The organism is Vibrio penaeicida (genome assembly GCF_030689305.1).
Classification (GTDB): domain Bacteria; phylum Pseudomonadota; class Gammaproteobacteria; order Enterobacterales; family Vibrionaceae; genus Vibrio; species Vibrio penaeicida_B.
Map to the genome: position 1 here is coordinate 115,343 of NZ_JAUYVM010000003.1, position 57,671 is coordinate 173,013.

Annotated in this window: 52 protein-coding genes and 1 pseudogene (2 of these 53 running past the window's edge); 29 read left to right on the forward strand and 24 right to left on the reverse strand. The window is 42.6% G+C overall.

Annotation, left to right across the window (positions count from 1 at the left end):
• Both Q8W40_RS06500 and modA read left to right on the forward strand, forming a co-directional pair.
• Positions 1–49, forward strand: the final stretch of a protein-coding gene (locus Q8W40_RS06500) for a M23 family metallopeptidase (RefSeq protein ID WP_305396404.1). Its footprint begins 1,175 nt before the window's first position; the window shows 49 of its 1,224 coding nt (coding positions 1,176–1,224); its start codon lies beyond the left edge, outside the window; the stop codon is at positions 47–49.
• Between the two features lie 258 nt (positions 50–307).
• Positions 308–1,141, forward strand: a complete 834-nt coding sequence (modA, locus tag Q8W40_RS06505) for a molybdate ABC transporter substrate-binding protein (protein ID WP_305396405.1) — start codon at positions 308–310, stop codon at positions 1,139–1,141.
• Positions 1,142–1,218: 77 nt separating this feature from the next.
• Here the strand turns inward: modA and Q8W40_RS06510 are convergent, their stop codons facing one another.
• The 6 genes from Q8W40_RS06510 to Q8W40_RS06535 all read right to left on the reverse strand — a co-directional run bounded on the left by Q8W40_RS06510 (position 1,219) and on the right by Q8W40_RS06535 (position 7,156).
• Positions 1,219–2,016 (reverse strand): phosphodiesterase, encoded by a 798-nt coding sequence (locus Q8W40_RS06510; RefSeq protein ID WP_305396406.1) that lies wholly within the window; start codon positions 2,014–2,016, stop codon positions 1,219–1,221.
• A gap of 13 nt (positions 2,017–2,029) precedes the next feature.
• A complete protein-coding gene (locus Q8W40_RS06515; protein ID WP_237322298.1) occupies positions 2,030–2,881 on the reverse strand; it encodes a carbohydrate ABC transporter permease in 852 nt (283 codons plus the stop codon).
• Positions 2,878–3,792: a carbohydrate ABC transporter permease gene (locus tag Q8W40_RS06520; protein ID WP_237322296.1), complete on the reverse strand. Its 915-nt coding sequence runs from the start codon at positions 3,790–3,792 to the stop codon at positions 2,878–2,880. Before Q8W40_RS06520 ends, Q8W40_RS06515 begins: the two co-directional genes overlap by 4 nt.
• A gap of 176 nt (positions 3,793–3,968) precedes the next feature.
• Positions 3,969–5,234, reverse strand: coding sequence for an ABC transporter substrate-binding protein (locus Q8W40_RS06525; RefSeq protein WP_305396407.1), 1,266 nt, complete (start codon positions 5,232–5,234; stop codon positions 3,969–3,971).
• Positions 5,235–5,309: 75 nt separating this feature from the next.
• Positions 5,310–6,365 (reverse strand): ABC transporter ATP-binding protein, encoded by a 1,056-nt coding sequence (locus Q8W40_RS06530; protein WP_305396408.1) that lies wholly within the window; start codon positions 6,363–6,365, stop codon positions 5,310–5,312.
• Positions 6,362–7,156 (reverse strand): DeoR/GlpR family DNA-binding transcription regulator, encoded by a 795-nt coding sequence (locus Q8W40_RS06535; protein ID WP_126608644.1) that lies wholly within the window; start codon positions 7,154–7,156, stop codon positions 6,362–6,364. The genes Q8W40_RS06530 and Q8W40_RS06535 overlap by 4 nt, the downstream gene beginning before the upstream one ends.
• 298 nt (positions 7,157–7,454) lie before the next feature.
• Here Q8W40_RS06535 and Q8W40_RS06540 point away from each other — a divergent pair, with 298 nt between their 5' ends.
• Positions 7,455–8,048: a histidine phosphatase family protein gene (locus Q8W40_RS06540; protein WP_305396409.1), complete on the forward strand. Its 594-nt coding sequence runs from the start codon at positions 7,455–7,457 to the stop codon at positions 8,046–8,048.
• An 84-nt stretch (positions 8,049–8,132) separates the two neighbouring features.
• Here the strand turns inward: Q8W40_RS06540 and Q8W40_RS06545 are convergent, their stop codons facing one another.
• Positions 8,133–8,759, reverse strand: a complete 627-nt coding sequence (locus Q8W40_RS06545; protein ID WP_305396410.1) for an isochorismatase family protein — start codon at positions 8,757–8,759, stop codon at positions 8,133–8,135.
• Positions 8,759–9,205 carry a MarR family winged helix-turn-helix transcriptional regulator gene (locus Q8W40_RS06550; protein ID WP_305396411.1) on the reverse strand — a complete coding sequence of 149 codons (447 nt, stop codon included), beginning with the start codon at positions 9,203–9,205 and terminating at the stop codon, positions 8,759–8,761. Before Q8W40_RS06550 ends, Q8W40_RS06545 begins: the two co-directional genes overlap by 1 nt.
• A gap of 234 nt (positions 9,206–9,439) precedes the next feature.
• Between Q8W40_RS06550 and Q8W40_RS06555 the strand changes: the two genes are divergently transcribed.
• The 7 genes from Q8W40_RS06555 to Q8W40_RS06585 all read left to right on the forward strand — a co-directional run bounded on the left by Q8W40_RS06555 (position 9,440) and on the right by Q8W40_RS06585 (position 17,465).
• Positions 9,440–9,877: a hypothetical protein gene (locus tag Q8W40_RS06555; protein WP_305396412.1), complete on the forward strand. Its 438-nt coding sequence runs from the start codon at positions 9,440–9,442 to the stop codon at positions 9,875–9,877.
• A gap of 147 nt (positions 9,878–10,024) precedes the next feature.
• On the forward strand, positions 10,025–10,213 hold the full coding sequence (locus tag Q8W40_RS06560; RefSeq protein ID WP_305396677.1) for a DUF1289 domain-containing protein: 189 nt from the start codon (positions 10,025–10,027) through the stop codon (positions 10,211–10,213).
• 164 nt (positions 10,214–10,377) lie between these two features.
• Positions 10,378–13,203 (forward strand): M16 family metallopeptidase, encoded by a 2,826-nt coding sequence (locus Q8W40_RS06565; protein ID WP_305396413.1) that lies wholly within the window; start codon positions 10,378–10,380, stop codon positions 13,201–13,203.
• 234 nt (positions 13,204–13,437) lie between these two features.
• Positions 13,438–14,898 (forward strand): FAD/NAD(P)-binding protein, encoded by a 1,461-nt coding sequence (locus tag Q8W40_RS06570; RefSeq protein ID WP_305396414.1) that lies wholly within the window; start codon positions 13,438–13,440, stop codon positions 14,896–14,898.
• Positions 14,895–15,758, forward strand: coding sequence for a permease (locus Q8W40_RS06575; RefSeq protein ID WP_305396415.1), 864 nt, complete (start codon positions 14,895–14,897; stop codon positions 15,756–15,758). The genes Q8W40_RS06570 and Q8W40_RS06575 overlap by 4 nt, the downstream gene beginning before the upstream one ends.
• Positions 15,759–16,071: 313 nt before the next feature.
• Positions 16,072–16,395 (forward strand): Fis family transcriptional regulator, encoded by a 324-nt coding sequence (locus Q8W40_RS06580; protein WP_104401193.1) that lies wholly within the window; start codon positions 16,072–16,074, stop codon positions 16,393–16,395.
• Positions 16,396–16,562: 167 nt separating this feature from the next.
• On the forward strand, positions 16,563–17,465 hold the full coding sequence (locus Q8W40_RS06585) for a LysR family transcriptional regulator (protein ID WP_305396416.1): 903 nt from the start codon (positions 16,563–16,565) through the stop codon (positions 17,463–17,465).
• Positions 17,466–17,587: 122 nt separating this feature from the next.
• Here the strand turns inward: Q8W40_RS06585 and Q8W40_RS06590 are convergent, their stop codons facing one another.
• On the reverse strand, positions 17,588–18,079 hold the full coding sequence (locus tag Q8W40_RS06590) for a VOC family protein (protein ID WP_305396417.1): 492 nt from the start codon (positions 18,077–18,079) through the stop codon (positions 17,588–17,590).
• Between the two features lie 640 nt (positions 18,080–18,719).
• On the opposite strand from Q8W40_RS06590, the gene Q8W40_RS06595 reads away from it, so the two are divergent.
• Together Q8W40_RS06595 and Q8W40_RS06600 are read left to right on the forward strand one after the other, a co-directional pair.
• Positions 18,720–19,898, forward strand: a complete 1,179-nt coding sequence (locus Q8W40_RS06595; protein ID WP_305396418.1) for an MBL fold metallo-hydrolase — start codon at positions 18,720–18,722, stop codon at positions 19,896–19,898.
• On the forward strand, positions 19,888–24,240 hold the full coding sequence (locus Q8W40_RS06600) for a trypsin-like peptidase domain-containing protein (RefSeq protein ID WP_305396419.1): 4,353 nt from the start codon (positions 19,888–19,890) through the stop codon (positions 24,238–24,240). Before Q8W40_RS06595 ends, Q8W40_RS06600 begins: the two co-directional genes overlap by 11 nt.
• Positions 24,241–24,577: 337 nt before the next feature.
• Here Q8W40_RS06600 and Q8W40_RS06605 read toward each other — a convergent pair whose 3' ends face one another.
• Positions 24,578–25,768, reverse strand: coding sequence for a benzoate/H(+) symporter BenE family transporter (locus tag Q8W40_RS06605; RefSeq protein ID WP_305396420.1), 1,191 nt, complete (start codon positions 25,766–25,768; stop codon positions 24,578–24,580).
• Positions 25,769–25,856: 88 nt separating this feature from the next.
• Here Q8W40_RS06605 and Q8W40_RS06610 point away from each other — a divergent pair, with 88 nt between their 5' ends.
• Positions 25,857–26,423: a helix-turn-helix domain-containing protein gene (locus Q8W40_RS06610; RefSeq protein WP_305396421.1), complete on the forward strand. Its 567-nt coding sequence runs from the start codon at positions 25,857–25,859 to the stop codon at positions 26,421–26,423.
• 135 nt (positions 26,424–26,558) lie between these two features.
• Positions 26,559–26,933: an AAA family ATPase gene (locus Q8W40_RS06615; RefSeq protein ID WP_370693367.1), complete on the forward strand. Its 375-nt coding sequence runs from the start codon at positions 26,559–26,561 to the stop codon at positions 26,931–26,933.
• 60 nt (positions 26,934–26,993) lie between these two features.
• Here Q8W40_RS06615 and Q8W40_RS06620 read toward each other — a convergent pair whose 3' ends face one another.
• Complete coding sequence (locus tag Q8W40_RS06620; RefSeq protein WP_305396422.1) at positions 26,994–27,341, reverse strand: hypothetical protein; 348 nt, start codon at positions 27,339–27,341, stop codon at positions 26,994–26,996.
• 417 nt (positions 27,342–27,758) lie between these two features.
• Here Q8W40_RS06620 and Q8W40_RS06625 point away from each other — a divergent pair, with 417 nt between their 5' ends.
• Positions 27,759–28,358 carry a hypothetical protein gene (locus Q8W40_RS06625; RefSeq protein ID WP_305396423.1) on the forward strand — a complete coding sequence of 200 codons (600 nt, stop codon included), beginning with the start codon at positions 27,759–27,761 and terminating at the stop codon, positions 28,356–28,358.
• 233 nt (positions 28,359–28,591) lie between these two features.
• Here the strand turns inward: Q8W40_RS06625 and Q8W40_RS06630 are convergent, their stop codons facing one another.
• The 3 genes from Q8W40_RS06630 to Q8W40_RS06640 all read right to left on the reverse strand — a co-directional run bounded on the left by Q8W40_RS06630 (position 28,592) and on the right by Q8W40_RS06640 (position 32,333).
• Entirely contained in the window at positions 28,592–29,353 is a 762-nt protein-coding gene (locus tag Q8W40_RS06630) for a hypothetical protein (RefSeq protein ID WP_305396424.1), read from the reverse strand.
• A gap of 455 nt (positions 29,354–29,808) precedes the next feature.
• Positions 29,809–31,509, reverse strand: coding sequence for a S8 family peptidase (locus Q8W40_RS06635; protein WP_305396425.1), 1,701 nt, complete (start codon positions 31,507–31,509; stop codon positions 29,809–29,811).
• 326 nt (positions 31,510–31,835) lie between these two features.
• Positions 31,836–32,333: a GlcG/HbpS family heme-binding protein gene (locus tag Q8W40_RS06640; protein ID WP_101110243.1), complete on the reverse strand. Its 498-nt coding sequence runs from the start codon at positions 32,331–32,333 to the stop codon at positions 31,836–31,838.
• 441 nt (positions 32,334–32,774) lie between these two features.
• Between Q8W40_RS06640 and Q8W40_RS06645 the strand changes: the two genes are divergently transcribed.
• Together Q8W40_RS06645 and Q8W40_RS06650 are read left to right on the forward strand one after the other, a co-directional pair.
• Positions 32,775–33,455 carry a response regulator gene (locus Q8W40_RS06645; RefSeq protein WP_305396678.1) on the forward strand — a complete coding sequence of 227 codons (681 nt, stop codon included), beginning with the start codon at positions 32,775–32,777 and terminating at the stop codon, positions 33,453–33,455.
• Positions 33,433–34,857, forward strand: coding sequence for a sensor histidine kinase (locus Q8W40_RS06650; RefSeq protein ID WP_305396426.1), 1,425 nt, complete (start codon positions 33,433–33,435; stop codon positions 34,855–34,857). The genes Q8W40_RS06645 and Q8W40_RS06650 overlap by 23 nt, the downstream gene beginning before the upstream one ends.
• Before the next feature lie 66 nt (positions 34,858–34,923).
• On the opposite strand, the gene Q8W40_RS06655 is transcribed toward Q8W40_RS06650, so the two are convergent.
• Complete coding sequence (locus Q8W40_RS06655) at positions 34,924–35,874, reverse strand: bile acid:sodium symporter family protein (RefSeq protein ID WP_305396427.1); 951 nt, start codon at positions 35,872–35,874, stop codon at positions 34,924–34,926.
• Positions 35,875–36,269: 395 nt separating this feature from the next.
• On the opposite strand from Q8W40_RS06655, the gene Q8W40_RS06660 reads away from it, so the two are divergent.
• Complete coding sequence (locus Q8W40_RS06660; protein ID WP_305396428.1) at positions 36,270–37,847, forward strand: S8 family peptidase; 1,578 nt, start codon at positions 36,270–36,272, stop codon at positions 37,845–37,847.
• Between the two features lie 82 nt (positions 37,848–37,929).
• Here Q8W40_RS06660 and Q8W40_RS06665 read toward each other — a convergent pair whose 3' ends face one another.
• Entirely contained in the window at positions 37,930–38,838 is a 909-nt protein-coding gene (locus Q8W40_RS06665; protein ID WP_305396429.1) for a LysR substrate-binding domain-containing protein, read from the reverse strand.
• 106 nt (positions 38,839–38,944) lie between these two features.
• Here Q8W40_RS06665 and Q8W40_RS06670 point away from each other — a divergent pair, with 106 nt between their 5' ends.
• A complete protein-coding gene (locus Q8W40_RS06670; protein ID WP_305396430.1) occupies positions 38,945–39,382 on the forward strand; it encodes a VOC family protein in 438 nt (145 codons plus the stop codon).
• 16 nt (positions 39,383–39,398) lie between these two features.
• Here Q8W40_RS06670 and Q8W40_RS06675 read toward each other — a convergent pair whose 3' ends face one another.
• Entirely contained in the window at positions 39,399–39,974 is a 576-nt protein-coding gene (locus tag Q8W40_RS06675) for a TetR/AcrR family transcriptional regulator (RefSeq protein WP_305396431.1), read from the reverse strand.
• Positions 39,975–40,056: 82 nt separating this feature from the next.
• On the opposite strand from Q8W40_RS06675, the gene Q8W40_RS06680 reads away from it, so the two are divergent.
• Positions 40,057–40,491 (forward strand): GFA family protein, encoded by a 435-nt coding sequence (locus Q8W40_RS06680; protein WP_305396432.1) that lies wholly within the window; start codon positions 40,057–40,059, stop codon positions 40,489–40,491.
• 10 nt (positions 40,492–40,501) lie between these two features.
• Positions 40,502–41,059, forward strand: coding sequence for a histidine phosphatase family protein (locus Q8W40_RS06685; protein WP_305396433.1), 558 nt, complete (start codon positions 40,502–40,504; stop codon positions 41,057–41,059).
• Positions 41,060–41,074: 15 nt separating this feature from the next.
• Here Q8W40_RS06685 and Q8W40_RS28100 read toward each other — a convergent pair.
• Positions 41,075–41,179, reverse strand: a pseudogene (locus Q8W40_RS28100) (DUF2000 family protein); the annotation flags it as partial.
• Between the two features lie 111 nt (positions 41,180–41,290).
• Here Q8W40_RS28100 and Q8W40_RS06690 point away from each other — a divergent pair.
• From Q8W40_RS06690 to Q8W40_RS06700, 3 genes are all read left to right on the forward strand, one after another.
• The gene (locus tag Q8W40_RS06690) at positions 41,291–41,419 is read left to right on the forward strand and encodes an Lrp/AsnC ligand binding domain-containing protein (RefSeq protein WP_305396434.1); all 129 of its coding nucleotides are present in this window, start codon (positions 41,291–41,293) and stop codon (positions 41,417–41,419) included.
• A gap of 421 nt (positions 41,420–41,840) precedes the next feature.
• Positions 41,841–42,251 (forward strand): hypothetical protein, encoded by a 411-nt coding sequence (locus Q8W40_RS06695; RefSeq protein ID WP_305396435.1) that lies wholly within the window; start codon positions 41,841–41,843, stop codon positions 42,249–42,251.
• A gap of 172 nt (positions 42,252–42,423) precedes the next feature.
• On the forward strand, positions 42,424–42,978 hold the full coding sequence (locus Q8W40_RS06700; protein WP_305396436.1) for a nucleotidyltransferase family protein: 555 nt from the start codon (positions 42,424–42,426) through the stop codon (positions 42,976–42,978).
• 6 nt (positions 42,979–42,984) lie between these two features.
• Here Q8W40_RS06700 and Q8W40_RS06705 read toward each other — a convergent pair whose 3' ends face one another.
• On the reverse strand, positions 42,985–44,010 hold the full coding sequence (locus tag Q8W40_RS06705; RefSeq protein WP_305396679.1) for an AraC family transcriptional regulator: 1,026 nt from the start codon (positions 44,008–44,010) through the stop codon (positions 42,985–42,987).
• A gap of 125 nt (positions 44,011–44,135) precedes the next feature.
• Here Q8W40_RS06705 and Q8W40_RS06710 point away from each other — a divergent pair, with 125 nt between their 5' ends.
• On the forward strand, positions 44,136–44,855 hold the full coding sequence (locus Q8W40_RS06710; protein WP_305396437.1) for an AraC family transcriptional regulator: 720 nt from the start codon (positions 44,136–44,138) through the stop codon (positions 44,853–44,855).
• A gap of 12 nt (positions 44,856–44,867) precedes the next feature.
• Here Q8W40_RS06710 and Q8W40_RS06715 read toward each other — a convergent pair whose 3' ends face one another.
• Positions 44,868–45,770, reverse strand: coding sequence for a DMT family transporter (locus Q8W40_RS06715; RefSeq protein WP_305396438.1), 903 nt, complete (start codon positions 45,768–45,770; stop codon positions 44,868–44,870).
• A gap of 244 nt (positions 45,771–46,014) precedes the next feature.
• Between Q8W40_RS06715 and Q8W40_RS06720 the strand changes: the two genes are divergently transcribed.
• Together Q8W40_RS06720 and Q8W40_RS06725 are read left to right on the forward strand one after the other, a co-directional pair.
• A complete protein-coding gene (locus tag Q8W40_RS06720) occupies positions 46,015–47,043 on the forward strand; it encodes a DUF2804 domain-containing protein (RefSeq protein WP_305396439.1) in 1,029 nt (342 codons plus the stop codon).
• Between the two features lie 22 nt (positions 47,044–47,065).
• Positions 47,066–47,953 carry a sterol desaturase family protein gene (locus Q8W40_RS06725; RefSeq protein ID WP_305396440.1) on the forward strand — a complete coding sequence of 296 codons (888 nt, stop codon included), beginning with the start codon at positions 47,066–47,068 and terminating at the stop codon, positions 47,951–47,953.
• A 60-nt stretch (positions 47,954–48,013) separates the two neighbouring features.
• Here Q8W40_RS06725 and cysS read toward each other — a convergent pair whose 3' ends face one another.
• Positions 48,014–49,393, reverse strand: a complete 1,380-nt coding sequence (gene cysS, locus Q8W40_RS06730; RefSeq protein ID WP_305396441.1) for a cysteine--tRNA ligase — start codon at positions 49,391–49,393, stop codon at positions 48,014–48,016.
• Between the two features lie 388 nt (positions 49,394–49,781).
• Between cysS and Q8W40_RS06735 the strand changes: the two genes are divergently transcribed.
• Entirely contained in the window at positions 49,782–50,597 is an 816-nt protein-coding gene (locus Q8W40_RS06735; RefSeq protein WP_305396442.1) for an arylamine N-acetyltransferase family protein, read from the forward strand.
• A gap of 96 nt (positions 50,598–50,693) precedes the next feature.
• Here the strand turns inward: Q8W40_RS06735 and Q8W40_RS06740 are convergent, their stop codons facing one another.
• The 3 genes from Q8W40_RS06740 to yegD all read right to left on the reverse strand — a co-directional run bounded on the left by Q8W40_RS06740 (position 50,694) and on the right by yegD (position 56,643).
• On the reverse strand, positions 50,694–52,373 hold the full coding sequence (locus tag Q8W40_RS06740; protein ID WP_305396443.1) for a PKD domain-containing protein: 1,680 nt from the start codon (positions 52,371–52,373) through the stop codon (positions 50,694–50,696).
• Positions 52,374–52,738: 365 nt separating this feature from the next.
• Entirely contained in the window at positions 52,739–54,547 is a 1,809-nt protein-coding gene (locus tag Q8W40_RS06745) for a S8 family peptidase (RefSeq protein ID WP_305396444.1), read from the reverse strand.
• 725 nt (positions 54,548–55,272) lie between these two features.
• A complete protein-coding gene (yegD, locus tag Q8W40_RS06750; protein ID WP_305396445.1) occupies positions 55,273–56,643 on the reverse strand; it encodes a molecular chaperone in 1,371 nt (456 codons plus the stop codon).
• Between the two features lie 541 nt (positions 56,644–57,184).
• On the opposite strand from yegD, the gene Q8W40_RS06755 reads away from it, so the two are divergent.
• A protein-coding gene (locus Q8W40_RS06755) for a hypothetical protein (protein WP_305396446.1) crosses the window boundary here: on the forward strand, positions 57,185–57,671 show its beginning. The gene runs 833 nt beyond the window's last position; 487 of the gene's 1,320 nt are visible here — the first part of the coding sequence; the start codon lies at positions 57,185–57,187; its stop codon lies off the right edge, out of view.

Here is a 57,671-nt window from a genome sequence, read left to right on the forward strand (position 1 = left end):
CGAGAAAAATGGATACAGAACATGCGCATGGCGTAACCTGTATCACTGATCAATTCTGAATTGAGAATAAGATGTGCCTATACTGTCGGCTTCGGTATAGGCATTTTTTCGAAACAAGAAGACCATTTAAGCGAATAGTTCTTAGCTAATTGAAGTGCACAGCATCAGAAGCGTGGGGCAATACTTACAAGTCCTTACTCCCAGTACGTGAATGGTCTGTTAGTATCTCGTTTCGAAAAGTGTTATTCGACGTGTGTGGATTCATAGAGCCGGGTTACGTGGATATAAAATTAAGTAGGGATAAGAAGTGAAAAAGCGAGTTTTTAAGTTGCAAGCTTTTGAGTCGAGTGTTTTTGGACGGATAGCAACATTAGCGTTCAGCAGTGCTTTAGTGATAAGTAATGCTGTAGTGTTAAGTAGCGCTCTAGCGTTCAGCAGTGCTCACGCGCAAGAAAACATTCGGATCTATGCCGCTTCTTCCATGACCAATGCCGTCGAAGAAATCGTAGAGAAATTTGAGAAAAGCCATAATTACAATGTCATCCCTGTTTTCGGCAGTTCTTCTTCTTTAGCCAGACAGATCCATAGTGGCGCACCCGCTGACGTTTATATTTCGGCCAACAGTAAGTGGGCGGACTACCTAGAATCACAAGGTAACATCAAGAAAGAAAACATCGCCAATCTCGCCAGCAACACCCTCGTTTTAATCTCTTCTCCCGACAAAAATATTCAATTTGATGTCACAAAAGCTAACGAGTGGGCTCGTTTATTAAAAAATGAAAGAATGGCCATTGCGCAGCCCGATGCTGTCCCAGCTGGTATTTATGCGAAAGAAGCCCTCACCAGCCTTGGCGTATGGGACAGCGTAAAGAAAAGAACGGCCCATATGAAAAATGTGAGAGCGACGTTAGCGTTTGTGGATGTGGGTGAGTCGCCTTTAGGGATTGTGTATAAAACGGATGCGATTGCGTCTGGAAAAGTGAACATCTCCCATGAATTTGACGCAGCTTTACATTCAAACATCACTTACCCATTAGTGAATGTGAGCGAAACCGATTCTGCCGCCGTGCTTACGGAGTACTTAAAAAGTGAGACCGCTCAAGGGATATTAAAGAAGCATGGTTTCAAAGTAATAAAGTAATAAAGTAATAAAGTAATAAAGTAAAAGAAATCACGATATTTAAAGGCTCCACGTGTATGGTACGACGGAGCCATCCATTAAAACGGATGCACTTCATTCTCTAGGTCGAGTGATATGAATGAGCTGCGAAACCCATTATCCCAATCATGCACCATGTATCCCCCCGTGGATTTGACGAACCCCACCTGCGCATTTTCTCTATAGTCGGTTAAAAACGTGCTTGCGATTGCGGGGCTGGAGATAACCGTCGACCCTCCGATATCACAGACAATACTGTTGTGTAGATGACCACAGATAATACGAACATCCTGACTTGCTTGCTCAATTACTCGTGCAAAGCTTTCTGAGTTGTTAAGCCGAATATTGTCCATGAATGGAATACCAGACATAAAGGGCGGGTGGTGCAAGGCGACCAGAGCGGGTTTGTCTGGCTGACTATTCAGTGCATCACTCAAAAACGAGAGCGTATCTTGCGTTAATTCGCCTTCGCCCTTATTGGGGATCGTACTGTCTAGCCCTATTATCATGAAGTCGTCCAACGGCTGAACCCAGTTGATTTCACCCGATTGAGACATGTACTGATGTTGGTGAAAACACTGCCTTAAGGGTTCGCGCTTATCGTGATTGCCCGGAATCAAAAAGTAGGGAAGCTGCAACTGGTCAATGATGGATTTGAATACTTCATAGCTGCTGAGATCGCCTTTGTCGGAGATGTCTCCTGTTACGATCACGGCGTCTATTTCGCCCAACATAGGCAAGTCGCTCTGAATCTTTTTTACGGCGTTCTCAAATATCTGATGGGTATTCAGCACATCGGACACTGTACTCGGTCGAGCGGCAAGGTGTACATCCGTGATTTGGAGGATTCGTGACATAGGAGTGATTCCTTTATTTAATCCCAGCACGCAGGAATGCTTGAACAAACTGGCGTTGGAAGATCAAGAATGCGACAAGTAACGGCGCAATAGACATCATGGTCGCCGCTGAGATAACCGAAATATCCACCCCATTTTCAGGCGCACCGAATATCGATAACCCAACGGTTAGAGGTCGAGTATCATCGGAATTGGTGACGATAAGTGGCCACAAGAAATTGTTCCAATGCGTCGAAACCGATACGAGTGCGTATGCCAAGTAAGTGGGTTTGGCTAAAGGCACGTAAACCTTCATCAGAATGCCAAAAGTAGAGCACCCCTCGACGCTTGCAGCTTCATGCAATTCTACTGGTACAGACTTGAACGACTGGCGCATCAAAAATATACCGAATGCACTGGCCATATAAGGCATACCGACACCCAAGATCGTATCAAACAACCCGAGTTTCGATGTAATGGCGTAGTTTTCGACAATCAAGACTTCAGGAAGAATAAACAACTGAAGCAAGACCAAAATAAAAACAAAATCTTTGCCCGGAAAAGAGATCTGCGCAAATGCAAACCCCGCCAAGGTGGTAATGATAAATTGCCCAATCAATACGATGGTCACCAGACAAAAGGTATTGATGAAGTACTGTATCCAAGGTGCGCCTTCCCAAGCGAACCGGAAATTTTCCAGTGTCCAACTTGAAAACAGGTTGAAATTTACGGCATCGGACGTGGTATGAAATGCCGCAAAAAAAGCGAACAACAAAGGCGATATCCATACAATGGCCAGAAGAATCGCACCAAACGAGTCGAGAAAATCCGCCATTTTGTCTGTAAAAAGGCGTTTAGGGACGAATGCTGGAGAATGCGTGCTCATTGATAGTGTGTCCTTCTATCGAGATACAGAAATTGCACCGCAGCCGCGATACCCAAAACAATCAACACCATAACGGTCAGTGCCGCCGCGTGAGGTGCATCGAAGAAGGCAAACGCCATTTCCCAGATGTAGTAAAGAATCAGCTTGGAGGCGTCAGACGGCCCCCCTTTGGTGAGAATAAACAGATGATCAATGAGCTTGACGGAGTTGATCATGGCATTCACCACAATGAACAGCGTCGTTGGCATGAGAAGAGGTAACACAATACGCCTGGTGTATGTCCAGCGGCTGGTGCCCTCTATGTCGGCAGCTTCTTTATAATCCGTCGGAATGGTTTGAAGCGCTGCTAGATAGAAAATCATGAAAAATCCGGCTTCTTTCCAGATAGTCACAATAACGACCGCCCAAAGTGCGGTGTCTGGCCGACCTAACCAGTTTACTGAATCAAAACCAAACCACGCTCCAATTTGGTCCAAAATCCCCAAGTGTGGTGTGTAAAAGAATAGCCATAAGTTCGCTGCAGCAATCATTGGCAAAACGGTTGGCGTGAAATAAGCCGTCCGAATAAAGCCCGTTGCTGACATTTTTGAATTTGCCCATAGCGCCATTATTAAAGCGATAATGATGGACGCAGGAATGGTTACACCTGCGTAAAAGAGGTTGTTCTTAACCACAATCCAAAACGTTGGGTCGTTAAACAGATCGACATAGTTTTCTAAGCCAGAAAACTCAGACGGCTTTCGACGGGTTCCTTTGGAAAACAAGCTGGACCAAAATGTCGCTATAGAAGGATAAAAAGCAAACAGCGATAGCAAAATGGCGGCAGGCGTCAGCAAAAACCACCCATAAAGGTGCTGCCTACGTTTTTCCATTGCGGCGTATTGATTCATAGAGTGATCTGCATAGTTCATTACGAATGCGCTCGTTTAGGTCGTACTTCTTGTATGCCTGGCGGAGCGACACTCAGTTATAGTGATGCGGAGTAAGCACCAGCCAACACATTGCTGGTGCTTATACCCAAACTCGTATCTTGAGGTTGTTTGAGTATTCAACCATTTACGAGAGTTTCTGTTAGCTATCGCGATTACTAGCGATATTGTTTCAGGAGTCTGTTGGCAGATTTTTGTGCCTGCTCCAATGCCGCTTCTGGTGTTTTGGTTCCCGTAAGCGCAGATTGAATCGCATTGTTTAACCCTTCACGAACACGAGCCGTTTCATACGTCGAAAACTCGGCAACCGCATGTTCTAATTGATTACGTGCAACCAAAGCTGGTGGGAAAGAAACCGCGTACTTTTTCAATGATTCCGTTTCATACGCACTTTTTGATACGCCCATATAGCCTGTCGAGATAGACCAATGCGCCGCTTGTTCTGGGGCTGTCATGAATTTGATCAGTTTTAGAGAAGCCGCTTTTTCTTCATCCGTTGTGTCTTTAAAGATGTAGAAATTCCCGCCCCCAGTAGGAGAACCTAAACGTTCATTCCCCGGCAGCATGGCCACGCCAAAATCAAAGGATGCTGATTTCTTCACCGCAGACAAGTTGCCCGTCGAGTGCCACATCATGGCTGTTTTTCCTTCAAGGAATGCCTGACGTAACGTGCCCCATTCCACTGTGCCCTCAGGCATGATTTTGTGTTCTTCAGACAGCGATTTCCAAAACTTGAGCGTTTCTACAACAGATGGATCATCGAAGTAGGTTTCTAACCCGTCGTCCGACATTAACTTTTTACCGTTCTGAATCGCGAGGGCTTGGAACATCCAGTATGGATAACCCGTTGATGGAATCATCAACCCAAAGGTGTCATCGTTGGTGAGAGCCTTCCCCATTTTGACCAGCTCTTCCCATGATGTTGGTGGCTTTTCAGGATCCAACCCAGCTTTGCGGAACATGTCTTTGTTGTAGTACGCCACAATGGTGGAACGCTGAAATGGGATGCCCCATGTTTGTCCTTCAGCTTGGCCGTTTTCCATCAGCGCTGGATAAAAGTCGTTTAACCATGCTTGATCTTCTTTGTCGTTCATAATGTCGTCAAAAGGCGTGATCAAGTCTTGATCAAGTAAGTCATACACATCGATTGAAAACATCACAGCTAATTGAGCCGGTTCACCCGAGTTTAAGGCAGAAAGTGCTCGCACTCGCGTGTCATCGTAGTTACCGGAGTAGATCGCATTCACTTTGATATCCGGATTTTCAGCTTCGAAATCCGTTACCATCTTATCCACTACTTTGGTTAACGGCCCCCCGACCGCTATCGGGTAGTACATGTTTAACTCAGTTTCGGCTAGGACTGACTGACTCGTACCAGCGACCATGCCAGTTAAAACCCATCCCAGGACTGTAGAGAACTTCATAGTTTCACCATTGGTTTATTAGCTGCTTACAGCAAGCGTTAACACAGCTTCAGCATACTTAGCTGAGGCCGATATTTACTGAGCCGATGCCTTGTCGGACATTCGGTCCCCATTACTATCAAATAGGTGGAGCGCACTATCTTCGAATGAGATATTCACGGTGCTTCCTTCTTTTAGCGAGGTATGCCCGTCCAACTTAACCACCAACCCTTTGGCTTCTGGGTGGTTTAAACTAATGTGGGTTTCAACGCCAAGATATTCGCATTCCGAGACAGAACAAGTTAGGTGGTTATGGTTACTGCTCACAGAATCTTGTTCTATGTCAGAAATGCGTATGTTTTCTGTCCGTATCCCCACTGTGTGGGCATGTTCAAAGCCCTTTAATGCGGATGCAGAAATCAATGCCATTGGCGGAGCGCCGACAAACTCTGCTGCAAACGTATTCTGGGGTTCGTTATACAATTCTTGAGGGGTACCCGATTGCATGATTCGCCCGTCTTTCATCAGTATGATGATGTCGGCCATGCTCATGGCTTCGGTTTGGTCGTGAGTAACGTAAACCACGGTCATTCCCAGCTTTCGTTGCAGCTTTTTAATGTCTCTACGAACCGAGTTTCTAAGCTTTGCATCCAAATTAGACAGCGGCTCGTCCATTAAACAGAGTGGCTGACCTGCCACAATCGCTCTGGCTAGTGCGACTCGCTGGCGTTGTCCGCCAGACAATTCCCCTGGTTTTCTTTGCTCGTAGCCAATCAGCCCCGTGATGTCTAACGCGTTATTCAGCTTTTCTTCGCGCTCCTGCTTGGGCACTTTGCGCACTTTCATCCCAAACATGACGTTTTCTGCCACAGAAAGATGAGGAAAGAGGGCATAAGATTGGAAAACCATCGACAAATTTCGAGAAGCAGGGGCGAGTTCTGTCACGTCCCGTGAATCGATAACGATGTGACCGATATCGGGTGTTTCTAACCCCGCAAGCAAACGCAATGTGGTGGACTTACCACAGCCCGATGGGCCAAGAAGGGCGACAAAAGATCCTTCCGGAATTTTGAACGAGATACCTTCAACGCCAAGTTGACCGTTCCATCGCTTGCCAATGTTGTCGAATTCAACAAAAGGTTGTTCGCTCATGACATGCCTCCCACTAGCTTAAGACGGTCGCCCACACGCTCACTGATTGCAGACACATCTTCATTTGGATGTTGATTCATTATGATTTGGTCGACATCAAAAATACTGCCGCCGACAGCAGGGGCGATTCTGCTGAGTTTGGTACTGTCCATCACCAAAATAGACGTTTTACAATGCGTTCGAATGGCTTCCCTTACACGTACTTCGGATGCGTGGAAATCCAACATTCCCCCATCTTCCGATACACCAGCGACACCAAAAATGCCAAACTCCGCTCGATAGGAGTTGAAGAATGTAAGGACGTCGTCACCCAAAATGTCTCGGTCAGGGAGGCGTAATTCCCCACCCGGAAGAATCACGCGATTGGTTAACTCGCTGCTCAGTGCCATTGCCGCATTTAAGTTATTGGTCATTACCGTTAAGCCGGTTTTATCGTGCAGTGCTTCGGCGACCATAGCTGGTGTAGAACCGATGGAAATAAAAAGCGTAGAACCATTTGGGATCATGTCTGCCGCTGCCATAGCAATTGCTCTCTTTTCGCTATGGTTTGTTATGGCTCTTTGATCGTAAGGCGTGTTAAGAGGTTGCTCGAAACGCTCCACGCCACCATGTCGCCTACGGAGGCGATTGTCGTTACACAGGTGGTTGATGTCTCGTCGAATGGTTTGAGCAGATACGCCCAACACCTCTACCAAAGTTTCAACAGAAACATTCCCTTCCTGCTGAGTCATTTCAATGATGAGTTCGCGCCGGATATCGGTTTTCTTCGTGATTTTTGGGTCGTGATTCATATTTGTTCATATCTCCACTTTCGTTTGAATATAATGATAGATTTAACATTTATCCAAAAGATAATGAGTATTCGAGCGTTTTATTGTTCATTTATTGATCAAACGCTCAATAATGGGTAAGTTAAAGGAAATGACATCAGGTGTTCATAACAACGTCACGAATAATAGGATCATTTGGTTAAGAGGGAATAGCAGTTTAATGTGTTTAACTGGCTGTTATTTAAGAGTAACTTAGGCTTTGTTTTTTGAGTGGACAACAGACTCAGTCCGCATTTAATCATTTACAAAAGGGAAAGGAATGCTCGAATTTAGAAATACATACCTTTTGATGCGTCACGGAGAAAGTGAAGCCAATGTTGCAGGTATTGTGGTCAGTGACCCAGCCATCGGTTGCGTTCAGTATGGTTTAACGCAAACTGGCAAGCAGCAAGCCATCACTTCTGCCAACGCCTATTCAGGCGAACCCATTACGCTGGTGGTGCATTCCGACTTTAAACGCACGGTTGAAACTGCTGAAACGGTAAAAAGTACACTCGGTATTGCGAGTTCGAAAGTCGATGTTCGGTTACGGGAACGCTTTTTTGGTACGTGGGAAGGTAAAAGCTCAGACACCTACGAAAAGGTATGGGCAAAAGATGGAGAGTCTTCAACACAGACCGACAACGATGTTGAAAGTGCTCAAAGCGTCTGCGACCGAGCATGGAGCCTTCTACTGGAATTGGAAGAATCTCATCAAGGCGCGGTTATATTGCTGGTGTCGCACGGAGATACGCTCCAAATTTTAAGTACAGTATTCAACAACTCGGTACCAGGGCAGCACCGAACATTGCCTCACCATGAAACCGGACAAATCAAGCAGATTGCCTCTGTAGGCGATAGACTTTGTAGATAATAGCCTCTGTAGATTGTTGCCTCAGTAAAAGCGAGCCTCTGTTTTCGGTTTGAAGATGCGACTAAAACAAAACCGGTGTTGGTTCTACCTTAATACAGCGCCGTTTTGAGCTAAGGTTTTCAACACTTCTTTTCCCTTTTTGGGTTCAGCAGCCAGTATTGCCTTTTCAATAAGTTCGACGTTATAACCTCGCCCAAGAGCCGCCTTTGCGGTTTTATCAACGCAGTATCTTGCATCTAAGCCAACAATTCGGAGTGTGCCAACTTGCAGTTCTTCTAGCAGTTTATCTAATTCGCCTGTCTCAAATGAATCTTGTACACGCTTTACTAGGGTATGATCTGATAGATCGGAGAAAGGCTCGGCGACTTCAGTCCCTTTCGTTCCTGCAATAGCTGCCCCACCCATTGTTAACCGTGACAACACTTGTGTTGACAAAATAGACCATTCTTGTCGTATCGCAATGATTGGAAGCCCATTCTCTTTTGCGTTGTTTACTTCATCGAAGATCGCTGTTTGAGCGTTTAATTTATCGTCTTCACTGAATTGGTCTGAATCCCAAAACACAGTTTGAAGATCGACCATTAATACTGCGGTATTGGGGCGATGACCTATTGGATAACCTTTACTGACGGTTCCGATTAAGCGTATACCGTTCGCAAGCCATAACAACGCAGCCACAATAGGAAGAACGATCAGCCATTGTATTATCATTATTCTTCCTTACTCTTGGTTTGGAGTTCTTTGGTGAGATGCCTAACAAGTGATAGAGCAGAGGCAATATCGGTTTCACATAGGTTGCTCGATACACCATCAAGCAGTTCTCGTTCCCGTTGTATTACCTGACAAATAACATCTCGACCCGACTCCGTTAACGTGATTAGGCTAGAACGCTTGTGTCGAGGGTTTGGGATTCTTTCAGTGCTTCCAGACGCAATTGTGTCGTTCACCATGACCTGAACATATTGTCGCTTGATATCAAGCCGTTGCGCTATTTCTGGCACCGTTAGCCCGCCATGAATATAAAGAATCTCAAGCACAGCACGCATTCGAACCGTCAACCCAGTTCCTGCCAGCCCCTTTTCTACGACCTCTTCAGCCGCTTGCATCAATGGACGCGATGCCCATATCAATTCATACAGTTCTTTTGTCTTTTTCATGACATCATTAATGTCATATTGACAATGATGATGTCAATTGTTTTTGGTTGCTTTTTGTTCAAACTGAATGGGCGTCACGTATTCACTGATCTAACGAATGAGTGATCACAAGTGCAGGACATAGAGCGGATTCTCTCCTTTGTGCTTCGTTATTGATGCTTTTAATTGTTATGTTATATTGTTACAAAGGTGTTGGGTGGATTTGTACCCAAGTAGTAAACGAGAACGAGTGGTATGAAAGATACAAAAGGTGTGTTCCGCAATTTAGAAAAAATGCTCCGACAAGCAAGTTGGTTTGATGACGATTGGGACATTTATAACCGCGGGGACTATCTTCAGCTCTACAAACAGACTTGGTTTAATCAAAATCAGGGCGGGATCCATTTCGAAACGTTTATCGAAGCGCCCCAAATAAAGCAGAAATCTTTCCCTGTATGCATGCACGCTGAAGAGGATTGCCCGTCACAATCTGAGTTTATTCGCCAATTTATGGAGCTGGAAGGAAAGCGCATAAACAGCTGGAAAGGGTATAAAACGCCGGATAGCAGTTATGGTATTTGTCAGCGTACATTGCCACTGAATTTCAAAAACCTAGAACAGCGCTTATTCGAAGAGTTTAATCGTCTTCGAGTTCTTGAAGAGAGCGTCGAGCAAGTACTCCTTAAACTCTGATATACCCAAGCTGTTTGAGGGCTTTAGAGCTTTATATTTATAGAGCTTTCTGGCTTTAGAGCCCTATGTTTATAGAGCTTTATGGTTTTAGAGCGTTAGGGCATGGAAAGCGTTAGAACACCAACGAATGATGGTCAGGTTGAAGAAATGAAAAAGAGAAAAAGCCCCTGTATTGATATGTGCGATTTCTCGGGCACCAAGGGCTGGTGTTTGGGATGCGGCAGAACGCGAGAAGAATGCCAAAAGTGGAAATCAATGAAGCCTTATGCCGCTAAACTTCTTCAGAAGGAGCTGCAAAAAAGGATGTCGAAATTGAATGCCGAATCAAATAAATAAGCTCTCCATTAAACTAAACAAAAGCGCTGTTTTGTTCATAAGTTTTCATTTCTATTCATAGTTGCTCATGTCTGGGTAAATCTCTCGACTTCTATTGAACCAATCGATATTTTCACAGTCGACCTATTCTTATAATTAATAAAGATACTTAGAAAATGACATTTATGTTTACACAAACTAGTAAGCCTTTCGCTTTGCTGCTACTCGCGACATGTTCATTTTTTGCGCATTCCTCGCAACAAAATGACGCTTTGTGGTATACGCCTACCGACATTCCCACGGACGAAACTGTTCAATTATCTAAGCTCGATAATGGCATGCGAGTCATCATGATCGACAACGACTTACCAAAACAAAGTATGTCGATACAGATGTACATTGATGCAGGCTCTCAACAAGATCCTCAACCCTATTCAGGGCTAGCGCATTTTTTAGAACACATGGCGTTTAACGGATCTACTCATGTAGAAGAAGGTGCAATGATCCCCATGTTGGAAAAGCACGGCCTTGCGTTTGGTGCCGACACCAATGCTTCGACAGATTTGGGGTACACCACATACGAGCTGGATTTACCTAAAGCCACACCAGAAGCCATCGAAACGGCACTATTCTTACTTCGCGAAACGGCGTCTGAGTTGACACTATCACCAAGCGCTATTGAACGTGAACGAGGTGTTATCCAAGCGGAGCGTCGAGTTAGAGGAACTCGAGAACAGCAGCGCTACATAAATCGTATTCAATATCTATTGGGCGATTCAAATGTTTATGAGCGACTGCCCATCGGCACTGAATCTTCCATAAACAAGATAAATCGGGATTCGCTGAAGTCATTCTACAAACGCTACTACCGCCCTGAACACACCACATTGGTTGTATCTGGTGCAATCCACCAACATCAAATGATGAAAAAAGTCCAAGAGCACTTTGCAAGCTGGCAACCAAAATCGTCAGGGCAAGCGATTGTGGACCCAACCATTACCTATTCCTTACCTAAAAAAACGGAAGCGTACGCCAACATTGACCCAAAAAATCGCTATATCGTTATTGGGCTCAACTTCATCTCCCCAAGAGACAATGCGCCATATGGGAAAAAACAGCATCTTGAGTACCTGAATGAAATCATCGCTTTGAGAGCATTCAATCACCGCCTTAAAAAGACAGTGGAGCGAAACGACGCAGATGGCAAACTTCGATACCCTGGTGCGTCATTGGAAGGGCAATCTGGTGTCGTCCGCATTCGCAACCTGTCGGTGATCACCGATGAAGGAGGGTGGCAACACGGGCTTCAAACCTTGAATCATACCCTTAAGCAAGCCACAACATTTGGGTTCAGTGAACGAGAGATTCAACGTCAGATCGAGTCGTATGAGGGTGCGCTTGAGAATGAAGAAGAACAGCGTTTCAGCACCCATAACACCACTCTGTCTAACCGCGTGGTGAACGCTTTGGACTCTGGTGAACCTTTGGTGTCTGAACGGACGGTACGCCAATTGTTTGCAGAGATGAAATCGCAACTCACGGTCGAGTCCGTAAACCGCGCATTCCAAACCCACTGGTCTGACAGCGCAGCGCGCTTGTATCTGGATGATCGAAGCGCCCCTTCCAACATCAATAAGCAAATACTAGACGCATACCAAGCGATGCAACAAGAAAAGGTGGAACCTTACAAAGAGCAAGAAAGCCAAGCTTTTGCTTATACCGACTTTGGCCCCGCTGGTAAGGTTACCGAACTCAAACCCACTCAATTTGGTGATATAAAGCGCTATCAATTTGAGAATGGTGTGATGCTGAATGTGAAGCCAACGGATTTAGAAATAAACACCGTATACCTCACCATTAATTTTGGGCAGGGGGTGTTAGGGCTTAATGAACATGACGCGCCAATGGCGAGTGTATTTGCACCCGCAATGGTATTGAGTGGCGTAAACAAGCACACCATGGATGAACTCCAAGAGATGTTTGGCGGCCGCTCCCTTTCTGCTTCGCTTAAAGCTCAATACAATAGTTTTGTTAGCGAAGTTGCGCTGGACTCATTAGATGTATTCGATCAACTGCGTTTTAGTGCGGCATTACTGACCGATAATGGGTATCGCAAAGAAGGCTGGGACTCAGCAGTGCGCCAGTATGCTGATTTTCTTGCCAGCTACGAAAGCGAACCGAGCAGCGTACTGGGTAGACAATCTTCTGCCCTTCTCCATGGTGGCGATAGCCGATGGAGTGTTCACTCGCTTGAGCAAGTTCGTCGTTTAAGCATCAAAGACGCGAAATCTGTGCTCGACAAAGCCATTCAGAAGGGGCCAGTCGAGATTTCTTTAGTTGGTGATATTAGTTTGGAACAGGCCGTTCACTATGTAGCGAATACCTTTGGTGCGCTAGACATAAACGCGCAAGCGCCTGCCAAGCCATTCACTCTATCTCTGCCTGCATTCAAAACGGAGCCAGTGACACTTTTCCATACTGGCGATGCAGAAAATGCCATTGTTTCGGCATACTGGAAGGTCTCTGATGGTTCAGATCCATTGCGAAACATTCGACACAGTGTTCTTCATAGTGTCCTTCAAAGCAAGGTGACCGAAACTATACGTGAGAAAATGGGAGTGGCTTACAGCCCAAGTGTGTACCTAGAACAATCGAATTGGTTAAAAGACTTTGGCTATATCAATATCGAAAGCCGCACCGCATTGAAAGATGTTGAGAAAGTAGAAGCCGTATATCAACAAATTTGGCAAGCGCTCCAAAAAGCACCCATTAGCCAAGAAGAGCTAGAACGAGCAAAAGCACCGATTCTTGAGACATTGGCGCAAAAGCCACAATACAACCAATATTGGTCCAATGTAGCGTCGGTTGCTCAATCTCAACCTGCGTTAGTGGAAAATGAAGTGCTTTACATAGACGCTTTAAAATCGATCACAGTAGAAGACATTCAACGCCTCGCTCAATCAATCCCAGAAGATGAGTATTTATCGATTCGCGTGGTACCCAAACCGTAATGTAACAAGGAGGCAATTGCCTCCTTTTGTTTATGTGGTGTGATGGAACGTTGTGACGACGAAAACATTAGTCTAAGTTAATTCTATTTACCGTAAGCCAATAAACATTGACGAGAATGAAGTCTTCTAAATCTAGCAAAATAAAACCTGTTTTATAAAAACTAATTGCATATATGGTTGGTTTTTATAAAATGCAGCCTCTGTAACTAAATGCTTGTTATTTATGAGGTACAAATGGAAATGTATGATATTGCAATTGTTGGGTTTGGAGCGACCGGAGTTGGTCTTTTGAATGAAATGCAAAACGAACTGTTCACCAAACGTCATTTAACTCCTTCAGTTGCTATATTCAACTCAAGTTCTAGTTTTGTAAAAGGTAAAGCTTTTGGAGATGCTGCTCCTGCTCATATAGTTAATACTCCACCTGAACTAATGTCAGCCTCTGCATTAGAACCAAACAGTTTCAGCCGCTGGTTGACGGAACAAACTAACGCGGCGCCCCAGTGGCCAACACGAGTGACTTTTGCGAAGTATTTGGAATATATATACGATGATATTAAAGCAGCAAATCTCATCCACTCTAAAGAATTTATGTCTGATGTTGTTGGTCTGATTAAAGAGGGTGGGCGATTTATCTTGACTCTAGAGGATGGGAAGACTATCTGCGCTCATGAAGTGGTCTTATGTCTAGGATCTATTAATGCTCAGAATTTTACAGAATTTTATGGTAATCATGGCTTTATAAAGCATCACTCTGAGTTTGAGCGAGTTCCAAGTAATCATATTCTTGTTGCTGGATCAGGGCTCACGGCCGTCGACGCATTTCGGCACATTGCTAAGAAACAGCAAGCAACAGTAAAGATGTTTTCTCGCAGTGGTCTAGCGCCTACCTGCTTGAGCGAAAGTAATCAATATGTACCCAAGCACCTCAGTTGGAATGCGCTTGTTCGCGAGAATCATTTATCGCCGCTGAAAGCGTTTATGAAACTGCTTCTAGCGGAACATAGAGCACTTAAGGGAAATTCGGAATTTAGGTACGCAACTCGACTTTTACATTCTGGGAAGCAAGCAGAATACTTTGATTACTTAAAAACTAGAGCCTTAAACGGGGACTTACCATGGCAAGATGTCTTGGTATCTACACGTTACTGGTTCCACAAACTTTGGAAAGCTATGCCTCTTAGTGAAAAATCAGAGTTTATGCGTCGCTTTGGTGCATTATGGTCTGCGTGGCGCCACCCAATTCCTATCGATTCGTTCTCTCAATTGGGAGGTGCTGTAAAAGATCACAAATTACAGTTTTACAAAGCATTATCAACTCCGCTCCATAAGAATGGAGTATTTGAAGTTTCAACAACGAATGGAACACTAGTTTCGGATTCTTTGTGGGATGGAACTGGAGGCAATACAGTATTAAAAAATACGGAGAGTCGACTTTTACAACAAATGTTTAAACAGGGATATGCAGAAGCCCACCCTTGTGGAGGACTCGTCATCAATCCTAAGACGTTTGAGATAATTGCTGATGGTAAAGCTATTGAAGGGCTATACAATATAGGTCCACTCAACCGAGGGGTTCTATTCTCCACAAATGCTTATTGGTTTAACGCTCAATGCTCTGAAAAGTGGGCACATCAGTGGTTAAAACGCATCACCATCAAAGAAGAATTAAGTAAAGAGACCCATTATTCATGATGTCATTTATGCCATTTATTTATCTACTTGTTGGCTTCTGCGTCGGGAAAACGCGTCTGAACCTTAAAGCGATAGCATCCCAAATTTTGACTAAATTGGTTATCCCATTGGTCATCATTTGGAATATCTCACTCCACTTAGAACAAATGGTGTGGGTGATTGTGCTGACTTTTGTTATCACCTTAATATTATTTTTTGGTCAACAACGTTTCGGAAAAGATGCGGTGCGGAGTCTATGTTTTTGTTATTTGAACATAGGTTGGTTGGGGTTACCCATTGCCCATACGCTGTTTGGGGAAGAGGCAGCTAGATTTGTATTGGCGGTCTACATTGGTAGTTCAATTTTTGGCAATTCTATTGGAGCTAACTTCCTTTCTAAAACTCAGCGCTCTTTTATAACGATATTTAGGTCGCCTCCTGTCGTTGCACTTGTTGTTGGCTGTTTGCTCATCCCCTTTAATCATTGGGTTGAAAGTTACGCTGGTTCAATTTATCAGGTAAGCAAATTTCTCATGAGTTTTCTAGGGATGATGGTACTAGGTATTTGGTTATCGGAGACTACTTTAAAACGTTGCGACGCTTTGACTTACACCAAAACTTATCTTTTTCGTATTCTCATATTGGGAGTGGCGTTATTGATGGTAATGGTTACCTACTCACAATTTGACACACACATAATGAGCGAGCAGATGTTATGGCTTTTCTTGATATGCCTCCTTCCGCCTGCTGCTAATATCATTGTTTTAGAAACATCTTATTTAGGCACGGGAACCAGTGCTGCTAGAATTTCAATAGAGACAGTTGCCAGCTTATTTGCTATTGCGGTTTATGGGGTAGTTCTCCATTATCTGCCTATTTAATTTAAGCTTTTGATAGCAAGACATTTCTCATAAAAAGGAGGCATCAGCCTCCTTTCCCATTCCAATTTTAAGCAACGAAACCCTATCTACGGTTTGCCTCACTCGTATTTGCCCCCCTTTTCAGCTAAAAATCGACAAACTTCAATCTCAAATTCTCTTGTTTGGCTTACTCACCCATTACCAATATCACACGGTAAGTTTATCAAGTGTTACTATCACTGCTCTGCATTTGAAATAGCCACAGTGCCCGATACTGTTTAAGACAATGTTGACCAAAAACTTTTTTAAAGATGTTAAATAGGAAGTTTGCTTTATGCGTAAATCAGATAAGAAGATCGAAAATCAAATTAGAGAGGTGTTAACCGAAGTTTGTGAAGATACGCTAAAAGGCTACGACGGTTTTCTTTGGGTGACTCATACGGTCAAATACTCTTCTTTTCCACAGAGCTTAAAAATCGTCTGCGTATTCGACACTATTCAAGATAGAGCGAACTTTTTAATGGGAGAAGGGCAGCTTCATGTTTCAACAGCTATCCAAAAGGCGTTTAACAAGGTTGGGGTTCAGCTAAAAAACGTAGATAAGCTAATCAGTTACGATATACAGAAAAAGCGCGAGTCCGGTTATCAAAGAAAGTGAATGGAGTTTAGAGTGAGAACCTAAGGCTTTATATAACGAATATTGATATAGAGCCTAGCGGTATACCTGAGATGTCGTTCTCTGAACGATAGGGACACAAAGGGTGGCTTTCGATATAATCAGTATTTATTGAAAACGTATTTATTAATAATTATTGGTTTCTAACCATGCTCAATCCTATTTGGCTTAACACTTTTAAAACACTAGTCGATGTCGGACATTTCACCAAAACGGCCGAGTTGCTCCACATGACGCAACCTGGGGTAAGCCAGCACATCAATAAACTAGAAGCTGCATGCGGTTATCCCCTAATAAAGAGATTTAACAAGAAGTTTGAGTTAACCATCTATGGGCGTAAAGTTTACGACTATGCCGTCAAACACTTTGAAGAAGAGTTTGATTTATTACAGAATCTGGCACACGACGAACCTTTCCGAGGCCGCTGTACCATTGGCTGTTCGGGCACTTTCGCTTGGTTGATCTATTCAGATTTACTTTCTTTGCAAGCGAGTTATCCAGACTTATCCATTGAGTTAGAAGCCACACCAAACCAACGTATCTTTGAGCAGATACTGCAGGGAAAATTGGATATAGGTCTAGTAACAAAAGAACCCAATCCCAAATACTTTTCGAGCCGTGTTATTGGTGCGGAGTGTCTTGCTCTTGTACTACCGCTTTCCGCAGACGAAAGCTTGCCTATCAATGAATTATTAATGGAGTTAGGCGTAGTTCGTCACCCCGATCTGGCTCACTATTTCCAAACTTATGTTAATCAAGCCAATAACGATTTGCTTCGTTTGGTCGATTTGGATGAGGTTTCTACACAAAGCTACATTAACCAAGTGCATCAAATATTAGTCCCTATAGCGAAGGGCATTGGTTTTACAGTGGTTCCTCGATGGTGTGTCGACTTATTCGCCGCCAAAGAACAGTTAAAAATATTCAATATTACCGCAGAGAGGCAAGAGCCTGTGTACTTGGTTAGCAAACTTAATTCACCACTTGCTAAGCGTTATGAGCAAGTCATTAAAGTTATTGAGAACTCATTTGATATGGGTGAAGTGAGTTAAGAACCACTATTCAGAAGATATTTGCGTTATACCCTTATATGTAATGGTTCTGGCTAGATCTTACCTAGGAATGAACACAAAAAGGTTGGCATAACAGCCAACCTTTTGCTTTACGTGTTTACTTATTCATAGTCTGAAGCGTAAGTGTCTTCGTAAGAGTGTGAGTAGAACTCGAACAAGTTGCCAAACGGGTCTTCCAGATAAACCATTTGTGCTTGCTTTAGCTCGTCTTCTGGGTGGTAACGCATGATGTCCATACGAACTTTTCCGCCATACTCTTCAACACGCTTGATTGCAGTATCAAACTGCTCTTTAGGTAGCTGCAAGCAGAAGTGGAAGATACCTAGGCGAGAGAAGTCTACTTCATGACGTTCTTGACGATCTTTCATCTCGAACAGTTCAACACCGATACCATCTGTTGTTACTAGGTGGGCGATGTTAAAGCCTTTAAAACCTTTACCGAATACCTCAATACACATACGTCCAATCGCAGACTCGCGTTCTTCAATCACTTTAGTGTTGTTCATTACAATACGAAGACCTAGCGCTTTAGTATAAAACTCAACCGCTTTGTCCATATCACCAACCATGATACCAACGTGATTCATTTTCATAATTTGCTCCCAGTACCGTTAATTTTGCGGCTCTATTTCGATAGAAGGGAGTATATGGGGAAGGGTGAATTAGTTAAAATTATCAATATTTATTTAAATGATAATATTTGGTTATGGGTGTAATTTAAGAGTAAGAAAGCTAGATAGGTCTTCATATTTAAGCATTTTGTACGTGTGTAGTGGAGTTGGCAAACTGACTAGGGTTTGTAATAGCCAAGGTAATCTGAGCTAGCTGTATTGGTTAGCTCAGTTATGCCCCAATGCTTGTTACGTCCGATAAACGTTATAGATATTCAGCTAGTTTTGATATAAAAAATTATGCGTGGTAACACGCAAGAACTGCTACATCGCCTTAGTTTTTCCAATGCAACCCTGAGACGATCAATTAGCAAGTCGTTGATTGAAGAGTAGCCGTAACAATAGCTTAACCACACACACTCATGGAAAATTTGTGCCCATATTTGGTCAAAAACAAAAGTCTGACGTTAACTTACTACCTCTATGTATCTAATGTTAATGTAAGCGCTCATCACTTTCTTTGAATCGAATACTACAAAGTTCACTTGCGATTGAATTACAATATGGTCTGAAAAACTAGGGACTTTTCCAAAATTATTAACGACTTACGTAGGTTGACCTAATGATAAAAATTAAAACATACCCTGCAAAGGAAGGAGATGCGTTGCTAGTCAGCGCCGACAACGAGAATTTAAATGTACTGATTGATATGGGGCCTGCTGATACCTATAGCAAGCATATCAAGAAAGATTTGTTAAAATTAAATTCATATGGAAAGACTATAGATCTGTTAGTGGTTACTCACGTAGATAACGACCATATATCAGGCGTGCTGGAATTCATAAAAGATAATAAAGAAAATTCAAATATCATTCCCGTTAGGGAGGTTTGGCATAACTCTTATAGACATATGCAGTTCGATAGAGCTGACTATGAGCTAGATAGAGATGAAACTAATACCTTAAAACAAATCTGTAGTCAGAACATTTGTAGTGATGATAAGCATGGTTTGAACGACGTCGCTATAGATGAAGGTATCACATTAGCTAGTCTACTCTATAGATATTCATACTCATGGAATGAAAGTTTAAAAGGTAAAGCTATACGTAACTCACCTAATTTCGTTGACATCTCATCAAAAGCAAAAATTAGAATTGTATCGCCTAACGAAAAAAAGCTTGGGAAATTGGAGAAAAAATGGAAGCATAAATTGGAATCGGAGAAATATGACTTCACGCTTAACGATGATAAAATCTTTGATGATGCCTTTGAATTATATATTAAAAATTGCGAGATAACATCAGAAATTAATGACATATCAAATAATAACGAAAACCTCGCGTTTAAAGAACTAATAAATTTAAAGGGCAGAGATGGTTCTGTAACTAATGGTTCTTCCATAGCATTTATCCTTGAACATAAGGATAATAAACTACTTTTCCTTGGTGATGCTCACGAAGACAATATATACGATGAACTTAAGTCCTTAGAAGAAACTGGCTACGAATTAAATTTTGACTTGGTTAAGTTATCTCACCACGGAAGCAATAATAACATATCAAATAGATTGCTGAAATTAATATCATGTCAAAAATATCTTATCTCTACCAATGGTAAATATAACCATCCAAATCTAGCAACAATAGCAAAAATAGTTTCTGTTAATTCAGACGCAGAAATAATAACAAATTATCACCATGAAAAACTAGATAATTTCAGAAGTAATTTGCCAGATACCAGTGCAAAATTTAACATTATAACAACAAATGAATTTTTTATCGGACAGAAAAATGAAAATTGATGATATTGTATTCAAGGTAATATGTGGAAGCAAAGAAGGGACAGCTTTTTTAATAAGTAAAAACAAAGCATTAACAGCTTATCATGTTGTTACCGAACATGAAGATGAAGATATTTATCTAAATATCAATGGTTGTAATACTAAAGTAAAATTTAGCCTTGAAACAACCGAAGAATATAAAAGACTGGACATAGCACTATTGACCTTGGAAGAAAATGAAATTTCAATTGGAAATATTAAATTCATCGATTACTCAGAAATTTCACAAGGCACTAAGTGGTCATCTAGAGGATATCCTTCATCCAAAAGATCAAATGGTGACAATATTATAGATGATGATAGAAATATAATAAACCAACAATTACTCACACCTAGGAATAACAAGATTGATCTTGAACTAGAGCACTGCAAAAAATTATCAACATATGCAGGGTATTCTGGAGCACCAATTGTGATAAATGGTGGCATTTCAGGGATAATAAATCAGGAACTAGTTGAAAATGGTGAGTCAAAGGAGCTTACTGGATTATCTATAAAGTATTTTAGAAGTTTAATTGAAAAAGAAGGCATTAAAGTACTAGACAAGAAAAAATCAATACAGCACCCTCTACGTAACATACTGAATAATGAATGGTTTGAAAAACACGTTGATAAAAATATTCTTGACCTAGGCCCAAGGTACACACCCGAAGTAAATGTAAAAGTTGAAACATCACATTACATTAATGCTACAATCAAGCATACTGATTACTATACCTATTCAAAAAGAATTTTTCATAATTACCTTATTAGTTTAAATGAAACAATTGAAAACCTTCTCGCGTCAAGGGAACATGACTACCCAGATTTATGTCGAAATGACATTTTGGAAATTGCATCTAAGATATCTAAAAGTAGAAATGAAATAAAAGAAGTATATAAAGGTTACATTGAACGAAGAGAATTAAAATTAGATCTAAAAGAAGTGAGAAATTGCGCGGAAATTATAAATAACATCTTAATTAAATTAAAATCCCTTCGTTCTAAACAAGAGTTAGATACATCTAAAATCGATGAAGACATTAACGCTTCATCTTCATTCATGAGATTCATTGAAAACCCTGACATCAACACAAAGCTTTCGAATAAACCATATTTATTGATTGGGGGTAAAGCGGGAACAGGAAAATCACACATTCTGGCTGATGCCGCTAATATATTAAGGAAAAATGGATTTCCTTCTATATTTCTATTAGGTCAACACTTTACAACTGATAAGTCTCCATGGTCGCAAATAGTAAATGACCTCTTAAGGTTAGATTGTAGTGAACGTGAATTATTAGAATGTCTCAATGAAATAGGTGAAGAAAATAACCAACGAGTTTTGTTTGCTATTGATGCCATAAATGAAGGAAAAGGAAGATTATTTTGGTCTGAAACTATTGCATCATTTGTGAATGACTTCAAGGAGTATCCTTGGTTAGCTATCGTATTAACTGTCCGTGACACATATATATCAAAAATAATTCCAAATCATATCCGAAAAGATTCTAATATTTTTGAAGTGAGTCACCATGGATTTTCTGGAATTGAACATGAAGCTATAAAAAAATTCTTCCGTTACTACAAAATAAATTTACCTAAAATACCAAAATTAAATACAGAGTTCTCTAACCCCTTATTTCTAAAACTATTCTGTGAAGGCTTATCTAAACGACACTTAACTCATATACCTGAAGGTTATGATGGGATTTCAAGCATATTAAGGTACTATGTTGATAATATAGATACAAAGTTAGGAAGTTATAATTATTATGATTACCCATCTTCAGCAAAAGTTTGTAGAAAGATACTCAACGGGTTTATTGATTACAAAATTGATAATAATTCAACTTACATACCATATGATGATGCTTGTGACATAGCCAACAAGGTTATTGATAGATATAGTGGTAAGAGGGGTATAGTTGAGAGCTTAGTTAATGAGGGGATATTGTCAAAAAATCTATACTTTCTTGAAAATGGTGATGATGATGAAGGAGTATACTTTTCATATGAAAGACTAGATGATCATTACACTGCTGAACTTTTGTCAGAAAGAAAGATATCAAAAGAAAATCTTTATCATGTGTTTAAGTCAGGTGGTGATTTAAGTTTTCTAATTAAAAAACACTATAAATACCAAGGGATTATTGAAGCACTCTCTATATTAATTCCAGAAAAGTTTGATGTAGAACTTTTTGAAATGGTAGATAAAGATCACAGATATTGTCACCCGATAGTCAATGCATTTATTTATAGTCTTTACTGGAGAGCCACCTCAACTTTAAGCAATAAAACCAATTCATTTATTAAACATGTCGTATTAAAAAATGAAGCTTTTTTACAATCCTTTTTAGACTTTCTTTATTCAATTTCTGGTGACATTAACCACCCTTATAATGCAGAAATACTTCACAAGCACTTAAGCTCCATACCTATGGCAGAACGAGATGCTAATTGGACAGTTCTTTTAATAGGACAATATAGAAGAGATTTCGGTATTGGTCGTTTGCTTAATTGGATTATGCAGAGTGATACGCACAAACAAATAAGCGACGAATCACTTTTATTAATAGCTAAGGCGATAAGTTGGCTATTTACAACTACAGATATAGAATTAAGAGACAATGCCACAAAAGCACTAAGCATTTTACTAGTTAATAGGCTCAACATATCCATCAGTCTTCTGACTTCATTCAAGTATATAGATGACCCATATGTGCACGAACGTATACTTGCGGCTGTGTATGGATCAACTGTCAACTCTACTAATAGAAGTGGTCTTACGGAACTATCCGAATATATTGTAAGCGAGATATTCCAACAGGACGAAGTATACCCTAACGTGTTGGTCAGAGACTATGCACGAAACATCGTTGAGTTTGCATATTTTTTTGATGAAGTACACTTAGCGGATATCAACGTAATTAGACCTCCTTATAACGCAGCTTTACCTACTAGTTTCCCAAGCGATGCCGAGACCGATAACTATAAATTTGATCACGAATTAGACGGGTTTAAGGATTATTATTGGTCTCAAAATACGATATTAAACTCAATGGTTACGGAATATGGAAGAGGCACCTGTGGTTATGGTGATTTTGGTCGATATACATTTGAATCCTCGTTCCATTTGTGGACAAAAGTCGATGTGAACCCTTTGAGTAACTACGCCTGCAAACTTATTTTCGAAAAGTTTGGGTATAATGTTGAAATTCACGGCGAATTTGATAGTAGAATCCCAAGCGGAAATCGTTTTGAAAAAAGCGTCGAGCGGATAGGCAAGAAATATCAATGGTTATCAATGTACGAAGTAGTAGCAAGGTTTGCCGATAACCATTGCCTTAAGGGCAATGAAGAAACTTATAATGAGTACTATCAAGGCCCTTGGCAAAACTCAATTCGAAATATAGATCCAACCAACCTCCCCTTGGCTTACAATGATGAAACTATGTCTATTACTCTCCCAGAAGTTGAATACGATGATTGGGGAGATAAAGATGATTTGTGGTTGGTCTCCCGAGCAAATTTACCAAATCCAATCAACATGATTGCGAAAAATGGATATTTTTCACTAGAGTCAGATTATTCTTGGAAACAACCAGAGGAATTCGGAATAGAAGACCGCAATGGTTCTGGACAAAGTCTATGGTATCAAATACGTAGTTACTTTGTTAAGTCATCTGAATATGACGAACTAAAAGCATGGTTAGTAGGTAGAGACTTCATGGGACGATGGATGCCAGAAAGTCATGAAAGTTATTCCGTTTTTTGTAAGGAACATTACTGGTCTCCCGCATATAAAGATGCAATGCTTAGATCAGACGAACCTCGCTGGCAACCTATCAGACAGGATAGATCTAATTTTTCTGATAGTTCTATAATCGCAAGTGTTCTACCTACAGCCGAAAAACAACGTTGGGAAGGATCCGAACACACGTCACTTTATGGTCCAAGAACTGAAATGTTTAACGCAATGAACCTAAATATTTCAAATGTGCCTGGAGGATACAAAGATAACAAAGGTGAATTTTCTTGTTTTGATCCTCATATGTTTGGTGTTGATCGTTCTGAACTTTTAGTTAACAAAAAGCCTTTAAATAATTACCTATCTGAAAATAATCTGAAAATAATTTGGACAGTTTTGGGAGAAAAACAAGTTCTTGGCACATCTCAGAAAAGTACATGGATTGATATATCAGGGGTATACTATTTAGAGAATGAGATGTTATTTGGTGATACAAAGATATCTAACAAACACCTCGGATGGATGTCTAAGCGGAATAAAAATAATAATGTGAATTTACTTTCGCAACTATAAGAATCACTAGACGAAGAACTAAGTCAAGATACTGATTTATCCTAGATTATTATTCATACTCTAGAATCGAATAGCCACCGTAATACACGGTGGCTTAAATGGACTAGAAAAGCTGACCACTCGAACAGAATTTTTTGCCATACCCCTGATAATTCGTTAAAAACTAAATTAGCAAATTCACTGACACAGAAATGTCCAGTAACGTATTAAAAAAGGAGGCATCAGCCTCCTATGCCAATACAATTTCAAGCCACTAAAGCTTCTTCTCAATGGTTGTTTTCTTAAAGTGAGTGTCCCCTTTATTTCCTTATTACGATAAGAAAGGTACTTCCAGCGATTATCGAGTCGACGAACTGCTATTTGTTCGACCCGCACTAGCCTTATAGTTGTAAAACCAGTAGAAGCTCAGCCCGGTACATAGCCCCCAAAATGCACTGCCAATGCCCAATAAGTCGATACCTGAAGCGGTGAATAAAAATGTAAATAGTGCAGGCTCTCGGCATTGATTATCTGCCATCGACACCGCTAAGCAGTTCATTAGCGTCGGCATTACCGCAAGACCTGCAACCGCAATAACAACTGCTTCAGGAACGGCGCTAAACAGGGAAAAAAAGGACATCCCCATAATGCCTGCTAATAGGTAAAACACCCCCGTCGAAACCCCAGCCAGATAACGTGTCTTGGGGTTTTCATCTGCATTAGCCCCCATACAAATAGCGCCTGTAATGGCCGCAAGATTAAAAGCAAAACCACCAAACGGAGCCGACAATAGGCCAGCCACACCTGTCACTGTAATGACTTTTGAGGAATCGACTTGGTAGCCATTCGCTTTCAATACTGCAAATCCTGGTAAATTCTGCGAGGCCATGGTGACGATAAACAGTGGTATCCCAACACTGAACAACGAGAAAAATTCGAACTCTGGAGCAATGAATTCGGGCGTGGTTAAGCCTATCGTCACCTGACTGACATCGAGCTTGCCCAAACCTACACACATGACTAGGGCAATGATAAAAATACTTGGGATCAGCAAGTTTCCGAGCCGAACTTTGGCCAGAATAAACACCGCCAACATAGCGGCAACTATATGGACTTCTTCCATCAAGGACGTAAATAGACCCAAGCCAAATTGTAATAAAATCCCCGCCAACATAGCGGAGGCGATGGATGTAGGGATCTGTTTTAGTACCTTTTCAAATATTCCGGCTAAGCCAACTAGCGTAATTAACAACGAACTAAACAAAAACACAGCTACCGCCTGATTCATCGTTAACCCTTCAAGAGATGTAATTAACAACGCTGCTCCGGGTGTCGACCAAGCGGTAACGACAGGTTTTTTGTAGTAAAACGAGAGCAAGATTGTGGTTACCCCCATACCAATACCCAGCGCCCAGAACCATGAAGCTACTTGCGCGTCAGTAGCACCTGCACTCATCGCCGCTTGGAAAATAATCGCTGCGGCACTCGCATAACCAATGAAAACGGCAATAAAGCCGGTACTAACGTGGGAAATTTTTAGCTTAGCCATGTTAATTTTTTCCTATGTGCGTTATAACGTCCATAGGTTCAATCTAGCATTTGTGCGTTATAACGCACAAGCTATTTGTAGAGAAAATATGCAAAAAGAAATAAATGTTGGTGATAACTTAAAGCGTCTCCGTAGTGACAAAGGTTGGAGCTTAGATAGGGCCGCGAAAGAAACAGGTGTCAGTAAAGCGATGCTAGGTCAAATAGAACGTGGTGAATCAAGCCCTACGGTGGCAAAGCTATGGCAAATAGCGTCAGGGTTCGAGGTGTCATTTTCGAGTTTTATCACAACTAGTTCAAACAGTGAGCTTACTAGCCTATTCAGGGATGCGAATGAACTAAGGCGTGAAGAATACAACGTTGGCTTTTTCGTTAGCTTATTGTTTCCTTTCGAGCCCGCACTCGGATTTGAGATATTCGAACTGACTCTTGTCCCCAATTATCAGCACGAATCTCCTCCACATAACCTTGGTGTTACCGAACACATTTTATGCATTTCCGGTGAACTAGCGGTGTTGTTTGATGGTGAATGGCATACGTTAGAGGCAGGACAAGCCGTTCGCTTCAATGCTAACCAGATTCATGGTTACAAAAATATCGGGAAGGAAAATGCCGTATTTCATAATGTGATTCATTACCCTGAGAGTAAGCAGTAGGGTCAAACATTACGCCATTAGGAGTTTTCGCAATGTATCGTATTTTTGAAAATTAATTGATTCACCCATATTAAATCTAATAACTGTCACGTATGAAATGTCAGTAGTCTATGGAGTATTATTTGAACAATCGAGTTGTCTTTACAGGTGGCCCGGGGGCTGGAAAGACCTCAGTTATCGAGCTTTTATGCCAACTGGGTATACGACCGGAGTATCATTGATTCGTATGGATACAGTACGCTTGAACAAATACCCATTTCAAAACTTTTATTATCCAAATGTCGTGAACTAAATTATTGCCATCAAGTTTTCATTTTTCCTCCTTGGGAAGAAATCTATGCAAATGATACCGAGAGAAAACAGGGCTTTATTGAAGCAGTGGCTACCTATCATGCGATGGTGAACGCGTATACAAGGTTTGGCTATGAGTTAATTGAAGTCCCTAAGGTTTCTGTTTTAGAAAGGGCAGAGTTCATCATTGGTAAGCTAAAAGATGGATATCAAGCGTGATTCTGCACTCAAGCTACTTATGCCCTTTCTATATGGCTGATCCAGCGAGCTAAATACGCCTTATTTGCTGAGTTTTAAGCCTGTAATTCTGGGTTGTTGGTCTACACAACCGTCGACAAATACAGTTAGCTTTTTCTCGTTGGTTTGCGCATCCAGCATCATGGTAAAAAGTCTGTCGGCGGCATTGGGCATCTCGTTTTCCAGCGTTGGAGAAATCAGATACACGTTTTCTTTAGACGTCCATTGGCATTTTTCAGGATCGTGAAAGAGAGAGGCATCAACAGAAAAACCAGACCGACCGGATTTCCATATAATGTCCTTAACTTCTTGCTGGCCATCGGTCCAACTACCCGCTGCACTAATCGTGGGTATGACAGAGAGAAGGGAAACAACAACAAATTTATACATATTTTCTAATTACCTTTACTCAAGCGAAGTATTCAAAGCGGAAATGCCTGATGTTTAATCCTAAGCTTTTCCATAAAACGCTCGCATGTTGCCAGATTATTGATTAATTACATCTTTAAAGCTTATGGCTGTAGAAGTGGAAAAGTCAGATTTTGAATAAAGGTCGCTTTTTGCTGGGGTAATCGTTTAAAGCAAGGCTTAAGTATAGTCATCTATAAATTAGTGGGTTTTTAAAAAAATGAGCTTAAGAGGAAAGGAGAAATCGAAACTTTTTATATGTATAGAGTTCAATATCTCACTTATCGATAAAATGTATTGTTCGCTGAAAATTTTTCCGTACTCTTCTGCGAGAAACGGGGTTCGTAAAACATCCAGCGCTATGAACACCTAAACATTAATGTAATGTGAGCTTTTATTTTGAAAACCAAATTTGAATATTTTAGTTATTTTCTCGTAACGCTAATAGTGTCAGTAGTAGTTGTTGCTGCAATATATTTTTCCATTAGTGAAAAAGAAGAACCAAAAAGGGATATTAGTAACTACGTGACTCTAATGGATGAGCTTAAAAACCCAGTAAACCCTACGAAAAAATACATGGAGTTAAAAAAAGAGCACCGCTGCATAATGGAGTTTGGTTGGGGGTTAAATTTCGACAAATCTGCTAAAGCGTTAACAAGGAACCCACATTTGTTATTGCAAGATCACTACATTGATCTCGCAGCGGCAGGTATAGAAGTATCACTTAACTACGTTAAAACCATTAAGGTAGACGGAACAAATGCTTGCTTTAGCGCGTTACATTCTAAAGATAGAGTCAGAGAGATGATCAATATTGATGAAATGTGCAGAAACGAAATAAAAAAAGGATCCTTTGGTGATTTCCCTAAGGTTGATTTTGATAGCTTCTCGGATGAACAAATCGTTGCAACGCTTTCTATCTTAAATTCTAAATATTTAAGTGAACTCCCTTTTTCAAATACGAAGTTAGAAGAATTTTTAGGTTCTTGCAGTGAATAGCTTATCTTTAGGGATTGGGTAGGATATTGAGATTTAATAATAATGCCAGTCAACCAATTGACTGGCTTTTTTTATACCAGATATTTCATGATTGATATTTGTACAACGTTAAAATTAGCGTGTAGCCTTTTAAAGTATTTTATATTTCTATGGTTAGAGACAACAAAATAGTTGAAGCGTCTTTTTGTTCAAATAGGTAATCAAACAAACTGGCAGTTGCTTTTTTTAAGTCGCTAGCTTGAAGTGAGTTTTGCATACTGACCCCAATCGACTTCAAAATATGTATTAAGACTAAGAGGGGAATATTTTGCGACATTTTCGACAAAGTTAGCATGTGCAGCGACGAGTTGCATTTGAATCAGGATCTCAAATGTTGTTTTCTCTGTGAATGTTGTATCCGTCACCCATAGCCCTTGGCTTATTATCGGGATGTTTGAGTAGGCTTGTTCAGGAGCACTTTTAGGGTTACCAAAGCCACACGGGTTATCCCCTAAAGAGGCTAGATAATAACGATGGTTTAGGATTCCGTTCAGATGTTGGGATGTATTTTGGACGGCGAAATCGGATAACGTTTGAGAATTAGAGCTACCTAATGTGACCCCTCCAGTAGGCTCATCACCGTTGAATCCAGCGTTGAAGCTCGTTGAAGATGTAATTACTTTGGACTCTGGGGTAGTTGGTGGTCCTTCTTGGAGAATGTTGACTTTCCCACGAGATTGGGCGTCAACCATCACCATTACGTCTACCTGCCATGTATAATAATATTGACTCCAGTGAGTATTCAACATCATTTGACCACTTATGGCAGACGTAGCAGTTGTGGCCTCTTCGCCAGTAGTTAATGCACCAAGGTTGATGAGAATTCCATTTTTCCCATCGGTTCCTTCAACATCCCCTACTAAGTTATAGGTGCAGTCGAGTTGAATCTGGGCTGTTTGCGGTATTGTACCACTTTCATCGTATGGATCTTTCAGAGAAAGACTTTGACATTTCATAATATTATCGTTTGTTTTCATGTTATTTACCTAAGCCAAATGAAGTATTTATTGTGTGAAGGATAATTTAATTGTGTTGATATTTAGTCTTCTTGTCCTTATGAAATCAATATTTTCTCTCCTTATATCTAGTTTGTGATTATTTAAGTTACCAAAGCTACTAAGGCTTTATTTTACTGACGAAGCAGCCTTGTTTGATTTTCCGTTCTAGTCGGTTAGTCTTAATTTATTTAATACGTTCACGTCGTTAAGCTCTTGGAATAATTCCAATAAGGGTTTAGTTTCATAAAAGTAGGAAGATTAATACCAACTGTCAAATTGATAGGAATAGATTTTTAGCAGTATAATTTAAGTATTCGAAATCAAAAAAAACGCTCGATGCAGCACATCGGGCGTTTTAACGAATAATGCTTCAATCCATAAAAGAATGGTTTTTCAGCATTGAGCTATATCGACTAATCCAACTCCGCGAAAACAGCTTCTGCACTCACTACACCACCTGAACTAGACAGGCTGCTAAATGGAACCAAAGTTTCTGGTGAAGAAGGTTTCTTAACCAGCAGCTCTGGGTACGTTGTTGAGTAATCCTTCAGCAACTCTTTTAGCTCTTTTGCTGACAAATCAGGGTAACGAGACCAAATGAGTGCCGCGACACCAGAAACAACTGGCGCAGCCATACTTGTGCCACTGTACGCGGCGTAAGTGTTGTCTGGCGTGGTCGATAACACTCTGTGACCCGGTGCAAAAACATCAACGGATTTCTGCCCGAAGCTACTGAAGTAAGTAACCAAGGTTTCATCTGCCAATTTCGACGAAGCGCCTACATCCATCCACGTTGGGATAGGGTAAGAAGCGTAGTATTTAGCGAATCGGTTTGGATAGCTTGGCTTGATGTCGTTGTCGTTACGGCTGTTACCCGCAGAGTGAACAATCAATACGCCTTTGCTGGCAGCATATAGGAAGGCGTTATCAACAATGTATTTACGAGGTGAGTAGCTTTTACCAAAGCTCATGTTGATGATTTTCGCGCCGTTATCGACAGCATAACGAACCGCATTGGCGATGTCTTTATCGCGCTCATCACCATTTGGAACCATGCGTACTGCCATGATCTGCGCGTAATCTGCCACGCCATCTACACCCACATTATTTCCACGTTCTGCGGCAATAATACCGGCGACGTGTGTACCGTGTCTGCCGACAGGTCCTTTCACGTCGTTGTTACCATAGCCCCTTTCCCAAGGGTTTCTTGGGTCGTCCATCACAATGTCTCTACGAGGATCAAAGTCTAGGTTGTAGTGGTAGTTAATGGATTCTTGATAGCGGCTTAAACGCGAATCGAGGTAGTCAAACGAGCGCCACTTTTCAAACACAGTAAGCAGCCCTTGCGCGGCAACAACCACTGCTGGGTCGGAATGCGTCAGCAGAACTTGAAGCCCTTCTTTCGTGAAATCGGTGTGCGCGACAACAGCCAAAATATCGGCTTTGTACTGATTCGCTTGAACAATGGCTTGGTTAACTTCATCTAATGCGTTTTGGTAGTAGGTTACCGACTCTAAGTAATCGGCTTCCACGCCTTCGTAGTAGGTGCGTTTTTTCGGCGGGATCCAGTACCCTGCTTCTTTAAGGCGAAGGTACTTTTTGTATTCACGGGTCACTTCTAGGGTGTCGTGATCCATGTTGATACCAACTGAGTTCCCCAAGAAATTCCAGCCATGAACATCATCGATGTATCCATTGCCATCGTCGTCGATGCCGTTGTCTGGGATTTCATCTTCGTTAGTCCACAGCTTATTTTTCAAGTCTTCGTGTTCAACATCCACACCCGAATCCAATACCGCAACAATGATAGGTTGAGGCTGAAGTGGTGGCATAAGGTGGTCGTAAACGAAATCGACGCCAGAGCCTTGAATCACAGAAGAATTTGGCGAAGCATTGAACCAATCACCGCGGTGTGCGGCTGGGTCGCTGAACATATTGCGTGAAAGCTCATTTCGCTGAACGGGGTGAGAAGAGTGATCTTCAACGATGGTGCCTTTCACATTTTTTATGAAAGGGGAGTTGATAGGGTCTTCACCAACGTCAGCGAAGGCAGAGAAGCTGCTGCACGCGGTAACGGCTATCGCGAGCGCTGAAAGTTTATATCCTTTATTCATTGTGTTTGCATCCTTTTATCATTATGTGCTTAAAAAGCGACCTGAAGATAAAATGGATAGAGTTGAATATCATTCGCCATGTTTATGAAATGCGCAATTGATTCCATAATGCAATGTATTTCATATGAAAAAGTATTATACTCAAGAGACCTCAAGATGCAGGATTCAGAGCTTCATATACGGTTTCAGTTCAAGAAAAAGAATGCGGTGGAATGACGAGTCCTTTCCAAATTCTTTGATATACATTTCTTAAATGGGAGGCATAAGCCTCCCATTATTATTCTTTAAATTCAGCTCGTTAGAGCAATTTCTTTAGGCTCAAGGTATTAGAGCACTTTTTTAATCGCGGCTTCTGCACAAGCAACATCAAGGTGACCACCCGGAGCACCACCCACGCCGATTGCGCCGATGATTTGGTTATTCACTTTGAGTGGAATACCGCCCGCCAATAGCAATAAGTTGTCGTCCATGTCTTTCAATGGTTGCAGAATCGGTTTTTCTGAAATGGTCTTCATTAGGTTTGCTGTTGGTTGCTTCATGCTCACAGCGGTGAACGCTTTCTTACGTGAGCTTTCTAGTGTGTGAGTGCCTGCGTTGTCAGCGCGAAGCTGCGCCACGACCCGTCCGGCGGTATCCACAACCGTGGTGCTCACACGGTAACCTTGTGAATGGCATTGGTGTACCGATTCCATCGCTAATTTAAACGCGGTTTGTGAAGCAATGTTAGCGACGTTCACGGTCTTATTTTCTGCGGCGAAAGCATTGGTGCTCATCAATCCAGTTAACGTAAGTGCAGCAGCGAGAGCAGTGTGTTTGATGTTCATTTTTTCTTCCTCATTATTGGCGGTTTTTGTTTGACGAACCCATCCTATAAGAAGCGGAATTACGGAATGCTTTCACCAAGATTACAAACTTGTAATGTTCAAATTATCCGCAAAAAAGCTGTTAGAATTTTCCCCGTAAGTTAGGGTCTGTTGAACTTTCGCGGTTAAATTTTGTTCGATTTCTATGCGTTTTAATCGCGGCGCAAGGTGTGTAGCCTATGTTTAAGAACATAAGTATTTCTAAGCAAATACCTTGCAACAAAGAGTAAAATGCATAGAAACGAACCCTTTGGGCAGCATTTGTGGCTTATTTCTACTGCGTTATCGCTCATTGATGTAGAGCGACTACACCGAATAAGCTCTGCCTTGTATAAATCACCCACAAATTGCTGCAAAAATCATCTCGAAAGATCAACAGACCCTATTAAGAAGGAAGCCAGAGTGAGAGTGTTACTCATTGAAGACGACAGCTTTATCGCTGATTTTGTTATTCAAGGTTTAGAGCAAGAAGGGTACAGCGTTACTCACACTGCGAATGGGCTAGATGGTGCGCATCTTGCCAAAAGTGAACCGTTCGATATTCTGATTCTCGACATTATGCTCCCCGGGAAGGATGGCTTTCAGATTTTATCTGAGCTTCGTGGTGAAGGGCACGCGATGCCTGTGATCATATTAAGCGCCAAACATTCAGTAGAAGAGAGAGTGCAAGGGCTAAAAGCAGGGGCAGATGATTACTTAATTAAGCCGTTTGCATTCAGCGAATTGTTGGTGCGTTGCCAAACCTTATTGCGTCGAATGTCGGTCTCGTCTACCCAAAACAACACTCTAAAATACCGCGATGTGGAGCTCGATCCTCTTAAGCGAGATTTAAAGCGCAGTGGCAAAGTGATTACCTTAAACCAGCGAGAATTTGCGCTGGCGTATTTGCTGTTGCAGAACCCAGAAATGGTGCTGTCGAAAACCAATATTTTGGAATCGGTTTGGGGGTATCAATTCGATCCTCAAACCAACGTAGTGGATGTATTGGTTTGCCGCTTGCGAGCCAAATTGGATAAAGGCTTTGACCAGTCGCTTATTCATACCATTCGAGGGGTAGGGTATGTCCTCAAAGCAGAACATTGAGTTGGCGCTGCAACAAGCCAAAAAGCAGCTGTTTACCCAGTTTATGACTCTGCTATTTGGAGGTTTGGTGGTGATCTTAATGTTGATCGGCATTGTGTTTTTCTTCGACTCGTACCAAGAGGAAAAGAAATACCTGCACAGCTTATCGACGGAGTACCAACGTATTCTCACCTACGAATCGGACGAAAAATTGGTGCATGTCATCGAATCTAATCAACAGCGATTGTATGAAAACCATATTGCTGTGTATTTGTCAGATGAGAAAGGTGCGCTGAATTATCTAGCAGGGGACGAATTTCCTATGTACGGGCTAGAAAAATCGGTGATGGATTGGGATTCGCAGAATTTCGCCTATTTCCTCACGCAGCCTCATCTTGCGATTCAACTGACGGGTAAAAAACAGGTCTTTCGCTTAATAGTGGATTTGAATTCTCGTTATGCTTCGGCGTTAAAAAACTGGCTGATCACGTGCTTTTCTGTGGTGCTATTGGCATTGATTACCGCTCTATTGGTGCATCGGCTGTTAACCAAAACATTGCGCCCGTTATCCCATCTAGCGGAAGATATTCAACGCTTAGATGAAGGCAATTTAAGTGACATCGCCACAACCCATGTAGGGAACGTGAGTGGGGGTTTTGCTTTGCTTTACAGCAGCGTTCATAACATGTTGAGCAAGCTGACAACCTGCATTACGACACTCGATAGAACGTTGGACGCCATTGCACACGATTTACGAACGCCCCTGACTCGTATTCACTTAACCGCAGAAAAGGCGCTGTCTCTCCCTAACCTTTCCCCAACACCAGAGCACCTTATACAGTCGAATACCACGCTTACCCAAGCCCTTAGCGATTGCGCCGAGAACTCAACCCAAGCCAATAACTTGCTCACGGCGCTAATGAAGCTTAATGACGAGTTAACGGGGAAAAAGCCAACCCTGTTGGAAAACATCGACCCCAATACCATCGTGAAAACGGTCGCAAGTTGGTATGAAGACATCGCAGAGGTAAACGGTATCACGTTGAATCTGGAATTGGCGGATAGCCATTTAGCGAAAGCCGATGCCAATAAACTAACGCAAATTATTGTTAACGTGTTGGATAATGCTTTGAAGTACACGCCAGAAGGCGGAACCGTGACCCTTTCTACGGCGGTTAATTCGGCACACCAATACCAAATTTCTATTGCAGACACGGGTATTGGCATTGAGCCGGAATTCCACGAGTTGATCTTTAAACGTTTATTCCGAGTCGACGAAAGCCGAAACTTAACGCACGGTTACGGGCTGGGGCTATCGTTAACCAAAGCCATGGTTGATAGCCTAAATGGGTTGATTTCAGTGGAGTCGGAGCTGGGAAAAGGGAGCCGTTTTAACATTGTGTTAGAAGCGGTGGAAGCGTAATTGATTTATCAGCAAGTCCATCAGCCGCTAGCACTAAGTTTTACTAACGGCTGATGTTTTTAAGAACTAGGACGATGCCTGCTCTTTCAAATTTTCTTCACCATCAGGTTGCGCACTATCTTTCGACCAGAAATACGCCAGCACGGAACCAGAAAGGTTGTGCCAAATCGAGAAAATTCCAGCGGGTAGCGCTGAAAGGGGTGTGAAAAACTTAAGGGCAAGCGCAGTGGCGAGCCCAGAATTTTGTAAACCCACTTCTATGGCAACGGTTTTGCAGGTGATTCTGTCAAACCCTAATAAGCGGCATGCGCTGTATCCAGCGGCTAATCCTACGCCGTTGTGAATCACCACGGCGATCAATACCCAAGCACCGACATCGGCAATTTGATCTCGATTTAGCGCTACGATAATCGCAATCGCTAGCACAATGGCAGCCATAGAAATCAGAGGCAAAACTGGGCTAATTCGTTCGATAGGCTTGTGAAATAAATGATTGATCAACACACCAATACTGACAGGTACCAGCACAATTTTAATGAGGCTGAATACCATTTGAGTGACAGGTACATCGACTTTAATACCCAAAAATAGGTCAACAAGAAACGGTGTCATTAATACGCCTAACAGGGTAGACACTGCCGTCATGGTGATAGACAACGCGACATTCCCCTTTGCGAGGTAGCAAATCACGTTCGATGCTGTTCCTCCCGCCACACTGCCAACCAATACCATGCCGATGGTGAGAGAATCGTTCATATTGAACGCTAAGGCGATAATGAATGCGGTAAGAGGCATTACCGAGAACTGGAGAAAGACACCCACCCCGACAGCTTTTACGTTAGAAGAAAGACGACGGAAATCTTCTAATTTAAGCGTTAGCCCCATAGAAAGCATGATGATGGTGAGCAGAGGAACTATCTGGCTTTTTAGCGGAACGAAAATATGAGGTACAGAAAAAGCCGCCACTGAGCCCAAGATAGCCCATAAGGGAAACCAATTAATGATTGTTTTAAGCATAGTGAATATATGTGTGTTAGTTCATTTTGACGATCGATAATCCACTAAATTTGCTGTGGTGTATAGATCATGACCAGAAAACAGAGGGAAGTGTTGTTATGAACGATTTTCACTGGTGCCTTAGCACGTAATTTCCAATTGATGGCGATAAAAATCCTATTTTAGATGACTGTCTCAGTTGAATAGAAACTGACCGAAATTGAACTGCTAATTAAGGTAAAGCAATCCCATTTTCGACTGATTACTCTGATTTATAAATGCAATTAGTTTCATTGGTGCATAACTTTGATTGTGAAAAAAGAAGCCATGCTCACATGGTATTCGAACTATCAAATTTGTTAGTAATAACAAATATTTATGTATCATGTAAATTAGAATAATCACAGGAAAACAGTATGTTAAAGAAAGTACTAGGTTGCTGTATCGCCGCTTCATTTGCGGTGATTTCAACGTCAGGCTACGCACAAAATAATGAAGAACAAGGGTTTTCATCAGAAGGTCAAACACTGGCTCCTTTGGTGTCTGCACCTGAAAGCCAAGGGGTCAAAAATCAGTACATTGTGGTATTGAAGCAGCCTTTCTCAGTGGCAAGTAACCCTGAATCAATCCAAACCTTTACTCAACAAACGGTATCAAGCTTAGTGACGGAGCAGGCTGTGGAGGTCGACAAAGTGTTCGACCGTTCAATCAGTGGCTTTGTTGCAACGTTATCAGAAGATCAGCTTGATTCGCTACGTGCCGACCAGCGAGTCGAGTTTATTGAGCAAGACCGAATCATTTCTATTGATCCTCTTATCTCTGCCAATGCAAACCAAGGGAGTGCAACTTGGGGGCTAGACAGAATTGATCAGCGCAACCTACCGTTGAATAGCAATTACAGTTACAACTACGACGGTTCAGGGGTTACCGCGTACGTCATCGATACGGGTGTTACCAATACACACCCAGAATTCGGTGGCCGTTCTGTTTCGGGTTACGACTTTATAGACAATGACGCCAATTCTACCGACTGTAATGGTCATGGTACGCACGTTGCGGGCACCATTGGTGGTGCAAAATACGGTGTAGCGAAAAACGTGAATATTGTCGGTGTTCGAGTCCTGAGCTGTACTGGTACAGGTTCTACTTCAGGAGTGATCGCCGGTGTTGATTGGGTAGCGGCAAACGCGTCTGGCCCTTCTGTGGCTAACATGAGCTTAGGCGGCGGCATTTCCTCGGCATTGGACCGTGCAGTAGCAAGTGCTGTGCAATCCGGTGTGAGCTTTATGCTGGCAGCGGGTAACGACAATGCCAATGCTTGTAATTCTTCTCCGGCCCGTGTGGCGAGTGGTGTAACGGTTGGTTCAACGACTCGCAGCGATAGCCGTTCAAGTTTTTCAAACTGGGGTAGCTGTGTGGATGTTTTCGCTCCGGGCTCTAGCATTACATCGGCTTGGTATGACGGCAGCTACAAAACCATCAGTGGTACATCTATGGCAACACCACATGTAGCTGGTGTCGCAGCGCTTTACTTGCAAGCAAACCGATACCTTTCTCCTTCAGCGATTTCTAACTTGATCACTCAACGCGCGACAGTAGGCAAGGTTAAAGATACTAAAGGCACAGTGAACAAGCTGCTTTATAGCCTGAGTGACAGCAATTGTGAACCCGATTGTGCGAACCCAGGTGATGGCAAGTTAACGAACGGTAAGGCAGAAACAAACATCAGTTTAACTCAAGGTGGACAAGAGCATTACTACATTGACGTTCCTGCTGGCCGACGTTTATCCGTAACAATAAGTGGTGGAACAGGCGATGCTGACTTGTACACGCGTTTTGGCGCCAAGCCGACAACCAGTTCATGGGATTGTCGCCCATACCGTAACGGTAACAGCGAAACCTGCACCGTAACTAGCACGAAAAGCGGCCGCTACTTCATCATGTTGAGAGGGTACCGAGCAGCCAATGGTGTGAGTTTGAAAGCGAGTTATTAGAAGATTAACGCAATTTTTAGATAACTAAATTTTACCCTTTAAGGATGGTTTACTCGTTAGACCATCCTTTTCTGAATAGGCACTAACCCTTACGGTTACCTAACAGCCAATTTCGGAATGCTTCCACGCTTGGGAGATGCTTTTTCTCTGCTTTGTAAACCAAGTAATAAGCACTGTTGGCGGTCATAGATGCATCACTGACTTGAACCAATTCGCCATTGTTAATCTCTTTCTGCACCACAATTTCTGGTAACAAAGCGATGCCTAAGGATGATATAGCCGCTTGCTTAAGCATAAAGAAATGCTCAAAAGAAGGGCCTGATGGATTGAGACTAGGTGTTTGAGTCGCTTGTGCCCAATGGATCCAAGTGTGTGGTCTTGTCGAGTGTTGCAGCAGTGGTAACACTTGAAATGGAGCTTGAGTGTCACAGCTTTTCAATAGTTCTGGGTTCGCGACGGCAATCGTTGTTTCGTCTAAAACTTTTTCTGATTCTAAATTTTGCCAATAACCATCACCGTAGAACAACCCAATATCAATGAGTTCACCTTCCAAGTCTGGTGAGCGGTCTGCTGTGACAAAGTTCAATTCGAGCGACACCATTTGAAGTTCAATAGAAGGGTAGAGGTCGAAGAAATCAGGCAGTTTAGGGATGAGCCAGTATGTCGCTATGGTCGGTAATACCCCAAGCTTAATTTTTCCTCGGCTTCCTCCATACGTAAGAAGATCGAGTGTTGCTGACTCGATTTTGTCGAATGATTCTCTTAACGCAACAAGGTAGTTTTCGCCTGCTAAAGTCAGCTGCAGGCGTTGTTTAACGCGGTTGAAAAGAGCCATCCCTAGTTTTTCTTCAAGTGCGGCGACCTGTTGGCTTATTGCTCCTGGCGTTACAGACAATTCATCGGCTGCTTTCGCAAAACTTTGGTGGCGTGCAGAAGCTTCAAAAGCACGAAGACCGTTAAGTGAAGGGGTGAGTCGTCTAGGTTTATTCATTAGTTTTTCTATTTAATTACTCAGAAAAGATGGTTTTTATACGAAAAGATGAATAGCTAATATATATAACAGCAAAGTTGCTGTATTTTTTCAACAAGGAGGTCCTATGAAGCTAACGCCATTTCACGTTGCGATTCCAGTTCGCCATTTAGAAGAATCCCGCCAGTTTTACCGCGATGTATTGAATTGCAGCGAAGGTCGCAGTAGCGATTGTTGGGTCGATTTTAATTTGTATGGTCACCAACTGGTGATTCATTTCGACCCATCAATAGGCGAAGAAGGAAAGATACGCCTGCATCACAATTCCGTAGACAGCCATGCCGTGCCCGTTCCGCATATCGGTGTTGTACTGGAAATGGCAGATTGGGAGGCATTAGCCACACGCCTAAAAGAGAAACGCGTTGAGTTTGTGATTGAACCTTACGTGCGCTTTAAAGGACAGACGGGCGAACAAGCCACCCTATTTTTCTATGACCCAACGGGCAATGCACTGGAATTCAAAGCGTTTAAGGACATTGAAAGCCAACTGTTTGCTGCGGACTGAAAAACGTGAGTATTGGCTAAATAGCAACAAGCATGTCGTGGGCTTCTTTTTGGCTGGAAGACAATAAGGCTAGGATGGTTTGATCATCCTCCATTGTGCGAGCAATGGCGACGGTGCCGATAACCAACGCGGTAATCGCCAGTACTTTACCTTCGTCACACTCCTTGTACCGTCTCACATAGTTAAGAATCGTCTGATTCATATTTTGATAGATGCTTGAAAAGGTCGATTTTGCGCCAGAATCTTTTGTTGAAATGTCGGTAGCGAAAAAGGCGAGAGGGCAAGGTGTTTTACCTTTTACGTGTTCAATACTGAGGTAGGTATTTAACAAAAATTCTACCCATTCTTGGGGTGAAAAATGAGCTGGCTTTTGTTGAGCCAAATGTGTTTCGCTTGCCCCCTTAGACAATGCGCTTTCGTACAGTTCTGCCTTACTTGAAAAGTGGGCATAAAATGCGCCTCGCGTTAAGCCGCAATCTTTCATCACCATATCAATGGTGACGAAATCAAACCCATTTCGTGAGAAAAGATGAAAGGCACTTTTTAGGATCTTTTCGCGGCTCTTTTGCTTATGTGCTTTTGTATAAGGCATCGCTTCTTTTTAAATATGTTCTTTAACATATTTTATATGCTACCTAGTATCCCGTTTACAGCAAGTTAATTGGGAGATAAACGTGAGCAGCTATAAAGTGAAATGCCATTGTCAAAAGATTGAGTGTGAGGTTTCACTGCCTGTTTCTACTGTAGTGCAGTGCCACTGTCACAACTGTAGGAAGATGCAAGGAAGTGATTACAGTACGTGGGTAGCTGTACCCAATGCACAGTTTAAAGTGATGAAAGGCGAAAGTTTCCTGTCGCGCTACGAAGTAAGTCAACGTTCGAGCAAAAGCTTTTGTACCCAGTGCGGGACAACGGTATTTGCCATTAATGGGAAACACTTTTTAGATCATAAAATGGTAACGCTAGGGTCGATAGAACTTTGTACGTCAGAGCATTATGTGTCAGAGCTTTTCCCTCAAATGCAAGTGTACACCCAAGACAAAGCCCACTGGGTATCTGTTCATCCTGAAGTGCCTGTATTTACGGGTGAAAATGAAAGTGGAAAGTAGGGTGGAACAGTTGAAAATAACCATAGTGAGGCATGGAAAACCGAGCTCGGCATCCAACGATGTTGTGGACGCGTTAGGTTTTGAGAAATGGGTACAAGCCTATGATTTATCTGATGTGGATACCCGAAGCCTGCCACCTTTAGAGCTACAGTTAGAGCTAGAAAAGAGTTACTCAATAAGCAGCGATCTTAACAGAGCTCTGCATTCTGCTCGGCTTTGTACCAATAAAGATGCCGACTGTATTTTAAAAGAATTGAGAGAGTTTGAAATCCCTTGTTTCCGTTGGCCATTTAGGCTTTCTATTGGCAAATGGTTATTATTTTTTCGCCTAGCTTGGTATATGAATATTGTCGGCAAAAGTGAATCGAGACGCGTGGGCCATGCGCGGTTAAGGAAGGCGGTTGATCTCATTGAGGAAAAGTCATTAGAACAGCCCAATATCGCAATATTTGGTCATGGTTTGGCGAACAGATTTATAGCCGCAGAGCTTAAGCGTCGTGGTTGGACAGTGGCCTCGAGTGGTTCGGGGTATTGGGGGACCATACGGCTAGTTAAAGCATTGAATTGAGTTTTAGTCTGGGCATCACTTATACAAACTGAACTTCTTGGTGATAGCCTGAATGGTTTTAGTATCGCTAAATAAACAAACCCCGAGGTACTCCAAGTCCGATTTTTGAGTATCTCGCGTATGTGAGTGTAGGGTTATCTATGCACACTAGAAGCGCCCAGAAAGAGTTCGAAGATGCCATTTATCTGTCGCCTGAAGTGACCGAATGCCACTGGAGAGTTTGAATATTTAGTGCGAGTAGAGACTAAAGATCTGAAAAGCTACAAAGTTTTCCATTCTGAAACATTGGGGACGTTGCCTCACATTGCAACCATAACAACACATGTTGTGATGGACTCGCCCAAAGATGAGCGAGAATAATAAATTAACAGTTTTTACTATTATATTTTGACGGAATTTAGTGATCTTTATTCCAGTCAAAATAGTGATTAGTTTATGTTGAGAATAATAATAGGATAGCTTCCTGTATTTTGAAAATTATAAAAGTGCAATTGAATCGGATAAAATCACAACTTTTTGAAAAATAAGATTAATTTTAATTGGAATTAAGTTCATATAATCTGTTGTTAAATACAAATTTTTTTTATTCTAAATTAGATATATCTAAATTTAATAACGTATTGATTATTAATTATAGTTTTCATTTATGTAATTTAATAGCTTACATTGACGGGGTGAATCTCTTACATTTTTGGAAGAAATACGCCTATTGATACTTATTTTTCTAATGAGTTACATTCGGCTTGGGAACAGTCCCAAATCAAATGGAGAAATCAGAATAATGAAATTTTTTAAACTTCTTAGTCTAGCGGCTATGTTGGCGACCTCTGCTGCATCAGCAAATAATGCAATCGTATTCCCAGGTTCAAATTCAGCGGTCGGTGATGCGCCTATCGTTTTCCCTAAAGCGAAAACACCAGTGCCAATTGTTGGTGGGTATACGTTAGAAAATGGGTTACTGACTGCTAGCACTTACAATTGCGGCATCAACCTAGATGATCTTGATATGGAAGCGAAAGTTCACTGGGAAGGCAATACACCACAACTTCTTATTGTTGGGGACTACCCAGAAACTATGTGTCGCGCTGGTTTTACCGGTGAGTTTACGTTGGATCTGACACAGTTCATCCACAACACACCTGTTCACATTTTAGATCGACTGGAAGTCGTGACGAACCCTCGTTTCCGTTAATTTCCTAATTTTCCTTAATCAATAAGTTAAAACAAACCAGTTTCTCCCCCTTACTGGTTTGTTTTTTTCGTTTTTGGGCAGCTTGATTATGGAAACAAATGTATGGCTTAATCCCTGAATAATACAGCCAAAATGGTTTAATGTATAAATCTCAGGGGGAATGGATCATCGTATGGAAGAACGTCTAAAAGGTCTTATTGAATCCGTACCGGAGCTAATGGAAACTGCAATGGTATGCCGTGATTTAGGGTTGCCGAATTTTTACATTGCAGGCGGTGCTATAACTCAAATTATCTGGAACAGTCTTTTAGGGCGTAAGCTTTTAGATAACGTGAAAGATTTTGATATTGTTTATTTCGATTCGGAAGAAAGGCTTAGTGAACAAGCGTACGAAGATGCCGCTCGTATAAAGCTCAATCATGACGTAAAAATAGACATCAAAAATCAAGCGAATGTGCACCGTTGGTACCCTCAAAAATTCGGTACTGTCATTCCACCATACACGCGGGTCGAACAAGGCATCGATTCATGGCTGTCTGCATTTTCGATCGGCTTTACCTTAGATAAATCTGATCAGGTTTCTATCTATTCTACGGAGGGATTGAGCGATGCGTTTAATATGCTAGTGAAGCCGAATAAAGTAGCAATGACCGAAGCGAGTTACCTCAAAATGACCAAAAGCTTTAAAAAGCGGTGGTCGACTATAACTGTTGAACCTTGGGTATAATAGGTATTATTTTCTTAAAGCTTGCGGCGGTCTTCCTGTCCAGCTTTTAAAGCCTCGTCTGAAATTACTGGCGTCGCTGTAGCCTAGTCGATGGGCGATTTCATCAACGGATAATTCGGTATGAACCAAATACTCTTTCGCTAATTCACAGCGAACTTGGTTCAATAACACTTGGAAACTAGTGCCGACTTTTGTTAACTCTCTACGAAGCGTTCTTGATGAACAACCAAAGTGAGTTGCGATTGTTTCTATTGAGGGAAAGCTACCAGCACTTTGGTACAGCATTGTTTTGATTTGGTTGGTGAGTAAGTGAGGCGATTCCAGTGTATTAATGATGGCGTCACACGATTTCAGACATGCCTTAAGCGTGTCAGAATGGTGCGATTTTAAAGGGTGTTGCAAGATACTTGCGTCAAATCGAAGCTCACAATGTGTGCTGTTGAAGTGTGTTTGGCAACGGAAACGGTCGCGATATTGGTATTCATAGGCAGGCGCAGCATAGGGTAAGTACAATTCAGTAATCTCAAGCTGATCTTTGGTCATTTCCTCAAACAACGAGACAATGGCGCTGAGAAAATACTCCGTACAAAATGGCAGTAATTCACCAATGTCTAACGTATTTTTGATGCAAATGGCGGCAATCTCACCTTCAATCGTCACTTTTACAGCAAAAACAGGCCCATTCAATCTTAAGTATTTGAAGCCCGTTCTGACGGCCTCCTCAACTGATTGGCTGCATAAGATGGCGTAGCCCAGAACACCAAAGTGGCTAAACTTCGCGAATTCTCCCAGAGTTAAGCCGAGCCCGTCATTAGCCAGCATCTGATTCACTTTGCCAAACAATACTAATTTATCTGAGTAGGTAATTTGGCATTGCGGATTCTGCCAATCCAGTGTTTCCAACCCAGTACTTTTCAAAAGTTGAGCCGTGTTAATACCGCGTTCGTTCAGCACATTGAGCAACAAGGCAACATCCAGTGTGCCCAGTTGGTAGCGATGATCGGTTGGAAGGTATTCAGCAATAACGGTCATTGGGGTCGCGCTTTCTTGAGTTATCCGAAGCTTGAGTATTGGATACTCACAAATATCGGAGTATTCATACTGGCTCGTTTGGGTATAGACTAAGTCCATCAACCCATAATGTATAGTCGAACGTATTGCGCAGAAAAATCACCATCCGAACCTATACTCGCTCCTCGCAAGGGCACAGCCATACCTATTATCAAGTATTGATTCCGACGCGTGGATTCATTGATTTAAAAATGGATGGTGAGCCACTGAACCTATCTTACGGTGATTGTTTGGTGATTCCACCAGGTTGTTACCATGAATTTCAGGCGCGGGAAGATTTTCGGTTTTTGGTGGTTGATGTAGCCGACCTGCCTGAAGCCTTAGTAGGGCTAAACAATGCGGTTATCCCATTGAATGAGGCGGCTAATAACTACGTTCAGTTTATTGAAAAGCAGTTGGATTCCGACTTTAGCATTGAGGTTGAAAATCAAATTCTTGCGTTGTTATTCGAACTGCTATCCGTGCAAGATCTGAACAGCAAAATCGATCTCCGAATCAAAAAAGCGGTGCAATTCATTAATCAAGATATCGCTAAGAATCACACCATAAAAGAACTGGCAAACATTGCTTGTTTAAGCCAAACACAGTTCAAGCATTTATTCCTTAAACACATCAAACTCACGCCACTGAAATACTTAGCCAAAGTCCGTATGGAACGAGCCCGAATTTTGCTTAATAACACCGACTTGCCGATTAACCAAGTGTCTGAAAAGGTCGGCTTTGCTTGCCCATCTTCCTTCACCCGTAGCTTTTCTGCGTACTATTCCCTTTCTCCTAAACGTTATCGAGCTCAAATAACGGAATAATGGGTGTTCGGCTCACACCCCAGATTCGCTCACTTTTACCTGTCGTGTGTTTCGTTTGCGATAAAGCACAATGGATATCGCCACTATACCCATTCCACAGAGGGTAAATAAACTGAGTGTTTCCCCAAACAAAATAAAGTTAAACAGATACGCGAGCAAAGGAATGGCGTAGAACAAGACACTCACTCTGTCGGCGTTTTCACATTTGATCATATAGAGCAGTAAAAACAGTGCCCCAACAGAAACAACAATACTCATCCAAAGCAGGGATACGATGAATCCGGTACTCCAGGTTATCTGCCAGCCCGTGGAGAGAGCGACTACGATGAAGATAGGCATTGAGAACAAGTTTTGGTAAAGCATAGCTTGCGCAGGATTGGTATGAATGTGCGCTTGTTTGATGGTGCCATATGTAATAGAAATGAGGGCCAGCGCCGCAAATACAATACCGATACCAGAAACGGATTCGATACTTTTCGCACCCAAAATCGCAATACACAATCCAATGAACCCCAATACTAATAAGCTGGTTTTAATGGTATCGAGTGGCTGCCTACTCAAAAAAGGGGTAAGCATGGGTTGCAACCCAAGCACTAGGGTAACAAGTGCTGGTGACATGCCTGAACCAATAGCGAGAATGTAGAAAGTGATATAAAACACCTGCAGCATTAAACCGACAATCGCAATGTTTTTGAGTTCACTCAAACTTGGACGAGTAAACACCAATTTGCCTCGGTTCGCCATAACGCTCAAGATGAGAAGTAGACAAGTAAAAGAGACCATCGAGCGAGCGGCTAGGAAGCTCCATTCCGAAGAATATTGCAGCCCCACCTTCACCATAACGGCTCCGCTGCTCCACATTAGCAGAAATAGAATGGGCGCTAAGGCACTGAGTGATAAATGAGTACGCTTCATGGTTTAGTTCGCTTGGGTCTCTTCGTTGGCTTTCAATATATCGCCTTTTCAACACTCGAAATTTTCCCAAAAGACGGTTTTTTGTTGCGTGAAGACGAAGCTTCCAAAGAATGAATGTGTTCGATCTAGGAGTGGAATGGGCGAAAAATGTGAGTTAATTAACCAATGTGTCCGTAATTGACCTCCTATAAAGACGCGTTTCCCGCCAAACTGTTAACAGTATGTAAACTATGCTGGTTTAAAAATGATCGTAACGCGCCTTGCACCTGAAACACTTATTGCCGCCAATGGCCAGCCTCAATATGGGCAGTTTGATGGTATGCCTAAGCAGCTCGCCATTGAAGAGTTTGATTACCGCAACACCATGGATGGAAAAGCATCGTCGTTATGGCGGTATTTCCACTATAAGCAGTTTCAGTTTGTCAGTGTGATTACCGATCGTTACGTTATTGGTGTCGCGATTGCAGATATCCGATACTTGGCGTCGGCTTTTTGCTATGTCTACGACATCGAGAAAAACGAACTGATAGAAAACAATTGGTTACGTCCTTTAAATTGGGACAACGCAACAGCGCCATCGCCTTATACCAGCTTCGCTCATATTGCTTCTAAGCAGATACAGTTCCACCTTTTTGAAGGCGGATGGCAGGTAAGGTTGAACACCAAAAACGTCAAAGCCGATTTAGCCTTGTTTGCACCCAGTGGAAGCTTACCCTTGGCGATGTGTACGCCTACGGGTTACACCGGCTGGACATATACCCAAAAACACAACGCTCTATCTGTGCAGGGATTACTGGAGATTGGCGGCGAGCCAGTTCCGTTAGATTCTGCTTTGGCAGGGTACGACTTTTCAGCTGGGTATATGAGGCGCGAAACCAGTTGGCGCTGGGCGAGTATCAATACTTTTTTGGGCGATACCACATTAGGTTTAAACCTTGCGGCAGGGGTTAATGAAACGGGAAGCTGCGAAAATGTGTTGTGGCTAAACGGTGAGAGGCACTTCCTTTCGAATGTGCATTTTGAGTTCGACCGCGATAGTTCTCATCAAGACAACATCGACCAACATTGGCGAATTTTATCTGAAGATGGCTGTGTGGATTTGGTTTTTAAACCCTTAAACAAACGCAGCGAAAAGTTGAATCTTTGGCTACTAAAAAGCAATTTCAGGCAGTTTGTTGGGCAATTTTCTGGATCTATTAAAGATAATCACGGGCAAGTGCATCATCTCGATGAGGTACTTGGATTAACAGAAGACCATTTCGCGCGCTGGTAGGCTCGAATATAAGGACGAACTTATGGACATAGACACCCTTATTCACCATCCAGAATGGTTGCTTATCGTTTTAGCGCCTTTGTTTATTGTCTGTATTTTGGCGGAATATTTCATCGGTCAGAAAAAAGGAAAGTTACCAGACAATGCGACCTATAAACTTCCGGAAGTCGCCTGCAATTTTGCCCTTGCAGGGATGCACCAGTTCGCCGATTTGCTTACCGGGTTAATGGTAGCCCAGCTTTACTTGTGGCTGTTTGGTTGGCGTTTACTGGATATTGAAATGGGCTTAGCAAGCTTTCTGGTATTAGCGGTATTGCAGGACTTTTGTTATTACTGGTTTCACCGAGCCAGCCACCGAATTAGATGGATGTGGGCGGCGCATGTGGCGCACCACAGTTCGGAACGGATGAATTTCAGCACGGCTTTTCGCCAAAGCTTTATGTACCCTTTAGCTGGAATGTGGGTATTTTGGCTACCATTAGTGATCATCGGGTTTGATCCTAAGTGGGTGGTGTTTGTGGTGCTGTTAAACTTAGGCTTGCAGTTCTTTGTTCATACACAATGGGTACGTACGCTCGGCATCATTGAGTATGTATTTAATACGCCATCGCATCACCGTGTGCATCACGGCAAAAACCCACAATATATTGATAAAAACTACGCGGGTGTGTTGATCGTCTGGGATAAGCTGTTCGGCACTTTTGAGCCTGAAGTTGAAACGGTGCGCTATGGTATTTCTAAACCCGTAAACAGCTTCAATCCGCTGGTGGTGACGTTTCATGAATGGCGAGAAATGTTTAAAGAAGCCAGTCAAAAAGACCTGACGCTACAGCAACGTTTTAAAGCGTTATTTTCTCCGCCGAGCGATACGGCTATCGCGTCGGCAAAGAAAGCAGAGTCAAAGAAATAACGAGCAGATCATTGGCTCGCATGAGCCTAGGTGATCGAGCTGTTCATCCCACAATTTAGGCTATTTCGGATCTTGCTTGGTTACGGTTGATTGTTGCCCTGTATCTTTCACTTGATATCCCTGCGCCAAGATCTGATTTCGAATGGCGTCTGCCTCTTCATATTTCCCCTGTTTTTTAAGTGCGGTGCGCTTTTCTGCCAGCTCTAGAATGTTATTGGGTATGGCGACTTCTTCCACTTTGTTAATATCAATGCCGAAGATTTGGTCGAAATACATCAATGTGGCTTTCTTGTTTTCCGGTGCGATTTGGCTATCTAACACTTCCCAGACGCGAGCCAACGCTTTCGGCATATTGAGGTCACGGTTGATGTGTTCAAGAAATGCGTTTTTAAATGATTCATCGACGTGACCACCCTCAGGCAAAACGGCGACTTTTGTTCTCAATCGATTGAGGGCTTTTTGCGCGCCTTTCAAACTGTCCCAAGTGAAGCTTAAATGGCTACGATAGTGGCTAGTGAGCGCCAAATATCGATAAGCCAATGGATCAAATCCTTGCTCTAGCAAGCTGTCTAAACGCAAAGATTTTCCTGATTTGGAAATCTTCTCGTTGTCTATTTTTAGAAAGTAACCGTGTAGCCAGAAGTTGGCTTGAACGTGGCCATTTTTCGCTTGGCATTGGGCAATTTCATTGGTGTGATGGACAGGAATATGATCTTCACCGCCAATATGAATATCGAAAACCTCACCCAAATATTTCTCTGCCATCGCAGAGCATTCAATGTGCCAACCCGGAAAGCCTCTTCCCCATGGGCTTTCCCATTCCATTTGTCTTTGTTTGTTTCCGCTGAACTTCCAAAGCGCAAAATCGGTAGGTCGCTTCTTTTCTCCCATATCCACTCGGATACCCGCTTCTAAACCTTGTTTATCAAGCTTTGCCAGCTTGCCGTAATCAGGCAACTTGTTTGTATCGAAATAGACACCATCGCTAGTTTGATAGGTGAATCCTTTTTCTTCCAGAGATTGAATAAACGCTATTTGCTCTTGGATGTGCTCGGTTGCGCGGCAAGTAGTGGAAGGGGCAAGAATGTTCAACCGTTTAAAATCTTGAAAGAAGGCTTCTTCGAAATAGGTCGCAATGTCCCAAGCAGACTTTTGTTGTTTGCGAGCGCCTTTCTCCATTTTATCTTCACCTGTGTCGCCATCGGATACCAAGTGACCAACGTCGGTAATATTCATGACGTGGTGAACATCGTACCCATTGATTTGAAGCACACGGCGCAGCACATCCACAAATAAATACGTGCGTAAGTTACCTACGTGAGCGTAGTCGTAAACCGTAGGGCCACATGCGTACAGCCCAACTTTTTTTTGCTCGATACTGGTAAAAGGCATGAGCTCCCTGTTCATAGTGTTAAACAATTCCAGTGTTGGCTGAGCCATAATTCAATCCTTGTGTTGGAAAAAACCAAATAGATAAACAAATGCAAAAAGGCCGTAGATGGAATCATCTACGGCCTTGGAATTCGTATGAGTCTTTCTTTATGGTAACTAGTTTTGGTGATAACCAGTTTTTAGTGGTGACTCGGTGGTAAATACACGAAAGCGGCCGTAGATGAAAGATCTACAGCAACAACAAGATTGGTGAGCAATCGCGAATATCGAAGTCATGTTTTTAAACTAATCGAGATGATAGGGAATTGCAATGGTTAGGGGCGAGATGTTCGGATTGCTTGTTCAGGTTGCTTAGGTATTTGGTATTTAGGTATTGACCTCTACTTAAGTTGAGGTTTTAAGGTACAGTTTTTTTAAAATCAACAATAGAGTTTACATGCTGACAGAAACACAAAAAAATCAATATTTAAGAAGGCTAGGTATTGATCCTATGTCGATGCAGGCTGGCGAGTATTCAGACAAAAGCTCATTGCTCAACGTGCTCCACTATGCTCATCTACATAAAGTCCCGTTTGAAAATTTAGACGTTGTATACGGTAGAAAAATTGAGTTGTCTAAAGAGGCGGTTTTTCGCAAGTTAATCGAAAACGAACGGGGTGGTTTTTGCTATGAACTGAATTTCGGATTCTACCTTCTGCTTTCCTCTCTGGGGTTTTCAGTACAGCTTCTTTCCGCGAGAGTTTACGGAGAGAAGGAGGATGGGGAGAAGGGATATGGGCAGGAGTTTGATCACTTAATGTTGCTGGTGGATCTTGAGGGGGAGGGAGTCATCGCCGATGTCGGTTTTGGCGACAGCTTTCTTTACCCTGTGCCATTAAATGGTGGTGTTCATGCTGAAGAAGGTGCTCAATTTCGAGTGAAAGAAGAACAAGGCGATTTGTATCTGTTGAGTAGCGACGACAATAAAACATGGCAGCCACAATACTGTTTTACTCTAACACCAAGAAAGTTAGCCGATTTTTCTGAAATGGCGAGCTATCACGAAACGTCTCCAAAATCGTCGTTTACTCAAAAGTCCGTCTGTACTATTGCAACCCCAAATGGGCGAGTAACATTAAGTGACCGCAAATTGATCACCACAGAGAGTGGGGTAAAGTCTGAATACCGTGTTCTCAATACGCTAGAGCACGCAAAATTATTGAAGAAACATTTTAATGTGGTGTTTCCTGCGAGTTTTTCTGTCGAAGAATGAGTGGATAGAAATGACCCATTCTTAGCGTGAAAAAGTATTAGCGTGAAAAAGCCGGAGTATATGCTCCGGCTTTGATTGGAATGGCGTTATAAAGTGTTATTTACAAGTACCTAGATTTGCCCAAACTTCCCACGGACCTGAGTTTTGTGCTGGGTTTGCGCCTTTCGTCCACCATGCTGCTTGGTATTTCACACCGCCGTGCTGAACGGAATCGCCTGTTAGGTATACCGTTTTGTCATCCCAAACTGGTAAGCCAGCACACATACCGCCACCTGTTGAATCTTTTTTCACAGTAATGCTTTGGGTGTATGCATCTGATAATTTTGCATCGTCGGTGACAACGAGTTGCACTGTGTAAGTACCGTCGGCTAAGTAAGTATGTGAAGGCTTAGCGGAGCTAGAGTGGCTGCCGTTACCAAAGTCCCAGCTGTAGCTCAGTTGCGCACCTTCGTGATCAAACGACTTAGAACCATCAAAAGTACAAGCGAGTTTGTTACAGCTGTATGTGAAATCGGCAACTGGAGGGCGATTCACATCAATAATGTCGATGTAGCTGTCAGGTACACCAGCTGGGAAGTGAGAAGACACTTTCGGCCAGATCTTGCTGATGTGTGCGCCTTTGTTGTAGCAACCACCAAGGTGGTGCAGTGCGATAACACTGTTGCTTTTAGCGGCTAGAACAGGAGAGCCAGAAGAGCCGCCTTCAGTATCACACAAGTAGCCAGCATCGGTGTTGGTGCCACGGCCATTCACAACAGGGCGGTCGACCTGACAAACGCCAGCGGTGTTGGAATCGGTTTCGATACCTAGCTCTTTTTTACGCCCACCTGGATGTTGTGGAATGAAAATACGCTCGGACAAGGAAGGGATACGAGGGTCTAAACCTAAGTGACCAAATTGCGTGATTTTAGCGAAATCTTTCACATTAAAGAGGGTGTAGTCGAGCGTGTAGTCAGTAGAAAGAAGCTGATTTGCTTGCACTTTTACGGTTTTAGCATTTGCGCCACCACAGCTCGCTTGCTGGTAGTTAAACCAAACTTCGGTTGATGCTGCTTCTGCTGCAGATTCAACACAGTGGTTGTTGGTCATCATTAAGTTATCAGGGCCAACACGCCACGCTGTACATAGGCTGCGTCCGCCAATCAGCAATCGAGCGACAGGGCGCGACAGTGCGTATTCTGTTGGGTGAGATGTTTCGTAGCACACTGCGGCTTTTTTCTGGTCAGTACCACAGATAGATTCGGTGCCATCTGGGTTTAAGTTAATGATGGAATCGATTTCGGCTTGTGTTTTACCTTTTTGGTATTGGTCTATCACAACATTGAAGGTGCTGTTTGGATCTTTCGCTTCGCCGATGACCTTAACATGTACCGTGTCACCTTGAATCGAAATAGCCGAGAAGCGGTTCACACCATCATCTCCGGCATTTGAATCGTAGGTTTTCGAAGTATTTAAGCCCGGTCCATAGTGCAGTACTTCACTTCTGTCTGGTGAAGAAAGCTCTATCGCCATGCCCTCTGGTACTTGAAACTGCGAGAAGTGCACTTTAATGAAGCTCGCATTTGGAGAGTAGAGTAAGCTCGCACTCTCTTCATTGACTTGTGTGGCAGATAAAGACAATTGTGCCACCACATCTTCCGAGATGGTTGGCAAAACATCTGGGATTTGGTCGTTTGCCGCGAAGCTTGAAGTCGCGGTTGCAATACCTACTGCCAAAGCGCTGACGGCAATAAGTTGTGATTTTTTCTTCTTAATTTGTGTAATTGTATGGTTCATTTTTAATTCCATTTTATGCATCTGTAAATTTCAACCTCGCTGACGTTTCTATCCAAGCGCAAAGTCCGTAAGTGATAAAATCGCCCTTTTTCTTCGAGGCACTAAAAATCTAGTTGGAATTTATAATTTCGCTTTAAATGAACGTAAAAAATTCAAGTAGTTTTAAGAAGTTATGAGAATAGTTCGGATTAAATGAAATTAATAAATCTCACATTTAGTGATTTAGTGACTGTGTTCCAAAATGTGGATACTGAGGTCGCAGCTCGAAGAAGTGAGCGGTGGATGAACTGAAAGTGGGAGCACTGCGTGTGGGCATAAAAAAGCCCGGCATTAATGCCGGGCAAATGGATTGAGATCCATGATTTTTATGGAGTCCACGTAACTGTCAAATCGACGTTTGAGTAAGACTGGTAGCCGTTTAAGGCGATGTACCACTTTCCAGCGGTTGGATTATTGATAACACAAGACTCTGTGTTGCCATTTATCCAAGGTGCGCAGTCGTTATTGAATGTCGATGGTTGGCTACCGAACTTAACGTATAAGTCGGCATCGCCAGTCCCGCCAGCAATGCTAATGGTGAGCTTGCTCATACCTGCGGGAATATCAATATTGTAATGGTCCCAACTTCCTTGTACGCCAGATAGGTTGCTTGCTTGAGCGTTGCCACCTTGGCCTGGTGTTGGATCCGGATCTGGTGTTCCACCGCCACCAGCCAATTGGAGAGCGCGGTCAACAGCGGCATTGGCATCCAGCATACCTGCGCCACATCCACCATTGTTACAAGAACCAGGGAAAGGACGTGCTGAATCTTTAATAATGGATTCAACTTGATCAGGCGTTGCTGCTGGGAAGGCTTGTTTAACTAAAGCCGCAACACCCGCAACATGAGGGGTCGCCATTGACGTACCATTCATGTTTGTTGAAGACGGACCTTGAGGTGTCGCTGTACCCGAATCGACCGTAGACAATATGCTCACGCCGGGTGCCATAATATCGACCTCAGAACCATAGTTACTGAAGTTAGCTTGGTTGCCAGATGTGTCGGATGCACCGACAGTGATAATGCCTTGGCAATTTGCTGGAGTGACGTTTTGAGTGTTGATTCTATCGTTACCTGCTGCCACAACAATCACCGCGCCATTATTTCTCGCCGCGTTTATCGCATTTTGGTAGGTGTAACCACAGCTGCCTCCACCACCAAGGCTTAAGTTAATCACTTGTGCTGGATTAGGGTTGTTAACGTTACCTGCCCCCGCCGCCCAGATAATGCCATCTGAAATATCGGAAACGGAGCCACCACAACGGCCGAGTACACGAGCTGACGTGAGCTTCGCATCAAACGCGACCCCAACACCGTACTGACCATTTCCTTCAACAGCACCCACTGTACCAAGCACATGAGTACCGTGCCATGTTGAATTTCGTGCAGGGATAGGGTTACCGTATTGGTCGTTTCCACACTCCCCATAAGCACTGCGGTCACCTGCGTCGATGCCGTTAGAATCTCGACCGTCGCCATCACGGGATGTCCAAGAATTACTGATGAAGTCGTAGTGTGATACTAAGTTTGGCGTGAGATCTGGGTGATTGGTGTAACCCGTATCGACCACACTTACCGTCACGCCCTGACCTGTGGCTTTGTTCCATGCCTGATCCGCGCGGATACCGACATTAGGGTTGCTGTAATGCCACTGGCTTGAATATTGAGGGTCGCTAGGTGTATAGAATGGTTTTGCCCAGCCATCCAGCTCGACACTTTCTACATTCGGATCAGCGTTTAATTTACTGATTATCGCTTCCAACCCATCGGCGTTGGTGCGGCTGTCAATTTTCACAACGTGATGATCGTCAAGCAGCATCGCACGTTTGTATCGAACTTCGTTGCCTAATTCATTCGTAATATTGTTAGACAAACTGCGGATGGAGTCCGATTGCTGCGCTTTAACAATTGATGCCATAAACCCACTTTGGGCTTGACCAGACGACTTATATTTAACGATCAGTTGTACTTTATTAGACGGAATATCCTGTAGCGCACGCGAAAGTGCGTGGTAGGAATTTTGTGGTTGAGCCAGCGATGATGAAGCGTCTGCTGCCATTGCGCTCGATGCTGTTGCTCCTGCAAGTAATAAGGCGGAAACCACTGCCGTTAATTTGAAGTTAGAACGTTTCACTTCTTTTCTCCGTGACTATTTTGGGCGCGCATATCCAGAGATACCAATTTATTTATGCTCCTGCTATACAGGTGGGGCTAAGCCTACTGTCATTCGGCAATCCTCACACAAGCATTAAAGCGCTTAAGTGGCGTATCTGATTAAAAACGCTAAAGATTGAGCAACACATCCCTGATTCGCTAAACCTATATATGACGACGTATTCCGTTTGTCGCCTATCTACCCAAATAACACTCGATGAAACTAACATCTTGAGAGTTATTGGGCTTATTTGTACTCATAACAACGTTAGTCATGTCGCTCCCCTGAAGCTTTCTTCATGACCATCGAGTACATGTAATGCATGCCCAAAACATTAAGATATAAAAAATCCTGTTTATAGAATCCTATCGAATATATGGAATCATGTATTGATAACCTCATGTACATTCATGAAATGAATTTTGTCGTGTCATTACGAATTTGTTTGAGATGAAATTTCTTGCATAGCAACATTAATCGGGGTTTGTGTTGTGAAATATGGTGAATACGCCAGATTGGTAGAGAAATTAACTGTGTTTTGGGGAAAGTGTCAGGGCTAAGACAGGTAGGTTGGTTGAATGGTGAGATCTCGTTTTGTACAAAATATGAGCGTTGCTGGTAAAAAAACACAGCCATACGAGCTGTGCTTTAAATAGTCTTTTCAAAAGTTACGTTGCTATCAGCGCTTCAGTAAGCGGTGCGTGTTACCGAAAGCAGGTATTTGCCCAATGAGTTAACCCTGCTGTTACCGAGCCGAAGAAGTTGCCGCTAACGATTGGTATGTTAGGTAACTGAGCCTCGATTGCAGCGCGTAATATTGGAGAGCGAGCACTACCGCCGGTTAGATAAATGGCATCTGGATTTTTCCCACCTAAGCGGACGGCTTCGGCGACCAAATCAATCATTTTTTCTTGGGGAGTCGAGACAGCCTCCGCCATCTGGGCTTGTGAAACATCGACTTCCAACATTTCAGAAATCAAATTTAACTGAGTTGTAAACAGCGATGCATCGGACAGTGCAATTTTGGCTTGCTCCGCCTGACGAATAATACTGTACCCGAGTGTTTCCATGTAAACCTGCAACAAGCGTTCGATTTTGTTTGGCTCTAGGGCATCTTTTCTTAATTGCCTGAGTACTTTGTGATTCTCTCGACCATAAAAGTCACGCTGCGCTTCAACATTATTGATGGCGACGGGGTTCCAAAACTGATTTAAAGGGATGTCGATGCCCGCGTGGGTTTTCGAACCTTTACCAAATGCAGGCATAAGTTGTTTGAACGCAAGGTATATATCGAAATCATTCCCTCCAACTCGTTGGCCACTGTGCGCTAATAAACTGGCAGTGCGGTCGGTTTGATGTGCCCAACTTGGTCCCATTTCTATCAACGAACAGTCGGTGGTACCACCGCCGATATCAACCACCAAAACGGTTTTGTTTTCGCTCAAGGTGTTTTCGTAGTCGAGCCCTGCGGCTACCGGTTCAAATTGGAATTCGATGTTGCGAAAGCCTGCGCGTGTTGCCGCGTTACGTAATATAGCTTCGGCTTGCTGGTTCGACTCTTCACCGCCACGACCATGGAAGTTGATTGGTCGACCAATTACCGCATCATTTATCACTTGATCGATATGTTGCTCGGCATTGTTTTTTATATTAACCATCATCGAACAAACCAAATCTTCAAAAAAACGGATCTGGACTTCGTGCAAACCACTGGCACCCAAGAAGGATTTTGGAGATTTTACGTAATAGACCTCTCTAGGGTCTTCGAGGTACAAATCCAACGCCGCTTGACCAAATAAAATGTCATCTGCCAGTACTTCGATGTCTTCTTCGCGGTTAAAAGCAATGGAGCGCCTGAGCACTTGTTCGCCAACGGAATCACTTGGCGAGATCCCGTGATGACGAAACAACGCCTCAGAAACGGCTTCCCGTGTAGGAGCACAAAGGGTAGAAGGAATAAAGTTGCTGTTATTCTCTAACGGGATTAATACGGGTTTGTCTTTCTCTGATGTCGCATCTTTTACCATGGATGCTACCGAGCAATTTGCGGTTCCATAATCAAAACCAATATACATGTCATCTCCCGTATTTGAGTGAAAAAGGTCGGCGATTCTACAGTAAATAAAAGACTGAATAAATATTTAAATATACCCAAGTGACTTCAAAATGCAGGATTCATCTTGAGGTTACGTGGGTATAGACCCAATGACTTAATTGAAGAGGGAATTATTACTGTGCAGCGTATTGTGATCTTTATACAAAATAGGAGGCTAAAATAAATTTCAGAGATTTTGAGGTTTGTTTAAAAGTTTGACTGGAGATCAATGAAAGGGAACATTCCCATTGACGGAAAAAATGAAAATCAATAGGTTTCTCCGTGCCATCGAAACTTCGAAAAGCCAGTGTTTATAAGGGATGCAGTCCGATATGAGCTGGTTGAATAGTCGGAGTCGGTGTTTTTGTTTTTGGAATCATTTTTTAACCGTATTCCATTGTCTGTTGTTTGAATTTTTATTTTCTTAAGCATTTATTCACTTCAGATACGCATTTTGTATACGTCATGCGAATTTACGCAGAACTTCTGACGTTCAAATAAAAATAATACCGGAGAACACAATGAAAACCTTGAATCTCTCTAAACTGTCGCTTGCAGTAGTATTTACTCTGTCCTCGGCGTCAGCTCTAGCCCAATCGCCATCCTTTACCGAGGGGCTAGAAGGACGTGTTATGTCCTACTCGGAGTTTGTTGATAATAAATCAAACCAAAAAATGTTGATGACATTTGCCGAACACTCTCAAGCAGGCTCCATCACATTTAACATTGACCACACCTGTGGTTATGTTTTGGGTACGCTAAACCTGAATGATCCTACTAGCATTTTTGGTGGTGGGATGAATATTAAACTCAATAAATTTGGCAGCACCCATCGATGCAGCACAGAAGAGTTTGATGATCTTCGAACGTTGGTAACGGCAGACAACATCAACAGCATAAGGCTGTTCACCACGCAAACGAGCCTGTCTTCTAAAGTCACTGGTGCAACGTTGTCATTTAGTGACGTTACAAAAGAAGTAGAAGCACAACGCGCTCGACAAGCGGTGC

Excerpts from the sequence above, each read along its gene's own strand:
- Q8W40_RS06510 (WP_305396406.1), bottom strand. The coding sequence starts at position 2,016 with ATGTCACGAATCCTCCAAATCACGGATGTACACCTTGCCGCTCGACCG.
- Q8W40_RS06515 (WP_237322298.1), bottom strand. The coding sequence starts at position 2,881 with ATGAGCACGCATTCTCCAGCATTCGTCCCTAAACGCCTTTTTACAGAC.
- Q8W40_RS06520 (WP_237322296.1), bottom strand. The coding sequence starts at position 3,792 with ATGAACTATGCAGATCACTCTATGAATCAATACGCCGCAATGGAAAAA.
- Q8W40_RS06525 (WP_305396407.1), bottom strand. The coding sequence starts at position 5,234 with ATGAAGTTCTCTACAGTCCTGGGATGGGTTTTAACTGGCATGGTCGCT.
- Q8W40_RS06530 (WP_305396408.1), bottom strand. The coding sequence starts at position 6,365 with ATGAGCGAACAACCTTTTGTTGAATTCGACAACATTGGCAAGCGATGG.
- Q8W40_RS06535 (WP_126608644.1), bottom strand. The coding sequence starts at position 7,156 with ATGAATCACGACCCAAAAATCACGAAGAAAACCGATATCCGGCGCGAA.
- Q8W40_RS06540 (WP_305396409.1), top strand. The coding sequence starts at position 7,455 with ATGCTCGAATTTAGAAATACATACCTTTTGATGCGTCACGGAGAAAGT.
- Q8W40_RS06545 (WP_305396410.1), bottom strand. The coding sequence starts at position 8,759 with ATGATAATACAATGGCTGATCGTTCTTCCTATTGTGGCTGCGTTGTTA.
- Q8W40_RS06550 (WP_305396411.1), bottom strand. The coding sequence starts at position 9,205 with ATGAAAAAGACAAAAGAACTGTATGAATTGATATGGGCATCGCGTCCA.
- Q8W40_RS06555 (WP_305396412.1), top strand. The coding sequence starts at position 9,440 with ATGAAAGATACAAAAGGTGTGTTCCGCAATTTAGAAAAAATGCTCCGA.
- Q8W40_RS06560 (WP_305396677.1), top strand. The coding sequence starts at position 10,025 with ATGAAAAAGAGAAAAAGCCCCTGTATTGATATGTGCGATTTCTCGGGC.
- Q8W40_RS06565 (WP_305396413.1), top strand. The coding sequence starts at position 10,378 with ATGTTTACACAAACTAGTAAGCCTTTCGCTTTGCTGCTACTCGCGACA.
- Q8W40_RS06570 (WP_305396414.1), top strand. The coding sequence starts at position 13,438 with ATGGAAATGTATGATATTGCAATTGTTGGGTTTGGAGCGACCGGAGTT.
- Q8W40_RS06575 (WP_305396415.1), top strand. The coding sequence starts at position 14,895 with ATGATGTCATTTATGCCATTTATTTATCTACTTGTTGGCTTCTGCGTC.
- Q8W40_RS06580 (WP_104401193.1), top strand. The coding sequence starts at position 16,072 with ATGCGTAAATCAGATAAGAAGATCGAAAATCAAATTAGAGAGGTGTTA.
- Q8W40_RS06585 (WP_305396416.1), top strand. The coding sequence starts at position 16,563 with ATGCTCAATCCTATTTGGCTTAACACTTTTAAAACACTAGTCGATGTC.
- Q8W40_RS06590 (WP_305396417.1), bottom strand. The coding sequence starts at position 18,079 with ATGAAAATGAATCACGTTGGTATCATGGTTGGTGATATGGACAAAGCG.
- Q8W40_RS06595 (WP_305396418.1), top strand. The coding sequence starts at position 18,720 with ATGATAAAAATTAAAACATACCCTGCAAAGGAAGGAGATGCGTTGCTA.
- Q8W40_RS06600 (WP_305396419.1), top strand. The coding sequence starts at position 19,888 with ATGAAAATTGATGATATTGTATTCAAGGTAATATGTGGAAGCAAAGAA.
- Q8W40_RS06605 (WP_305396420.1), bottom strand. The coding sequence starts at position 25,768 with ATGGCTAAGCTAAAAATTTCCCACGTTAGTACCGGCTTTATTGCCGTT.
- Q8W40_RS06610 (WP_305396421.1), top strand. The coding sequence starts at position 25,857 with ATGCAAAAAGAAATAAATGTTGGTGATAACTTAAAGCGTCTCCGTAGT.
- Q8W40_RS06620 (WP_305396422.1), bottom strand. The coding sequence starts at position 27,341 with ATGTATAAATTTGTTGTTGTTTCCCTTCTCTCTGTCATACCCACGATT.
- Q8W40_RS06630 (WP_305396424.1), bottom strand. The coding sequence starts at position 29,353 with ATGAAATGTCAAAGTCTTTCTCTGAAAGATCCATACGATGAAAGTGGT.
- Q8W40_RS06635 (WP_305396425.1), bottom strand. The coding sequence starts at position 31,509 with ATGAATAAAGGATATAAACTTTCAGCGCTCGCGATAGCCGTTACCGCG.
- Q8W40_RS06640 (WP_101110243.1), bottom strand. The coding sequence starts at position 32,333 with ATGAACATCAAACACACTGCTCTCGCTGCTGCACTTACGTTAACTGGA.
- Q8W40_RS06650 (WP_305396426.1), top strand. The coding sequence starts at position 33,433 with ATGTCCTCAAAGCAGAACATTGAGTTGGCGCTGCAACAAGCCAAAAAG.
- Q8W40_RS06655 (WP_305396427.1), bottom strand. The coding sequence starts at position 35,874 with ATGCTTAAAACAATCATTAATTGGTTTCCCTTATGGGCTATCTTGGGC.
- Q8W40_RS06660 (WP_305396428.1), top strand. The coding sequence starts at position 36,270 with ATGTTAAAGAAAGTACTAGGTTGCTGTATCGCCGCTTCATTTGCGGTG.
- Q8W40_RS06665 (WP_305396429.1), bottom strand. The coding sequence starts at position 38,838 with ATGAATAAACCTAGACGACTCACCCCTTCACTTAACGGTCTTCGTGCT.
- Q8W40_RS06670 (WP_305396430.1), top strand. The coding sequence starts at position 38,945 with ATGAAGCTAACGCCATTTCACGTTGCGATTCCAGTTCGCCATTTAGAA.
- Q8W40_RS06675 (WP_305396431.1), bottom strand. The coding sequence starts at position 39,974 with ATGCCTTATACAAAAGCACATAAGCAAAAGAGCCGCGAAAAGATCCTA.
- Q8W40_RS06695 (WP_305396435.1), top strand. The coding sequence starts at position 41,841 with ATGAAATTTTTTAAACTTCTTAGTCTAGCGGCTATGTTGGCGACCTCT.
- Q8W40_RS06700 (WP_305396436.1), top strand. The coding sequence starts at position 42,424 with ATGGAAGAACGTCTAAAAGGTCTTATTGAATCCGTACCGGAGCTAATG.
- Q8W40_RS06705 (WP_305396679.1), bottom strand. The coding sequence starts at position 44,010 with ATGACCGTTATTGCTGAATACCTTCCAACCGATCATCGCTACCAACTG.
- Q8W40_RS06715 (WP_305396438.1), bottom strand. The coding sequence starts at position 45,770 with ATGAAGCGTACTCATTTATCACTCAGTGCCTTAGCGCCCATTCTATTT.
- Q8W40_RS06720 (WP_305396439.1), top strand. The coding sequence starts at position 46,015 with ATGATCGTAACGCGCCTTGCACCTGAAACACTTATTGCCGCCAATGGC.
- Q8W40_RS06725 (WP_305396440.1), top strand. The coding sequence starts at position 47,066 with ATGGACATAGACACCCTTATTCACCATCCAGAATGGTTGCTTATCGTT.
- cysS (WP_305396441.1), bottom strand. The coding sequence starts at position 49,393 with ATGGCTCAGCCAACACTGGAATTGTTTAACACTATGAACAGGGAGCTC.
- Q8W40_RS06735 (WP_305396442.1), top strand. The coding sequence starts at position 49,782 with ATGCTGACAGAAACACAAAAAAATCAATATTTAAGAAGGCTAGGTATT.
- Q8W40_RS06740 (WP_305396443.1), bottom strand. The coding sequence starts at position 52,373 with ATGAACCATACAATTACACAAATTAAGAAGAAAAAATCACAACTTATT.
- yegD (WP_305396445.1), bottom strand. The coding sequence starts at position 56,643 with ATGTATATTGGTTTTGATTATGGAACCGCAAATTGCTCGGTAGCATCC.